At 70.7% G+C, this 57671-nt stretch carries 56 protein-coding genes; 6 read left to right on the top strand and 50 right to left on the bottom strand.

Annotation, left to right across the window (positions count from 1 at the left end; genetic code table 11):
- The 31 genes from IFT36_RS00280 to IFT36_RS00130 form a co-directional block, all read right to left on the bottom strand.
- The gene (locus IFT36_RS00280; protein ID WP_200412162.1) at positions 1-645 is read right to left on the bottom strand and encodes a Trp biosynthesis-associated membrane protein; all 645 of its coding nucleotides are present in this window, start codon (positions 643-645) and stop codon (positions 1-3) included.
- On the bottom strand, positions 645-2177 hold the full coding sequence (locus IFT36_RS00275; RefSeq protein ID WP_369794370.1) for an anthranilate synthase component I: 1533 nt from the start codon (positions 2175-2177) through the stop codon (positions 645-647). Before IFT36_RS00275 ends, IFT36_RS00280 begins: the two co-directional genes overlap by 1 nt.
- Complete coding sequence (gene hisI / locus IFT36_RS00270) at positions 2170-2586, bottom strand: phosphoribosyl-AMP cyclohydrolase (protein WP_054146066.1); 417 nt, start codon at positions 2584-2586, stop codon at positions 2170-2172. The genes IFT36_RS00275 and hisI overlap by 8 nt, the downstream gene beginning before the upstream one ends.
- Positions 2587-2677: 91 nt before the next feature.
- Positions 2678-3484, bottom strand: coding sequence for an imidazole glycerol phosphate synthase subunit HisF (gene hisF, locus IFT36_RS00265; RefSeq protein ID WP_200412161.1), 807 nt, complete (start codon positions 3482-3484; stop codon positions 2678-2680).
- A 2-nt stretch (positions 3485-3486) separates the two neighbouring features.
- Complete coding sequence (gene hisG / locus IFT36_RS00260; RefSeq protein WP_123570089.1) at positions 3487-4326, bottom strand: ATP phosphoribosyltransferase; 840 nt, start codon at positions 4324-4326, stop codon at positions 3487-3489.
- Positions 4327-4390: 64 nt separating this feature from the next.
- A complete protein-coding gene (locus IFT36_RS00255; protein WP_200412160.1) occupies positions 4391-4654 on the bottom strand; it encodes a phosphoribosyl-ATP diphosphatase in 264 nt (87 codons plus the stop codon).
- Positions 4651-5316: a ribulose-phosphate 3-epimerase gene (gene rpe, locus IFT36_RS00250; RefSeq protein WP_056045300.1), complete on the bottom strand. Its 666-nt coding sequence runs from the start codon at positions 5314-5316 to the stop codon at positions 4651-4653. The genes IFT36_RS00255 and rpe overlap by 4 nt, the downstream gene beginning before the upstream one ends.
- A gap of 9 nt (positions 5317-5325) precedes the next feature.
- Positions 5326-6696, bottom strand: coding sequence for an RsmB/NOP family class I SAM-dependent RNA methyltransferase (locus IFT36_RS00245; RefSeq protein WP_192123632.1), 1371 nt, complete (start codon positions 6694-6696; stop codon positions 5326-5328).
- The gene (locus IFT36_RS00240; RefSeq protein WP_200412159.1) at positions 6693-7694 is read right to left on the bottom strand and encodes a methionyl-tRNA formyltransferase; all 1002 of its coding nucleotides are present in this window, start codon (positions 7692-7694) and stop codon (positions 6693-6695) included. Before IFT36_RS00240 ends, IFT36_RS00245 begins: the two co-directional genes overlap by 4 nt.
- A 15-nt stretch (positions 7695-7709) precedes the next feature.
- Positions 7710-9785, bottom strand: coding sequence for a primosomal protein N' family DNA-binding protein (locus tag IFT36_RS00235; RefSeq protein WP_307784980.1), 2076 nt, complete (start codon positions 9783-9785; stop codon positions 7710-7712).
- Between the two features lie 2 nt (positions 9786-9787).
- Positions 9788-11020: a methionine adenosyltransferase gene (metK, locus tag IFT36_RS00230; RefSeq protein ID WP_056045305.1), complete on the bottom strand. Its 1233-nt coding sequence runs from the start codon at positions 11018-11020 to the stop codon at positions 9788-9790.
- A gap of 120 nt (positions 11021-11140) precedes the next feature.
- Positions 11141-11407, bottom strand: coding sequence for a DNA-directed RNA polymerase subunit omega (gene rpoZ / locus IFT36_RS00225; protein WP_056045308.1), 267 nt, complete (start codon positions 11405-11407; stop codon positions 11141-11143).
- Positions 11408-11484: 77 nt separating this feature from the next.
- Positions 11485-12399, bottom strand: a complete 915-nt coding sequence (gmk, locus tag IFT36_RS00220; protein WP_056045311.1) for a guanylate kinase — start codon at positions 12397-12399, stop codon at positions 11485-11487.
- Positions 12387-13241 (bottom strand): orotidine-5'-phosphate decarboxylase, encoded by an 855-nt coding sequence (gene pyrF / locus IFT36_RS00215; protein ID WP_192123628.1) that lies wholly within the window; start codon positions 13239-13241, stop codon positions 12387-12389. The genes gmk and pyrF overlap by 13 nt, the downstream gene beginning before the upstream one ends.
- On the bottom strand, positions 13238-16513 hold the full coding sequence (gene carB / locus IFT36_RS00210; RefSeq protein WP_192123627.1) for a carbamoyl-phosphate synthase large subunit: 3276 nt from the start codon (positions 16511-16513) through the stop codon (positions 13238-13240). Before carB ends, pyrF begins: the two co-directional genes overlap by 4 nt.
- Complete coding sequence (gene carA / locus IFT36_RS00205) at positions 16513-17697, bottom strand: glutamine-hydrolyzing carbamoyl-phosphate synthase small subunit (RefSeq protein WP_123570094.1); 1185 nt, start codon at positions 17695-17697, stop codon at positions 16513-16515. Before carA ends, carB begins: the two co-directional genes overlap by 1 nt.
- Positions 17690-18211 (bottom strand): PH-like domain-containing protein, encoded by a 522-nt coding sequence (locus IFT36_RS00200; RefSeq protein ID WP_123570095.1) that lies wholly within the window; start codon positions 18209-18211, stop codon positions 17690-17692. The genes carA and IFT36_RS00200 overlap by 8 nt, the downstream gene beginning before the upstream one ends.
- The gene (locus IFT36_RS00195; RefSeq protein WP_123570096.1) at positions 18208-19578 is read right to left on the bottom strand and encodes a dihydroorotase; all 1371 of its coding nucleotides are present in this window, start codon (positions 19576-19578) and stop codon (positions 18208-18210) included. Before IFT36_RS00195 ends, IFT36_RS00200 begins: the two co-directional genes overlap by 4 nt.
- The gene (locus tag IFT36_RS00190) at positions 19575-20531 is read right to left on the bottom strand and encodes an aspartate carbamoyltransferase catalytic subunit (RefSeq protein WP_123570097.1); all 957 of its coding nucleotides are present in this window, start codon (positions 20529-20531) and stop codon (positions 19575-19577) included. Before IFT36_RS00190 ends, IFT36_RS00195 begins: the two co-directional genes overlap by 4 nt.
- Complete coding sequence (pyrR, locus tag IFT36_RS00185; protein ID WP_056045333.1) at positions 20528-21121, bottom strand: bifunctional pyr operon transcriptional regulator/uracil phosphoribosyltransferase PyrR; 594 nt, start codon at positions 21119-21121, stop codon at positions 20528-20530. The genes IFT36_RS00190 and pyrR overlap by 4 nt, the downstream gene beginning before the upstream one ends.
- Before the next feature lie 121 nt (positions 21122-21242).
- Positions 21243-21653, bottom strand: a complete 411-nt coding sequence (nusB, locus tag IFT36_RS00180; RefSeq protein WP_043592748.1) for a transcription antitermination factor NusB — start codon at positions 21651-21653, stop codon at positions 21243-21245.
- A gap of 3 nt (positions 21654-21656) precedes the next feature.
- On the bottom strand, positions 21657-22220 hold the full coding sequence (efp, locus tag IFT36_RS00175) for an elongation factor P (RefSeq protein WP_043592746.1): 564 nt from the start codon (positions 22218-22220) through the stop codon (positions 21657-21659).
- 85 nt (positions 22221-22305) lie between these two features.
- Entirely contained in the window at positions 22306-23394 is a 1089-nt protein-coding gene (gene aroB, locus IFT36_RS00170) for a 3-dehydroquinate synthase (RefSeq protein WP_056045338.1), read from the bottom strand.
- Complete coding sequence (locus IFT36_RS00165; protein ID WP_123570772.1) at positions 23391-23870, bottom strand: shikimate kinase; 480 nt, start codon at positions 23868-23870, stop codon at positions 23391-23393. Before IFT36_RS00165 ends, aroB begins: the two co-directional genes overlap by 4 nt.
- 32 nt (positions 23871-23902) lie before the next feature.
- Positions 23903-25108: a chorismate synthase gene (aroC, locus tag IFT36_RS00160; RefSeq protein WP_123570099.1), complete on the bottom strand. Its 1206-nt coding sequence runs from the start codon at positions 25106-25108 to the stop codon at positions 23903-23905.
- A 98-nt stretch (positions 25109-25206) separates the two neighbouring features.
- Complete coding sequence (mltG, locus tag IFT36_RS00155; RefSeq protein WP_200412158.1) at positions 25207-26550, bottom strand: endolytic transglycosylase MltG; 1344 nt, start codon at positions 26548-26550, stop codon at positions 25207-25209.
- Positions 26551-26553: 3 nt separating this feature from the next.
- Positions 26554-27063 (bottom strand): Holliday junction resolvase RuvX, encoded by a 510-nt coding sequence (ruvX, locus tag IFT36_RS00150; protein WP_123570101.1) that lies wholly within the window; start codon positions 27061-27063, stop codon positions 26554-26556.
- 8 nt (positions 27064-27071) lie between these two features.
- Positions 27072-29744, bottom strand: coding sequence for an alanine--tRNA ligase (gene alaS / locus IFT36_RS00145; protein WP_056045351.1), 2673 nt, complete (start codon positions 29742-29744; stop codon positions 27072-27074).
- 56 nt (positions 29745-29800) lie between these two features.
- Complete coding sequence (locus IFT36_RS00140) at positions 29801-29992, bottom strand: hypothetical protein (protein ID WP_056045353.1); 192 nt, start codon at positions 29990-29992, stop codon at positions 29801-29803.
- Between the two features lie 123 nt (positions 29993-30115).
- The gene (gene rpsD / locus IFT36_RS00135) at positions 30116-30745 is read right to left on the bottom strand and encodes a 30S ribosomal protein S4 (protein ID WP_043592736.1); all 630 of its coding nucleotides are present in this window, start codon (positions 30743-30745) and stop codon (positions 30116-30118) included.
- 219 nt (positions 30746-30964) lie between these two features.
- Positions 30965-32374, bottom strand: coding sequence for a replication-associated recombination protein A (locus IFT36_RS00130; RefSeq protein WP_123570102.1), 1410 nt, complete (start codon positions 32372-32374; stop codon positions 30965-30967).
- Positions 32375-32439: 65 nt separating this feature from the next.
- Between IFT36_RS00130 and IFT36_RS00125 the strand changes: the two genes are divergently transcribed.
- The 3 genes from IFT36_RS00125 (at position 32440) to IFT36_RS00115 (ending at position 35294) form a co-directional block, all read left to right on the top strand.
- Positions 32440-33231, top strand: a complete 792-nt coding sequence (locus tag IFT36_RS00125; RefSeq protein WP_200412157.1) for a peptidylprolyl isomerase — start codon at positions 32440-32442, stop codon at positions 33229-33231.
- 89 nt (positions 33232-33320) lie between these two features.
- Positions 33321-34550, top strand: coding sequence for a DUF349 domain-containing protein (locus IFT36_RS00120; RefSeq protein ID WP_200412156.1), 1230 nt, complete (start codon positions 33321-33323; stop codon positions 34548-34550).
- 102 nt (positions 34551-34652) lie between these two features.
- On the top strand, positions 34653-35294 hold the full coding sequence (locus IFT36_RS00115) for a type IV toxin-antitoxin system AbiEi family antitoxin (RefSeq protein WP_200412155.1): 642 nt from the start codon (positions 34653-34655) through the stop codon (positions 35292-35294).
- Here the strand turns inward: IFT36_RS00115 and IFT36_RS00110 are convergent.
- The 15 genes from IFT36_RS00110 to IFT36_RS00040 form a co-directional block, all read right to left on the bottom strand.
- Entirely contained in the window at positions 35273-37417 is a 2145-nt protein-coding gene (locus IFT36_RS00110; protein WP_235452715.1) for a RelA/SpoT family protein, read from the bottom strand. The two genes, IFT36_RS00115 and IFT36_RS00110, sit on opposite strands and share 22 nt — an antisense overlap.
- A 237-nt stretch (positions 37418-37654) precedes the next feature.
- The gene (locus tag IFT36_RS00105; protein WP_192123612.1) at positions 37655-38005 is read right to left on the bottom strand and encodes a rhodanese-like domain-containing protein; all 351 of its coding nucleotides are present in this window, start codon (positions 38003-38005) and stop codon (positions 37655-37657) included.
- Positions 38002-39012, bottom strand: coding sequence for a protein translocase subunit SecF (gene secF / locus IFT36_RS00100; RefSeq protein WP_123570107.1), 1011 nt, complete (start codon positions 39010-39012; stop codon positions 38002-38004). Before secF ends, IFT36_RS00105 begins: the two co-directional genes overlap by 4 nt.
- Positions 39012-40775: a protein translocase subunit SecD gene (secD, locus tag IFT36_RS00095; protein WP_200412154.1), complete on the bottom strand. Its 1764-nt coding sequence runs from the start codon at positions 40773-40775 to the stop codon at positions 39012-39014. The genes secF and secD overlap by 1 nt, the downstream gene beginning before the upstream one ends.
- A gap of 96 nt (positions 40776-40871) precedes the next feature.
- Positions 40872-41285 (bottom strand): preprotein translocase subunit YajC, encoded by a 414-nt coding sequence (locus IFT36_RS00090; RefSeq protein WP_123570108.1) that lies wholly within the window; start codon positions 41283-41285, stop codon positions 40872-40874.
- A 79-nt stretch (positions 41286-41364) separates the two neighbouring features.
- On the bottom strand, positions 41365-42390 hold the full coding sequence (gene ruvB, locus IFT36_RS00085; protein ID WP_056045381.1) for a Holliday junction branch migration DNA helicase RuvB: 1026 nt from the start codon (positions 42388-42390) through the stop codon (positions 41365-41367).
- A complete protein-coding gene (gene ruvA / locus IFT36_RS00080; protein WP_200412153.1) occupies positions 42387-43001 on the bottom strand; it encodes a Holliday junction branch migration protein RuvA in 615 nt (204 codons plus the stop codon). The genes ruvB and ruvA overlap by 4 nt, the downstream gene beginning before the upstream one ends.
- Positions 42998-43573 (bottom strand): crossover junction endodeoxyribonuclease RuvC, encoded by a 576-nt coding sequence (gene ruvC, locus IFT36_RS00075; protein WP_043592720.1) that lies wholly within the window; start codon positions 43571-43573, stop codon positions 42998-43000. Before ruvC ends, ruvA begins: the two co-directional genes overlap by 4 nt.
- 9 nt (positions 43574-43582) lie before the next feature.
- A complete protein-coding gene (locus IFT36_RS00070) occupies positions 43583-44344 on the bottom strand; it encodes a YebC/PmpR family DNA-binding transcriptional regulator (RefSeq protein ID WP_056045387.1) in 762 nt (253 codons plus the stop codon).
- A gap of 38 nt (positions 44345-44382) precedes the next feature.
- Positions 44383-44988 (bottom strand): pyridoxal 5'-phosphate synthase glutaminase subunit PdxT, encoded by a 606-nt coding sequence (pdxT, locus tag IFT36_RS00065; RefSeq protein WP_200412152.1) that lies wholly within the window; start codon positions 44986-44988, stop codon positions 44383-44385.
- Between the two features lie 22 nt (positions 44989-45010).
- Positions 45011-45925, bottom strand: a complete 915-nt coding sequence (gene pdxS, locus IFT36_RS00060; protein ID WP_123570111.1) for a pyridoxal 5'-phosphate synthase lyase subunit PdxS — start codon at positions 45923-45925, stop codon at positions 45011-45013.
- Between the two features lie 23 nt (positions 45926-45948).
- Positions 45949-46533 (bottom strand): HIT family protein, encoded by a 585-nt coding sequence (locus tag IFT36_RS00055; RefSeq protein ID WP_374058360.1) that lies wholly within the window; start codon positions 46531-46533, stop codon positions 45949-45951.
- A 2-nt stretch (positions 46534-46535) separates the two neighbouring features.
- Entirely contained in the window at positions 46536-48473 is a 1938-nt protein-coding gene (gene thrS / locus IFT36_RS00050) for a threonine--tRNA ligase (RefSeq protein WP_213016629.1), read from the bottom strand.
- Between the two features lie 194 nt (positions 48474-48667).
- Positions 48668-49117 (bottom strand): Fe-S cluster assembly sulfur transfer protein SufU, encoded by a 450-nt coding sequence (gene sufU / locus IFT36_RS00045; RefSeq protein ID WP_123570113.1) that lies wholly within the window; start codon positions 49115-49117, stop codon positions 48668-48670.
- Positions 49114-50421 carry an aminotransferase class V-fold PLP-dependent enzyme gene (locus tag IFT36_RS00040; RefSeq protein ID WP_200412211.1) on the bottom strand — a complete coding sequence of 436 codons (1308 nt, stop codon included), beginning with the start codon at positions 50419-50421 and terminating at the stop codon, positions 49114-49116. Before IFT36_RS00040 ends, sufU begins: the two co-directional genes overlap by 4 nt.
- A 222-nt stretch (positions 50422-50643) precedes the next feature.
- Here IFT36_RS00040 and IFT36_RS00035 point away from each other — a divergent pair, with 222 nt between their 5' ends.
- Positions 50644-51870, top strand: a complete 1227-nt coding sequence (locus IFT36_RS00035) for a cobalamin-independent methionine synthase II family protein (protein WP_200412151.1) — start codon at positions 50644-50646, stop codon at positions 51868-51870.
- Between the two features lie 78 nt (positions 51871-51948).
- Here the strand turns inward: IFT36_RS00035 and IFT36_RS00030 are convergent, their stop codons facing one another.
- The 4 genes from IFT36_RS00030 to IFT36_RS00015 all read right to left on the bottom strand — a co-directional run bounded on the left by IFT36_RS00030 (position 51949) and on the right by IFT36_RS00015 (position 55165).
- Positions 51949-52752 (bottom strand): amino acid ABC transporter ATP-binding protein, encoded by an 804-nt coding sequence (locus tag IFT36_RS00030; RefSeq protein ID WP_207113969.1) that lies wholly within the window; start codon positions 52750-52752, stop codon positions 51949-51951.
- The gene (locus IFT36_RS00025) at positions 52742-53407 is read right to left on the bottom strand and encodes an amino acid ABC transporter permease (RefSeq protein WP_159826530.1); all 666 of its coding nucleotides are present in this window, start codon (positions 53405-53407) and stop codon (positions 52742-52744) included. Before IFT36_RS00025 ends, IFT36_RS00030 begins: the two co-directional genes overlap by 11 nt.
- Before the next feature lie 2 nt (positions 53408-53409).
- Positions 53410-54264: an amino acid ABC transporter substrate-binding protein gene (locus IFT36_RS00020; protein ID WP_200412210.1), complete on the bottom strand. Its 855-nt coding sequence runs from the start codon at positions 54262-54264 to the stop codon at positions 53410-53412.
- Between the two features lie 154 nt (positions 54265-54418).
- Positions 54419-55165, bottom strand: coding sequence for an NRDE family protein (locus tag IFT36_RS00015; protein ID WP_056045413.1), 747 nt, complete (start codon positions 55163-55165; stop codon positions 54419-54421).
- Positions 55166-55343: 178 nt separating this feature from the next.
- Here IFT36_RS00015 and coaBC point away from each other — a divergent pair, with 178 nt between their 5' ends.
- The gene (gene coaBC / locus IFT36_RS00010; RefSeq protein WP_056047462.1) at positions 55344-56681 is read left to right on the top strand and encodes a bifunctional phosphopantothenoylcysteine decarboxylase/phosphopantothenate--cysteine ligase CoaBC; all 1338 of its coding nucleotides are present in this window, start codon (positions 55344-55346) and stop codon (positions 56679-56681) included.
- Positions 56678-57671 (top strand): serine/threonine-protein kinase (locus IFT36_RS00005; RefSeq protein WP_200412150.1); only part of this gene is annotated, 994 nt, incomplete at its 3' end. The genes coaBC and IFT36_RS00005, both read left to right, overlap by 4 nt.

Here is a 57671-nt window from a genome sequence, read left to right as displayed (position 1 = left end):
CTACCGGGTACGACCCGGCTCGGTGGGGCCCGACCCGCCCTCGTCGAGGTGCGCCGGGTCGTCGGTGGGATCGTCGCCACCCGACAGCGCGTCCCAGGCGGCCGCCGGATCGGCCGAGGGATCCGCGGCGACCAGTCGCGTGGCGGAGTACTTGCGGGTGGCCTGGGGCCAGGCGCCCGCGAGGAGCACGGTGGCGACTCCGAGGAGCGCGGCGAGGACGCCGGCCACGAGCCCGAGCCAGGGCCAGGCCGTGGGCTCGACCGAGGAGACGATGGCCCGGATCGAGTCGGTGCCGTCGACGCCCGTGGCGGTCGTCACGGCGCTCCCCGAGGCGCGCACGGGGTCGGCCAGGGCGGTCGACGTCGTGACGACCACGCTGACGCCCAGTGCCACCTGGAGAACCCCCAGGACGACGCGGAAGACGCGGCCGGCGATCGTGAGCGCCCCGAAGAGCGCCAGGCTGGCCAGCGACAGGGCGGACAACGGCGCACCGGCGACGTCGCCGGCGACGTCGAGCGGGAGGTCTCCGCCCTGGGGGGAGGCGACGACGACGTGGAACCAGTCCTGCGTCCAGGACAGCAGGGCGAGTCCCGCGAGCAGGATGCCCCCGAGGATCGTCATGAGCTTCAGGCGACGAGCGGGCATCAGCGGAGCCGTGCCATGGCGTTCGCGACCGCGACGGCACGCAAGGGGGCCGCGGCCTTGTTGCGCGCCTCCTGGTTCTCGGCGACCGGGTCGCTGTCGGCGACGAGACCGGCACCCGCCTGCACGCGGGCCACGCCGTCCTGCAACAGGACGGTGCGGATCGCGATCGCGACGTCGGCCGAGCCGGCGAAGTCGAAGTAGCCGACCACTCCCCCGTAGACGCCCCGCTGGGCGGGCTCGAGTTCGTCGATGATCTCGAGGGCCCGGGGCTTGGGAGCACCCGACAACGTGCCGGCCGGGAAGGTGGCACGGAACGCGTCGATGGCGTCCTTGCCGGGAGCGAGGTCGCCCTCGACGCTCGAGACGAGGTGCATGATGTGGCTGAAACGTTCGACCTGCATGAACTCGGTGACCTCGACGGTTCCCGGCGTGCACACCTTGAGCAGGTCGTTGCGGGCGAGGTCGACGAGCATGAGGTGCTCGGCGCGTTCTTTCTCGTCCGAGGCGAGTTCGTCGGCGAAGCGCTGGTCCTCGTCGGGCGAGGCTCCGCGGGGCTTCGACCCGGCGATGGGATGCGTGTAGGCCCGCCGGCCGTCGACCTTGACCAGCGCCTCGGGCGACGAGCCCACGATGGTGTACGGCCGGCCCTGCACGTCGTCGAGGGTCACCAGGTACATGTACGGGCTCGGGTTGAGCGTCCGCAGCACCCGGTAGACGTCGAGCGGCTCGGCCGTGACCTCGTGGTCGAAGCGCTGGGAGACGACGACCTGGAAGACGTCGCCGTCGTGGATGAACTGCTTCGACCGCCGGATCGCGTGCGCGTACTCGTCGTCGGTCGAACGCCGGGTCGGCGTGGCCTCGATCGTCAGGTCGACGTCGGACAGGAACGCCTCGCTCGGGGCCGCGAGTCGGGATTGGAGGTCGTCGAGTCGGGACTGCGCGTCGGCCCACAGGACGTCGGGCTCGTCGGTTCCGTCGTTCAACGCGGTGGCGACGAGCAGGACGGCACCCGTGCGGTGGTCGAGGGCCACGAGCTCGGACACGAAGCTGAGCGCCTGGGAGGGCACCGTGAACTCGGCCGGCGGCGCGTCGGGAAGGTGTTCGAGCTCGCGCACGGCCTCCCAGCCGATGAACCCGACGAGGCCGCCGGTGAGGGGCGGCATGCCGTCGATGCGCGGGGTCGCCCACCGGTGGTGCAGGGCGGAGAGCACCTCGAGGGGACGGCCGACGGCATCGCCCAGCGCCCGGTCGCGGTCGATGCCGTAGTCGATCCAGCGGGCCTCGCCGTCGTCGGTCGTGAGCACGCCGAACGACGAGACGCCGACGAAGGACCACCGGGACCAGATCCCGCCCTGGGCCGCCGACTCGAGGAGGAAGCTGCCGGGCCTGCCGTCGGCGAGCTTGCGGTACACCCCCACGGGCGTCTCGCCGTCGGCGAACAGGTCGCGGACGACCGGGACGACCCGGTGCCCGGCCAGCCGCTCGTCGAACTGGGCCCGGGTCGTCGAGGTGCGGATCGGGGCGTCAGCCACGGAGGCCTCCGGTGGGGTCGGTGTCGCCGGACGGCAGGGACGAGGAGGCGGTGGCCGGCTCGAGCGGGTCGACCTCGAAACAGGAGTGCGAGCCCGTGTGGCAGGCGGCGCCGATCTGTTCGACCGTGACGAGCAGCACGTCGTCGTCACAGTCGAGGGCGGCGGCGCGGACGAACTGCGCGTGACCGGACGTGTCGCCCTTGCGCCAGTACTCCTGTCGAGAGCGGGACCAGAAGGTGACGCGCCCCTCGGTGAGGGTGCGGCGGAGCGCCTCGGCGTCCATCCACCCCATCATGAGCACGTCTTTCGTGCCCTCTTGTTGGATGATGGCGGGCAGCAGGCCCGACGCGTCGAACCGGGCACGGGCGACGACGGGCTCGACCGTCTCACGCGTCAGCTGGTCGGTCATGGTGTGCTCCTCGATGCGATGCGATGCGATGCGATGCGATGCGATGCGATGTCGGCTGCTCGGCTGCGGCCCGGTGCGGTGACGGCCCGCCTCAGCGGACGACGGCCCCCGACCGGGCCAGCTCGTCCTTGACCTGGCCGATGGTGAGTTCGCCGTTGTGGAAGACCGACGCCGCGAGCACGGCGTCGGCACCCGCCTCGATGGCCGGGGCGAAGTGCTCGAGCCGACCCGCCCCTCCGGACGCGACGACCGGCACCCGGCTGAGCTCGCGCATGGCGCGGACGAGTTCGAGATCGAAGCCCTGCTTGGTGCCGTCGGCGTCGATCGAGTTGACGAGCAACTCACCCGCCCCGCGTTCGATGGCCTCACGCGCCCAGGCGAGCGCGTCGAGGGTCGTCTCGGTGCGACCGCCGTGGGTCGTGACGACGAAGCCGGAGGGGGTGCTGCTTGAACGCTTGACGTCGAGCGAGAGGACGACCGCCTGGGCTCCGAACCGGTCGGCGATCTCGCTGATCAGGTCGGGCCGCGCGATGGCGGCGCTGTTCACGCCGATCTTGTCGGCCCCCGCCGCCTGCAGCCGGGCGACGTCGTCGGTAGTGCGCACGCCGCCCCCGACCGTCAGCGGGATGAAGACCTGCTCGGCCGTCGCCCGGACGACGTCGTAGGTGGTCGACCGCTCGTCGACCGTGGCGGTGACGTCGAGGAAGGTGATCTCGTCGGCACCCTGCTCGTAGTACGTGCGGGCCAGCTCGACCGGGTCGCCCGCGTCGCGCAGGTCGAGGAAGTTGACGCCCTTCACCACGCGGCCGGCGGCCACGTCGAGGCACGGGATGACCCGGACGGCGAGGGAGGCGTCGGCGGCGACCGCGCCGGGGACGACCGCGTCGTCGGCGGTCACGGCTACAGCCTCGCGGCGTGGATCGGGCTGACCAGGATCGCCCGGGCGCCGAGGTCGTAGAGGGCGTCCATGACCTGGTTGGTGTCGGACCGCGGGACCATCACGCGGACGGCTGCCCAGTCGCGGTCGTGCAGCGGGGAGACGGTGGGCGACTCCATGCCGCCGGCGACGGCGGTCGCGGCGTCCAGCTTGTCGACCGGGACGTCGTAGTCCATGAGGACGTACTGCCGGGCCACGAGGACGCCCTGCAGGCGACGGTGGAGGACCGCCAGACCGTCCACCTCGGCGTCGGACGAGATGAGGACGGCCGTCGACTCGAGGATGACCGGCCCGAAGATCTCGAGCCCGGCCGCCCGCAGGGTCGCACCGGTCGACACGACGTCGGCCACGGCGTCGGCGACGCCCAGCTGCACGGCGCTCTCGACCGCTCCGTCGAGCGGCACGAGGGTCGCGGTGACGCCGTGGCTCTCGAGGAACGAGCCGACGAGACCGGCGTAGCTCGTGGCGACCCGGGTGCCCTGCAGCTGGCGGAGGTCGGCGAAACGGCCGGGAGGGCCCGCGAAACGGAAGGTCGAGCCGCCGAAGTCGAGGGGAGCGACCTCGTGTGCGGGCGAGTGCGAGTCGAGCAGCAGGTCGCGACCCGTGATGCCCACGTCGAGGGCGCCCGACCCCACGTAGGTCGCGATGTCGCGCGGGCGGAGGTAGAAGAACTCGACGCCGTTGCGCGGGTCCTCGACGTGGAGGGTCTTGGGGTCTCGGCGACCGGTGTAGCCGGCCTCGGCGAGCATGGCGGAAGCGGTCTCGCTGAGCGATCCCTTGTTGGGCACTGCGACGCGGAGCATGGGGTTCTCTGTCTGCTGGGGCGCCGCACGAGCGGCGTGACGAACGGGGGTGACGGAGGCCGACTCAGAGATGTCGGTAGACGTCGGCCGGGGTGATGCCCTTGGCGATCATCATGACCTGCAGGTGGTAGATCAGCTGGGAGATCTCTTCGGCGGTCGCGAGGTCGCCCTCGTACTCGGCGGCCATCCAGACCTCGGCGGCCTCTTCGACGATCTTCTTGCCGATCTGGTGCACTCCGGCGTCGAGTTCGGCCACGGTGCCCGACCCCTCGGGCCGGTCGCGGGCCTTGTCGCTGAGCTCGAGGTACAGGTCGTCGAAGGATTTCACGACGTCAAGGCTACCGTCGCGGCGGCCGCCCGGAGTGCAGCGATGTTGTCGACGGGCGACCCGCCGTAGACGGCGGACCCGGCGACCACCGTGTCGGCACCGTTCTCGACGGCCGTGACGATGGTCTCGGTCGTGATGCCGCCGTCGACCTCGAGCCACACGTCGAGCCCGGAGGCGCGCACGGCCTCACGGGCACGGGCCAGCTTGGCCATCGTCTCGGGCATGAAGGACTGTCCGCCGAAGCCCGGCTCGACCGTCATGACGAGGATCATGTCGTACGCGTCGAGGGTCTGGAGGTAGGGCTCGAGGTCGGTGCCCGGCTTCACGGCGACGGAGGCGCGGGAGCCGTTGCTGCGGATGGCCTGCGCCGTCGAGACGGGATCGGACGCCGCCTCGGCGGAGAAGGTCACCGAGAACGCGCCCGTCTCGGCGTAGCGGGGTGCCCAGCGGTCGGCGTCGTCGATCATCAGGTGCAGGTCGAGCGGTACGGGGCTGACCTCGCCGAGACGCTGCACGACGGGGAGGCCGAGGGTGAGGTTGGGCACGAAGTGGCCGTCCATCACGTCGACGTGCACGAGGTCGGCGGTCGAGATGCGCTCGAGGTCGCGCTCGAGGTTCGCGAAGTCGGCCGAGAGGATGCTGGGGCTGATGCGGATCGACACGGGACGAGCCTACCGTCCGGCACGTTTCTCGATCAGGGCGACGAACATGGCGTCGGTTCCGTGACGGTGCGGCCAGAGCTGGACGAACGGCGCCGACGCCAGGTCGACGGCGCGGCCGGCGATGCGCTCGACGCCGGCCGTCGCGTCGAGCAGGACGAGATCGTCGTCGCGGCCTCGGAGGCCCGCCTCGACGACTCCGCGCGTCTCGGCCGTGTGCGGGGAGCAGGTCACGTAGGCCAGGACTCCCCCGGGCGCCAGCGCGTCCAGGGCGCTGGCGAACAGGCGCGACTGGAGGGCCGTGAGCTGACCGACGTCGGCCGGCTGCTTGCGCCACCGAGCCTCGGGTCGCCGCCGCAGGGCCCCGAGGCCGGTGCAGGGCGCGTCGAGCAGGATGCGGTCGAAACCTCCGGGCCGTTCCGCCCCGAAACGGGTGGCGTCACCCTCGAGGACCTCGACGTCGCCCGGGACGGCCTCGAGCGCCTGTCGGACGAGCCCCGCCCGTGCCGGGACGAGCTCGTTGGCGACGAGGTGGGCACCCGCCCGAGCAGCCTCGGCACCGAGCAGGGCGGCCTTGCCGCCGGGTCCGGCGCACATGTCGAGCCACCGTTCTCCGGGTGTGGCGGGGCGGTGTCGACTGAGGAGGAGCGCGGCGAGCTGCGACCCTTCGTCCTGCACGCGGGCACGCCCCTCGCGGACGGCCGTCTGCTGGGCCGGATCGCCCCCACCACTCGTCGCCGCCAGTGGCGACAGGCGCCCGCTCGGGGCGCCGAGCTCGGACACCTCGGCGAGCCCCGGCAGGGCGACGAGGCTGACCTTCGGGGCGTCGTTGTCGGCCGACAGCAGATCGACGAGCTCGCCCTCCCGCCCCTCGGCGGCCAGCGAACGACGGAACGCCCGCACCACCCAGGCGGGGTGCGACCACTCCGCGGCCAGACGGTCGTCGTCCCCGGTCGTGCCGGCCAGGACCCGCTCGCGCCACTCGTCGGGCGTCGACCGTGAGATGGTGCGCAGGACGCCGTTGACGAATCCGGTCCCCGATCGGCTGCCCACCTGACGCGCGAGCTCGACGCTCTCGTCGACGGCCGCGTGGACGGCCACGCGCGTCGAGAGGAGCTGGTGCGCGCCGAGGCGGAGGACGTCCAGGAGTGCCGGGTCGATCGCATCGGTGCCCCGACGGGCGGCCAGCGCGATGACGCGGTCGTAGTAGCCCCGGAGGCGCAGGGTGCCGTAGGTCAGTTCGGTCGCGAGCCCCGCGTCTTGGGCCCCCAGACGGGCCCGGACGATGCGCTGCGGCAGCAGGAGGTTGGCGTAGGCGTCGTCCTGCTCGACGGCCCGGAGGACGTCGAGGGCGACCTGGCGGGCGGGCTGAACTCGGCTCATGAGGTGCTCTTCGGGTCGGTGTCGGTGTCGGTGTCGGTGTCGGTGTCGGTGTCGGCCGGGACGGGCGGGGTGGGCGGGGTCACGCGAAGGTCGACCCCGCCGGGCAGCCCCCGCCACCAGTCGGCCGCCGACATCTCTTTCTTGCCCGCCGGTTGCACCCGGACCAGCTCGACGGGCGAGGAGGCGGTGCCCAGCAGCACACGGCGGCCCCGGGACTCGAGGCGACCGGCCTCGAGAGGTGCCTCGCCGGTCGACGTCGTCCGCGCCTCCGTGATCTTGAGGCCCGAGCCGTCGAGGTCGACGCGGGCGCCGGGCTCCGGCGTGACGCCTCGGAAACGGGCGATCACCTCGGTCGCCGGTCGCGAGGCGTCGAGGACGCCGTCGGCGAGGGTCAGCTTGGGGGCGAGCGTGACCGCGCCGGTCTGGGGCGTCGCCGTGGCCGTGCCGTCGGTGAGGCGGTCGACGACGTCGACCAGCAGGCCGGCACCGGAACGCGCGAGCTCGGCGAGGAGCTGGCCTGCGGTCTCGGTGCCGTCGAGGAGGCGCTCGAGGGTGCCGTAGACGTCCCCCGCGTCGAGCTCGGGGACGAGCTGGAACACCGCGGCGCCCGACACGGCGTCGCCCGCCATGAGCGACCGCTGGACGGGGGCGGCGCCGCGCCAGGCGGGAAGGAGGGAGAAGTGCAGGTTGACCCAGCCGAGCCGGGGGGCGCCGAGGAGGGGCTCGCGGAGCAGGGCTCCGTAGGCCACGACGACGCCGAGGTCGGGATCGAGTCCCGTGAGCTCGGCCGTGACCTCAGGCGTGATGCGGCGGGCCTTGACGACGCGGAGACCGAGGCGGTCGGCCTCGACGGCGACGGGGGTGGGGGTCAGGACGCGTCTGCGTCCCTGCGGGGTGTCGTCGCGGGTCAGCACGGCGACGACCTCGTGAGGACCGTCGGCGAGGGCGGTGAGCGAGGGCACGGCAGCGGCGGGGCTGCCGGCGAAGACGAGGCGCATGGGGTTCCTGGCGGGTCAGTCGGCGAACGGCTCGACGTCGTCGAACCGCACTCTGAGTGTAGGGACGGCCCGCGCACGCTTCTGACCGAGCGCCTTGCGTCGGTCCGTGGCCGCCCGGATGACCTGGGAGCGGAGAGCCAGCGCCACGTCGTGACCACGCGAGTAGTCGAAGCGGACGATGGCGCGGACGCCGGCGGACTCGACGTCCACCGGACCGAGGGTCTCGGCACGGACCTCGTCGGGCAGGTCGTCGAGCGCACGCGCGACGGTGTCGACCGTGCCGGTCACGGTGGCCACGCGGACGGCCGGGGGGAAGCGCAGGACGCGACGGTCGGCGAGCTCCGAGGAGACGAAGCGGGCGAGCTCCCACGTCGCGAGGGCGGAGGCGATGGCGCCACCCACCCCGACCAGCACGACCGGGGCGCGACGTGCGGCCAGGGCCGTGGCGTTGGCCCACCAGCGGAGGCAGTCCTCCGCGACGCGGAGGCTCTCTCGGGCGAGCATGCGCTCACCGTCGAGCAGCAGCACGGCTCGGTAACCGCCGGGGGCGATCGGCTCGGCCCCGCGGGTCGCGACGACGATCGCCGGGTCGGCGTCGACGTGGGTCAGGGCCCTCGCGCCGTCCGAGACGATGACGCGCACCCCGGGGAACGCCTTGCCGAGTTCGTCGGCCGTCCGCGACGCGCCGGTGCCGACGGCCCGCATGCGCGTTCCCTCGCAGGTGCGGCAGTGCCACGAGACGGCCAGGGCGCCACACCAGGCGCAGGCCGGGGTCGCCCCTCGCTCGCGTTGCTGGAGGGGGCCGTTGCACCGCAGGCAGCGGGCCGTGTCGCCACAGTCGACGCAGGCCAGGCGTGGCGAGTAGCCGGGCGAGGCCACCTGGATCAGGACCGGTCCGTGCTCGACCGCGGCCCGCGCCTCGGCGTAGGCCGAGGAGGGGATGCGGGCCTGCGCGGCGAATCCGTCCGTGGCGGCCTGACGGACGGTCGGCACGACCCGGGGCTGGTAGCGCGGATCGGGACGCACCTCGGCCAGGAAGCCGATCTCGACCAGGCGCTGCACGTCGGTGCTGCGGGAGTGGCCGAGGAACACCAGGGCGCTGTCTTGTTGGGCCTGCCGGAGCAGCGCGGTGTCGCGGGCGTGCACGTACGGGGCGAGCGGCTCGCCGAAGGACGGGTCGCCGTCGTCGAACACCACGACGACCCCGAGCCTGGCCGAGGGGGCGAGCAGGACGGACCGGTTGCCGACGACGACCACGGGCTCGTCGCCTCGGGCACGGAGGAGCGCTCGGTAGCGGTCGGCGTTCGACTGTCGGGAGTCGAGCCGGACGACGCGGTCGGGCGGGAGGACGGCGGCGAGGGCCTGGAGGACGTGTTCTTCGTCGCGGTAGTCGGGGACCGCGACCACGGCGTTGTCGCCCGCGCCGACGGCGACCGCGGCGAGCTGTGCGGCCGTGAGGGCCCAGTGACCCACCCATGCCCCGTCGGGCAGTTCGACCAGCAGCGGAACGGCGTCGACCGCCGCACGACCGCGGGCCGCAACGAGCCCGGCGAGGTCGGTCGACCGATAGCCCACGACGACCGGGACGGGTTCGGGGTCGGCGTCGGCGTCGTGGTCGGGAGCCGAGGCTGCCACGGGAGCCACGGTCGGGGCAGTGGGGCCGGTGGGGCCGGAGGCCGGTGAGGACGAGTTGTCGGCGGCGGCCAGGTGGGCCTTCTCGACCCGGACCTGACGCGGTGGGATCGCGAGCCGCACGACGTCGCTGGCCGATCCGCCGGCCCGGTCGGCCACGGCGCGCGCGAGGCGCCACACCTCGGGTGCCAGGACCGACACGGTCGACACGACGTCCTCGATCTCGGACAGGTCGCCGCCGTGCTCGGACGACGACGCGACCTCGACGACGAAGCCGTCGGCGATGCGCCCGGCGGAGCGGAGCGGAACCTTGACGCGGATGCCCGGGGCGATCTGGTCGCGCAGCCGCTCGGGCACGGCGTAGTCGAACAACCGGTCGAGTTGCGGCAGCGGCGATTCGACCATCACCCGGACGACGCGCGGCACGCTGTCGACGGGGACGTCGGCGACCGCCGCCACGGTCAGAGCCCGGCGGCGGCCCGGAGGGCGTCGACGCGGTCGAGCGCCTCCCAGGTGAAGTCGGGCAGGTCGCGACCGAAGTGGCCGTAGGTCGACGTCGCCGCGTAGATCGGCCTCAGCAGGTCGAGGTCGCGGATGATCGCCGCCGGGCGGAGGTCGAACACGCTCTCGATGGCGGCCGTGATGACGTCGTCGCCGACGTGCCCGGTGCCGAAGGTCTCGACGTAGAGGCCGACGGGTGCGGCCCGCCCGATCGCGTAGGCCACCTGGAGTTCGAGCCGGTCGGCGAGGCCCGCGGCGACGGCGTTCTTGGCCACCCACCGCATGGCGTACGCGGCGGACCGGTCGACCTTCGAGGGGTCCTTGCCCGAGAACGCGCCCCCACCGTGACGGCTCGCCCCGCCGTAGGTGTCGACGATGATCTTGCGGCCGGTGAGTCCGGCGTCGCCCTGCGGGCCGCCGATCTCGAACCTGCCGGTCGGGTTGATGATGAACCGGGTGTCCGTGGACGAGAACCCTGCCTCGTCGAGGACGGGGCGGATGACGTGCTCGATGACGTCGGACTCGAGCTGAGCGCTCGAGACCGCAGGCGAGTGCTGGGTCGACAGGACGACGGTGTCGACGGTCGTGGGCACGACCCCGTCGTAGCCGACCGTCACCTGCGTCTTGCCGTCGGGCCGGAGGTAGTCGAGGGTGCCCGACTTGCGCACGGCCGCCAGTCGCTCGGCGAGCCGGTGGGCCAGCCACACGGGGAGCGGCATGAACTGGGGGGTCTCGTTGGTGGCGTAGCCGAACATGATGCCCTGGTCGCCGGCACCCTGGCGGTTGAGCAGGTCGTCGTCGCCGCCACGCGCCTCGAGGGCGGTGTCGACGCCCTGGGCGATGTCGGGCGACTGGGACCCGATCGACACCTCGACGCCGCAGGTACGGCCGTCGAAGCTCACGGCCGACGAGTCGTAGCCGATGCCCACGATGAGGTCGCGCACGATCGTGGGGATGTCGACGTAGCCCTTGGTGGTGACCTCGCCGGCCACGTGCACGAGTCCCGTCGTGACCATGGTCTCGACCGCGACCCGGCTGGCGGGGTCGACAGCCAGCAGCGCGTCGAGGATGCCGTCCGAGATCTGGTCGCAGATCTTGTCGGGGTGGCCCTCGGTGACCGACTCGGAGGTGAAGAGTCGAAGGGAGGTCGATGCCGTCGGGGCGGGGGCGGTCGTCGTGTCGGTCGGGGTCACGGTGTTCCTCTGGGTGTCGTTCTGGGTGGGGACGCGATGAGGCCCCGCGGGATGGACTCCCGGGGGCCTCGTCAGATGATAGGACCGACCACCGTCAGAAGGGCTGGTCGTGTCGCCCCGCTACTCGGAGGGGACGGCGAGCGGCTTCACCTCGAGCTTGTCCTCGTTGATCTCGTGCATCGCGACCGACAGGGGCTTGTCGTCGATGGAGCTGTCGACCAGGGGGCCGACGTTGTCGAACAGGCTGCCCTCGTGCAGGTCGGCGTAGTAGTCGTTGATCTGACGCGCGCGCTTGGAGGCGAAGATGACGAGTGCGTACTTCGACTCGACCTTCGACAGCAGCTCGTCGATGGGGGGATCGATGATGCCCTGGTTCTTGTCGGCCATTGGTTGCTCCTCGTGTCGATGGGGGACGGTGCCGGCTCCGCTCGGGACGAGCGTGGGCACCAAGATGGGGGCGCGGGTCACGCGCGGGTGCGGCCCGGTTCGGGCGCAGTCATCAATTCTACGACCTCCCGGGCCGCTTCGGCCACGTCGTGGTTCACGACACGCGCGTCGAACTCGTCCTGGGCGGCCAGTTCGACCTTCGCGGTCTCGAGTCGGCGTTGCTGTTCGGCGGCGTCCTCGGTACCCCGACCGATGAGTCGACGGACGAGTTCGTCCCAGGTCGGGGGCAGCAGGAACACGAGCACGGCCTCGGGCATGGCGGCCCGGACGAGTCGAGCGCCCTGCAGGTCGATCTCGAGCAGCACGCTGCGCCCCTCGTTCAACGCGGCGTCCAACGGAGGGCGGGGCGTGCCGTAGCGGTACGAGTTGTGCACCGTGGCGTACTCGAGCAGTTCGCGGTCGCGGATCATGCGGTCGAACTCCGCGTCGTCCACGAAGTAGTAGTGGACCCCGTCGACCTCGCCGGGTCGCGGGGCACGGGTCGTCGCCGACACGCTGAGGTGCACGTCGGGGTAGTTCTCGCGGATGTAGGTCGAGACCGTGCCCTTGCCCACGGCCGTGGGGCCCGCCAGGACGACCAGCCGGGACCGGAGGCGCCCCTTCGACTCGCGGACGGCCAGCCAGTCGCCGAGGATGCGGCGTTGCCTCACCCCGAGTCCGCCGACGCGCTTCGACTCGGCGATGCCGAGCTCGGTCATGATGCGGGCGACGCGGGTCGGACCGATGCCCGGGATGCTGGTCAGGAGTTCGCGGACCCTGAGCGACCCCTCGGGGCTCGTGGGTTCACCGGCCCAGGCGGACTCGGCGACGTCGAGGGCGCTGCGGGTCCGGGAGGCGACGGCGTTCTTGACGGCGGCGCGACCGCGACGCGCGGCCACGGCGGCTCGGGCCGCAGCGGCACGGTCGACGGGAGGCGGGGTCAGACGAGGCACGAACGCACCTCGTCGGCATCACGACGGACCGCGTCGGCGAACCCTTCCGGACCCGCCGAGAGCAGGGCTCGGGAGGCGGAGACCAGCACGGCACCGGCCGCGGGGCCGAAGAGCCGCGGCAGGTCGGCATAGGTCGCGCCCTGGTGGCCGAACCCCGGGGCGAGCACCGGCGTCGTCGTCAGTCGGGCGGCGTCGATGCCGTAGTCGTCGAGGTCGACGGTCGCGCCGAGCACGAGGCCGACGCTGCCGAACGGAGCGTCGCCCGCCGTCTGGTTGTCATGGAGCACGTCGTCGACGATACCGCTCGCGACGGTGCCCTCCGCGCCGTGGTCGTCCGTCCGGACGGCCGTCTGGGTGGCGAGGGCCTCGACGTTGGACGTCGCGGCCAGCACGAAGACGCCGGCGCCGACGGCCCGTGCCCGGGTGACCAGTCCGGTCATGGAGTCGAAGCCGAGATAGGGCGAGACCGTCAGCGCGTCGACCCGCAGCGGTGACGACGCCCCGAACCAAGCCTCACCGTAGGCGTCCATCGTCGAGCCGATGTCGCCCCGCTTCGCGTCGCCGATCTGCACCAGGCCCCGCTCGCGACCGGCCTCGAGGACGTCTTCGAGGGCTGCGAACCCAGCAGAGCCCCACCGTTCGAAGAACGCGACCTGCGGTTTCACGATCGTCGCCGAGCCGACCAGACCGTCGAGGACGCGCAGGCCGAACTCACGGACACCCGAGGCGTCGGACGGCAGGCCCCATTGGTCGAGGAGGTAGGGATGGGGATCGATGCCGACGCAGAGCGGACCGGTCGCGGCGAAGGCCGCCGCGAGCCGGTCGCCGAACGTCGAGCTCACCGTCGGGCCGCCCGGGCGAGGCCGTAGTCCTGCAGGCTCGTCACCTCGAGGTCGCTCTGGACGGCCTCGATCGAGGCGACGGCCGCACCGAGCTGGGCGATGGTCGTGAAGAGCGCCTTGTCGGCTGCGACCGTCGCCGCACGGATCTCGTAGCCGTCGGCCCTCGCGCTCGAGCCGCTCGGGGTGTTGATCACGATGTCGACCTCGTCGGCGTTGATCAGGTCGACGACCGAGTGGCCTCCGGCGCTGAACTTGTCGACGGTGTCGGCGTGGATGCCGTTGCGGACGAGGACGGTGGCCGTCCCCTCGGTCGCCAGGATGCGGAAGCCGAGCTGCTGGAGGCGCAGCACCGGCAACACGATGGCCCGCTTGTCGCGATCGGCGACGCTGACGAAGACGGTGCCCGAGGTGGGGAGGCCGCCGTACGCCGCCGTCTGGCTCTTCGCGAACGCCCGGGGGAAGTCGCGGTCGATGCCCATGACCTCGCCCGTGGAGCGCATCTCGGGGCTGAGGACGCTGTCGACGACCTGGCCCTCCTTCGTGCGGAACCGCTTGAAGGGGAGCACGGCTTCCTTCACCGAGATCGGCGAGTCGAGGGGGACGTCCGATCCGTCCTGCTCGGGCAGCAGACCGGTCTCCACGAGGTCGCGCACGCTGTGGCCGACCATGATGAGCGAGGCCGCCTTGGCCAACGGGATGCCGAGGGCCTTCGAGACGAAGGGCACCGTGCGGCTCGCCCGGGGGTTGGCCTCGATGACGTAGAGCACGCCGGCTGCGATCGCGAACTGCACGTTGAGCAGACCGGACACGCCGATGCCCTTCGCGATGGCGAGGGTCGCGTCGCGGACGCGGTCGATCTCGCCCTTCCCGAGCGTGACGGGCGGAAGGGTGCAGCTCGAGTCCCCGGAGTGGATGCCGGCCTCCTCGATGTGCTCCATGATGCCGCCGACGTAGAGCTCGGTGCCGTCGTAGAGCGCGTCGACGTCGATCTCGACGGCGTCGTCCAGGAACCGGTCGACCAGCAGGGGTGCCTCCGGTCCGATGATGGCCTGGTCGGCGACCCGTTCGAAGTAGTCGGCGAGCGAGGGGCTGTCGTAGACGATCTCCATGCCGCGGCCACCGAGCACGTACGACGGACGCACCAGCACCGGGTAGCCGATCTCTTCGGCGACGGCGACGGCGCTGTCGTAGTCGGTCGCCGTGCCGTTGCGCGGCGCGAGCAGGCCGGCGGCGTCGAGGATGCCCTGGAAGAGGCCTCGTTCTTCGGCCGAGTCGATCGCGTCGGGCGTCGTGCCGAGGATGGGCACGCCCGCGGCCTCGAGGCCCTTCGACAGGCCGAGGGCCGTCTGGCCGCCGAGCTGCACGACGACGCCGACGAGCTCGCCGCTGGCGCTCTCGGCGTGGACCACCTCGAGGACGTCCTCGAGGGTGAGCGGCTCGAAGTACAACCGGTCGCTCGTGTCGTAGTCGGTCGACACCGTCTCGGGGTTGCAGTTGATCATGATCGTCTCGAACCCGGCGTCGCTCAGGGCGAAGCTCGCGTGGACGCACGAGTAGTCGAACTCGACGCCCTGCCCGATGCGGTTCGGCCCGGAGCCGAGGATGATCACCTTGCGGCGATCGCTGGCCACGACCTCGGTCTCGGCGTCGTAGCTCGAGTAGTGGTACGGCGTCAGCGCGGGGAACTCCCCCGCGCAGGTGTCGACGGTCTTGAAGACGGGACGCACGTCGAGGGCGTGCCGGTGATCGCGGACCTGCTGCTCGGAGAGACCGCGCAACTGGCCGATCTGGTCGTCGCTGAAGCCGTGGTCCTTCGCGAGGACGAGCACGTCCGCGTCGAGCTCGGCCGCCGCGGCGACCTGCTCGGCGACCTCGTTGATCAACACGACCTGGTCGATGAACCAGGGGTCGATCTTCGTGGCGTCGAAGACCTGCTCGGCGGTGGCGCCGGCCCGCAGGGCCTGCTGCACGGTGACGATGCGGCCGTCCGTGGGCGTCGACGACAACGCGAGCAGCGCCTCCTCGTCTCCGGGCTCGCCCTGCCAGTGGAAGCTCGAGCCACGCTTCTCGAGCGACCGGAGCGACTTCTGCAGCGCCTGCGTGAAGTTGCGGCCGAGGGCCATGGCCTCGCCCACGCTCTTCATCGTCGTGGTCAGCGTCGTGTCGGCCGCCGGGAACTTCTCGAAGGCGAACCGGGGCACCTTGACGACGACGTAGTCGAGCGTCGGCTCGAAGGAGGCGGGGGTCACCTTCGTGATGTCGTTCGGGATCTCGTCGAGACGGTACCCGAGGGCGAGCTTCGCCGCGATCTTGGCGATCGGGAAGCCGGTCGCCTTCGACGCCAGGGCGCTCGAGCGCGACACGCGGGGGTTCATCTCGATGACGATGACGCGGCCGTCCGCGGGGTCCACCGCGAACTGGATGTTGCAGCCGCCCGTGTCGACGCCCACGCGACGGATGATGTCGATGCTGATGTCGCGCAGGTTCTGGTACTCGCGGTCGGTCAGGGTGAGCGCCGGGGCGACGGTGATCGAGTCGCCGGTGTGGACGCCGACGGGGTCGACGTTCTCGATCGAGCAGACCACGACCGTGTTGTCGGCCGTGTCCCGCATCATCTCGAGCTCGTACTCCTTCCAGCCGAGGATGCTCTCCTCGAGGAGCACCTCGGTGGTCGGGCTCTGGTGCAGGCCGTCCGTGACCATGCGGACGAGCTCGTCACGGGTGTAGGCGAAGCCCGATCCGAGCCCGCCCATGGTGAACGAGGGCCGGATGACCAGCGGGTACCCGAGGTCTTCGGCGTACTCGACGGCCTGGTCGACCGTCGTGGCGATGTACGACTTGGCGACGTCGGCACCGGACTCCAGCACGAGCTTCTTGAAGAGCTGGCGGTCCTCGCCCTTCTGGATGGCCTCGACCTTGGCGCCGATCAACTCGACGCCGTGCTTGGCGAGGATGCCTTCTTCGTCGAGGGCGATGGCGGCGTTCAGGGCCGTCTGCCCGCCGAGGGTGGGCAGGATCGCGTCGGGGCGCTCCTTCACGATGATCGCCTCGAGCACCTCGGACGTGATGGGCTCGATGTACGTCGCGTCGGCGAAGTCGGGGTCGGTCATGATCGTGGCCGGGTTCGGGTTGACGAGGATGACCCGGACCCCTTCTTCACGCAGCACGCGGCACGCCTGGGTGCCCGAGTAGTCGAACTCGGCCGCCTGGCCGATGACGATCGGCCCGGAGCCGATCACGAGGACGGAGTTGATGTCGTCACGCTTGGGCATCAGTTGCTGCTTTCGATGTCGGAGCCGAAGTCGACGGCCTGGCCGTTCGTGCGGGCGACGACCGCCTCGCGGAAGCGGTCGAAGAGGTGGTTGCTGTCGTGGGGGCCCGCGGCGGCCTCGGGGTGGTACTGCACCGAGAACGCGGGGATGTCGAGGGCACGGAGGCCCTCGACGACCTGGTCGTTCAGGCTGTAGTGGCTGACCTCGACCCGACCGAAGCCGGCCGGGGAGTCGAGGACGCCGTCGATGGGTGCGTCGACCGCGAAGCCGTGGTTCTGGCTGGTGATCTCGACCTTGTTCGTCGTCTTGTCGAGCACGGGTTGGTTGATGCCGCGGTGGCCGAAGGGCAACTTGTACGTGCCGAAACCCAGGGCCCGGCCGAACAGCTGGTTGCCGAAGCAGATGCCGAAGTAGGGCAGCCCGTCCCGCAGGGCACCCTGCAGCAGTTCGACCTGGGAGTCGCTCGCCGCCGGGTCGCCCGGGCCGTTCGAGTAGAAGAGGGCGTCGGGGGCGAGAGCACGGAGCTCGTCCAGGGTCGTGGACTGCGGCAGCACGTGCACCTCAAAGCCGCGCTGCGCGAGGTAGCGGAGCGTCGAGGTCTTCACGCCCAGGTCGAGCACCGCGACGGAGCCGATGCGGTCGCCCTCGGCGTGCAGGACGTACGGCTCGACCGTCGACACCTGGCTCGAGAGGTTAAGGCCGCGCATGTCGGCCCCGGCGGTGACGAGGGACAGCTGCTCGTCGGGGTCGAGCTCCGCGTCGGGACCGCTGAAGACCCCGCCCTTCATCGAGCCGACCTCGCGCAGACGGCGCGTGACGGCGCGGGTGTCGATGCCGCGGATGCCGACGATGCCGTCGGCGACGAGCTGGTCGTCGAGGCTGCCCTGCGCCCGGTGGTTCGAGACCACCCGGCTCGCGTCCCGCACGACGTACCCGGCGACCCAGATGCGGCGTGACTCGGGGTCGGTGTCGTTCACGCCCGTGTTGCCGATGTGCGGTGCCGTCATGACGACGATCTGCCCGGCGTACGACGGGTCGGTGAGGGTCTCCTGGTAGCCGGTCATGCCGGTCGCGAAGACGACCTCGCCGAGGGTGCGTCCGACGGCGCCGTAGGCACGACCCGTGTAGCGGGTGCCGTCGGCGAGGACCAGCACGGCCCTCTCGGTGGTGGAGGCGTCAGTCAATGGTCTTCTCCTTGGTGGTGCCGGCCCCGGGGGCCGTGGGGACGAGGGGGCGGATCGCGGCGACGACGGGTGCCGGGTCGTCGGTGATGCGCAGGTAGGTGTCGAGGTCGACGTCGCCGAGGCGCCAGCCGACGACGACGAGGCCGTCCCGCTCGACGACGCGGTCGATTGTCCAGGTCGCACGGTCGACCCCCCGCAACGAGGAGGCGCGGATCAGCACGGCCGGTTCGCCCGCGATCTCGAGGCGCACGCCCTCGGCGTGGACGGACACGATCGCCCGACCGCGGAACCCGAGGCCGTGCACGACGACGCGGTCGAGCGGGTCACCGCCCCGTGACGTGGCGACGTAGAGGGCGTCGACGGCGAGGACGGGGGCCGAGAGGTCGTCGGGCGCCCGGTCGGGCGCGGGGATGTCGGACTGACGCCGCCCCCTGGCGCGCCAGGAGCGGGCCATCAGACCGATCAGCAGTCCGACGCCGACGAGGATGAGCGCGGCGATGATCCACTGGCTCATCGGGCGGGCGTCCCCTCGGAGGCGGCGAGGGCGGCGGCGCTGTCGACGAGTCGAGCCGCGTGGGCGACGACCTCGCTCTCGACGACGTTCCCGTCGACCACCGTCGCGTAGCCCTGGTGGAAGGTCGCCCGCACCTGTCCGGGCAGGACGCGACCGAGGTAGGGCGAGTTGCGGCTCTTGCCCGCGAGGTGCTCGGTCGAGAACGTGCGGGTCACCCCACGATCGTAGAGCGTGAGCTCGGCGGGCTCGCCCACGGCGAGGGGACGGCCGTGGCCCGCGACCTGCCCGATCTCGGCCGGGGCGATCGACATGACGCGGGCGACGTCGGCCCAGCCGACGAGCCCGGTGTCGACCATCGTGTGGTGGACGACCGACAGGGCCGACTCGAGGCCGACCATGCCGTTCGCGGCCGCATCCCACTCGCAGCACTTGGCCTCGGACGTGTGCGGGGCGTGGTCGGTGGCCACGATGTCGATCGTGCCGTCGGCCAGGGCGGCACGCAACGCCTCGACGTCTTCCGAGCGACGCAGCGGCGGATTGACCTTGAACCGTGAGTCGTAACCCGACACGAGGTCCTCCGTCAGCAGGAGGTGGTGCGGCGTCACCTCGGCCGTGACCTCGATGCCGCGCGACTTGGCCCAGCGGATGACCTCGACGCTGCCCGCCGTCGACACGTGGCAGACGTGCAGTCGGGCGCCGACGTGGTCGGCGAGCAGGACGTCGCGGGCGATGATGGCCTCTTCGGCGACCGCGGGCCAGCCTCCCAGGCCCAGTTCGGCCGACAGTGCGCCCTCGTTCATCTGGGCGCCCTCCGTGAGCCTCGGCTCCTGGGCGTGCTGGGCGAGGACTCCCCCGAACCCCTTGATGTACTCGAGGGCCCGACGCATGAGCAGCGGGTCGGCGACGCAGGAACCGTCGTCGGAGAAGACCCGGACGGCGGCCCGCGAGCGGGCCATGGCACCGATCTCGGAGAGGTGGGTCCCCTTCAGCCCCTGGCTCACGGCACCGATCGGGCGGACGGTCACGAAGCCGGCCCGCTCCCCCAGCGCCTGCACCTGTTCGACGACCCCCGCGGTGTCGGCCACCGGCGACGAGTTCGCCATGGCGTTGACCGCGGTGTACCCGCCGGCGGCCGCTGCGCGGGATCCGGTCAGGACGGTCTCGCTGCCCTCGCCCCCCGGCTCGCGCAGGTGGGTGTGGAGGTCGACGAGGCCGGGGAGCAGGAGCAGGCCGTCGGCGTCGGTGACCGTCGCACCGGCGGCGGTGAGGCCGGTGCCGAGTTCGGCGACGACGCCGTCACGGACGACGACGTCGGTGCGGGTGCCGTCGACGGTCTCGGCGCCCCGGATGAGGTGGGTGGTGGTCACGATGCGTCCTCCCGGTCGCCGGCGAGGGTGAGGTAGAGCACGGCCATGCGGACGGCCACGCCGTTCGTGACCTGCTCACGGACGGTGGACCGCGGCGAGTCGGCGGCCTCGTCGCTGATCTCGAGGCCGCGGTTCATCGGGCCGGGGTGCATGACGAGCGTGGACTCGGGCAGAGCCCGGAACCGCATCGCACCCAGCCCCCAGGACCGGGCGTACTCGCGGGGATTGGGGAAGAACGCGTCGTTCATGCGCTCCTGTTGGATGCGCAGCATCATGACGACGTCCGGTCGCACCTCGGCCAGGGCCTCGTCGAGGTCGTAGCGGACGGAGACGCCGAAGCGGCTGACGTCCACCGGGATCAGCGTGGGAGGCGCGACCACCGTGACGTGCGCCCCGAGCGTCCGCAACAACCACGCGTTGGAACGGGCCACCCGCGAGTGCAGGATGTCACCGACGATCATCACCTCGACGCCGTCGAGGTCGCGCCCCCGGCTCGCCGCGCCGTGGACGCGCCGGCGGATCGTGAACGCGTCGAGCAGGGCCTGCGTGGGGTGTTCGTGGGTGCCGTCGCCGGCGTTGACGATGCCGGCGTCCACCCAGCCGCTGTCGGCCAGCACACGAGGTGCGCCGCTCGACGGGTGGCGGATCACGATGCCGTCGGCCCCCATGGCGGCGAGGGTCTGGGCCGTGTCCTTCAGGGACTCGCCCTTGGAGACGCTCGACCCCTTGGCGGCGAAGTTGATGACGTCCGCACTGAGCCGCTTGGCCGCGGCCTCGAACGAGATGCGCGTGCGGGTGCTGTCCTCGTAGAACAGGTTGACGACCGTGATGCCGCGGAGCGTCGGCAGCTTGCGCACCTCGCGGGTGGCCACGTCCGCCATGTCCTCCGCGACGTCGAGGACGCGGATCGAGTCGTCGCGCGAGAGGTCGGCGGTGCTGAGCAGATGCCTCATCGGTTCGCCCCCGGGGTGGTGACGGGCGCGGAGGCGGCACCCGCGCCTCCTGCGGTCGTGGCGTCGTCGATGGCGACGAGTTCGTCGTCGTCGACGCCGTGCAGTCGCACGAAGATGCGCTCGACGGTCGAGGTCGGCAGGTTCTTGCCCACGAAGTCGGCACGGATGGGCAGTTCTCGGTGGCCTCGATCGACGAGGACCGCGAGGCGAACGGCCCGGGGTCGGCCGATCGAGCTCAGGGCGTCCAACGCGGCACGGATGGTACGCCCCGAGTAGAGGACGTCGTCGACGAGGACGACGGTCTTCCCGTCGATGCCGCCGGAGGGCACCGAGGTGGGTCGGGGCGACCGGGTGGGCTGGCGCCGGAGGTCGTCCCGGTACATCGTCACGTCGACCGACCCCACGGGAACGGTGCTGCCCGAGATGGACGAGAGGGTCGCGGCGAGCCGATCGGCGAGCACGACCCCCCGCGTCGGGATGCCCAGGACGACCAGGTCGTCGGCACCTTTGTTCGACTCGAGGATCTCGTGCGAGATGCGCGTGAGGGCACGCGCGATGTCAGCCTGACTCAGCACGGTACGGGTGCTCAATCGGACCTCCTTCCCCGCCTCTCGGGACGGAATTTAAAGGATGTCGGTGTGGGTCGCTCAACCCTAGCGGTTCGTCGGACGCCCGACGAGCCGGCCGGCGACGACGGCGGCCGGTCGGCGGTCAGTCCGCGGTCGCGATCCGACCGAGCAGTCCGTTGACGAACGAGGCGGAGTCGTCGGTGCTGAGGGTCTGGGCCAGTTCGACGGCCTCGCTGATCGCCACGGCGTCGGGGATCTCGTCGTTGTGACGCAGCTCCCAGATGCCGATCCTGATGATGCCGCGGTCGAGGGTGGGCATGCGCGCGAGGGTCCAGCCCTGCGAGTACGTCTCGATCAGTTCGTCGATCTCGTCGCGGTGGTCGATGACGCCCTGCACGATGTCGCGCGCATAACCCCAGCTCGATCCCCGCTCGGGCTGGTCGAGGGCCCGCTGGGTCTCGGCGACGAGCGCGTCGGTCATGCTGATCTGTCGGATGTCGGCGACGTACAGGACGTCGAGGGCGCGCTTGCGCGCCTTGGTGCGTGCGCTCACCGACTAGTCGTTGACGCGGCCGAGGTAGCCGCCGTCGCGGGTGTCGACCTTGACCTTGGTGCCGGTCTCGAGGAACAGCGGTACCTGGATCTCGTAGCCGGTCTCGACGGTGGCGGGCTTCGTCCCGCCGGTCGAGCGGTCGCCCTGGAGGCCGGGCTCGGTGTACGTGACCTCGAGGATGACCGAGGCGGGCAACTCGATGTACAGCGGGTCGCCGTCGTGCAGGGCCATCTGCACGTTCTGGTTCTCGAGCATGAAGTTCTTCGCGTCGCCGACGATCGTGGCGGGCACGTTGATCTGGTCGTAGTCGCTCGTGTCCATGAACACGTAGCCGTCGGCCTCGGCGTAGAGGTACGTGTACTCACGACGGTCCACGTTGGCGAAATCGATCTTGGTGCCCGCGTTGAACGTCTTGTCGACGACCTTGCCCGACATCACGTTCTTCATCTTGGTGCGGACGAACGCGCCACCCTTGCCCGGCTTGACGTGCTGGAACTCGATGACGTTCCAGAGTTGACCGTCGAGGTTGAGGACGGCACCGTTCTTGATGTCGTTGGTAGTCGCCATGCGCGGATGATCCGTTCGGGGTGGTGGGAGGTCGGCCGGAATCGGCCATCGTCGAGTGTAGCGGACGCCCCGAAGGGCCGAAGGGCTACGAACCGATCTCTTGGTACGCCGCGAAGAGCAGGCTCTGGTCGGGCCCCTGCAGCACGGTGGGCCGACCGATCTCGTCCAGGACGATGAAGCGCAACAGGCCCGCGCGGGCCTTCTTGTCCCGTTGCATGGTGGCGAGCAGGGTGTTCCAGCGCCCGAGCGGATACGACACGGGAAGGGTCAGCGACTCGAGGATGCGGCGATGACGGTCGACCGCCTCGTCGGACAGCCGGCCGGTCAGGCGGGCGAGTTCTGCGGCGAACACCATGCCCACCGACACCGCAGCCCCGTGGCGCCACTGGTAACGCTCGGCGTGTTCGACGGCGTGGCCGAGGGTGTGGCCGTAGTTCAGGATCTCGCGCAGGCCCTGCTCGGTGAGGTCTTCGCCCACGACGCGGGCCTTCAGCCCGATCGCCAGTTCGACCACCCGCCGGAACTCCGGCGTGGTCGGGTCGGTCGCCCGGTCGACGTCCGCCTCGACGATGTCGAGGATCTCGGGTTCGGCGATGAACCCGACCTTCACGACCTCGGCGAAGCCGGCGAGGATCTCGTTCTTCGAGAGCGTGTCGAGGTGGTCGAGGTCGGCGAGCACCGCCACCGGCGGGTGGAAGACACCGACGAGGTTCTTGCCCTCGGCCGTGTTCACTCCGGTCTTGCCGCCGACGCTCGCGTCGACGAGCCCCAGCACGCTGGTCGGCATCTGGACCAGCGGGACGCCTCGGAGCCAGGTGCCGGCGACGAAGCCCGCCAGGTCGGTGATCGCCCCGCCGCCGAGACCGATGACGGCGTCGGTGCGGGTGAAGTCGGCCTGGCCCAGCACCTGCCAGCAGAAGGCGGCGACCTCGACGCGCTTGGCGTCCTCGGCGTCGGGCACCTCGGCGATGAGGGCCTCGTAGCCGGCCGCCACGAGGGCGTCGCGCACCTCTCCGGCCTTGCGGCCCAAGGTGGGGGCGTGGACGATCAGGACCTTCTTGGTCTGCGGGTGCAGGACCGCCGGCAGGTGGCCGGTGAGGCCCCGACCGATCAGGACGTCGTACGGGGCGTCTCCCCCGACGTGGATGGTGGTGGTGTCGGTCGCGTCGGTCATGCGGTGCCTCTCTCGGAGTCGAGCCAGGTCTCGATGTCGTCGACGACGGTCGAGACGGGTCGGTTAGACGTGTCGAACACGGCGGACGCCAGTGCCCGGTAGACCGGATCGCGCTCGGCGGCGATGGCCCGCCAGGCCTCGATCCCGCCTCTCTGCAGCAGCGGCCGGGTGCTCCCGGCCAGCCTCGACTCGACGGCCTCCGCCGTCACGGTCAGCAGGACGACGGGCAACCCGGACAAGGAGGCGCGCGTGCGTTCGTCGAGGACGGCTCCCCCACCCAGCGACACCACCCCGTCGCCGGTCAGGGCCTCGACCACGGCCTCGTGTTCGAGTGCCCGGAAGTGGGCCTCGCCGTGACGGTCGAACAGGTCGGCGATGGGCCCGTGCCGCCGGACGACGAGACGGTCGCTGTCGACGAACGGGACGCCGAGACGACGGGAGAGCTTCTTGCCGATGCTCGTCTTGCCCGCCCCCATGGGCCCGATCAGGACGACCGGCCGCGCGACCGTCACTCGGCGGCGGACGCCGGCTGAGTCCGCAGGTTCTCGGGGATGGCGTCGAGGTAGCCCCGCAGGTTGCGCGCCGTCTCGCCCAGCGAGTCGCCGCCGAACTTCTCCAGGATCGAGTTCGCGAGGACGAGGGCGACCATCGACTCGGCGACGACGCCGGCGGCCGGGACCGCGCAGACGTCCGATCGCTGGTGGTGCGCCTTGCTCTCTTCGCCGCTCGTGACGTCGACGGTGGCCAGCGCCCGGGGCACGGTCGCGATGGGCTTCATGCCGGCACGCACGCGGAGGACCGTGCCGGTGCTCATGCCCCCCTCGGTGCCGCCGGCTCGGTCGGTGTCACGCGAGATGACCCCTCCCGTGCGGTGGAGCTCGTCGTGGGCGACGGAACCGCGCCTCCGGGTGGTCTCGAAGCCGTCGCCGACCTCGACTCCCTTGATCGCCTGGATGCCCATCAACGCGGCGGCCAGCTGCGAGTCGAGACGACGGTCCCACTGGACGTGCGAACCGAGCCCGGGCGGCACCCCGTAGGCGAGCACCTCGACGACGCCGCCCAGGGTGTCGCCGTCTTTCTTGGCGGCCTCGACCTCGTCGACCATGAGGGCGCTGGTCGCCTGGTCGAAGCAGCGCAACGGGTCGTCGTCGAGACGGTCCACGTCCGTCGGGACGGGCACCGGGCTGCCGTCGGGCACGCGCACGGGCCCGATCGACAGGGTGTGGCTGACGAGCTCGATGCCGAGCTCGGCGAGGAACGACCGGGCGACGGCTCCGAGCGCGACGCGCGCTGCCGTCTCGCGTGCGCTCGCCCGCTCGAGGATGGGACGGGCCTCGTCGAAGTCGTACTTCTGCATGCCGACGAGGTCGGCGTGGCCGGGACGGGGTCGGGTGAGGGGTGCGCTCCGCCCCCGGGAGGCCTCACTCACCTCGACGGGCTCGGGGTTCATCACCTCGACCCACTTCGGCCATTCGGTGTTGCCGATCCGCAGGGCCACGGGGCTGCCCATGGTCAAACCGTGACGGACGCCGCCCGAGATGTTGAGTTCGTCCTGCTCGAACTTCATGCGGGAACCGCGGCCGTAGCCCAGTTTGCGTCGGGCGAGGTCGGCACGGATCGCGTCGAGCGACACCGGCACGCCGGCCGGCAGCCCTTCGAGGACGGCGACGAGCTCGGGCCCGTGAGATTCTCCAGCGGTCAACCAACGAAGCATGGTGTCGATCTTCCCACAGAGAGAGGGGCCGACCGACCGTGTGACGGTCGATCGGCCCCTCGGGACCGGTGGGTCTGCCCAGGGGTCCCATGGGTCGGTCACTGGTACTCGGGGTGCTCCCGCATCCAGGCCTGCCACTGCTTGACCGCGGCCTGGTGCTCCGCGAACGTGGTCGAGAACGCCGTCTCGCCCGAGTCGAGATCGACCGTGACGAAGTAGAGCCAGGTCCCGTCGGCCGGCTTGAGGGCGGCGTTCAGGGCGAGATCACCGGGGTTCGAGATCGGCCCGACCGGCAGACCCTCGTGGACGTAGGTGTTGTAGGCGTTGTTCGCGTCACCGCGCTCTTCGTCGGTCGTCGTGACCCGGTGGGTGTTGCCGGTGCCGTAGGCCACCGTCGCGTCGGACTGGAGGAGCATGCCCTGGTCGAGACGGTTCTGGAAGACCCGCGCGACCTTCGGGTAGTCGTCGGCCAGACCGGCCTCTTTCTGGACGAGCGACGCGAAGACGATGGTGTTCTGGTAGTCGGCGGGCTGTGCGCCGGCGGACTGCAGGTGCTGGGTCATGGTCGTCACCATGTCCTGCAGGTAGTCGTGGGCGGTCTTGCCCGGGTCGAGTTCGTAGGTCGCCGGGAAGAGCCATCCCTCGAGGCTCGTGGCCTCGGCGGGCAGCCCGAACGTCGTGTAGTCCGCAGCGGCGGCCTGGACGTCGGCGATGGGGATCGACGTCGCGGTGGCCAGGAGTTCGTAGACGTCCGCCGCCACGGTCCCCTCGGGGATGACGACCTTGTTGGTGATGCGGTTGGCGCTGTCCTGCAGTGCATCGAGGGCCGACTGGGCGCTCATCTGCTGCTGCAGGGTGTAGGTGCCCGGTTGGAAGGTCATCGACGGGTTGGACAGGAGGAGCGAGTAGGCCGACTCGTAGCTCTGCGTGACGCCCGCGTCCGCGAGGTTCTGCGCGATGTCGGAGCCGACCTGACCCGAGACGATGGCGAACTCGACGGGCGTGCCGTTCCCGCTGCCGGCGTAGTCGGCTGGTTCGTCGTCACCCGTGAACTTGGCGATCAGGGGCTGCACCTGCCCCCAGGCGGCGGCGACGCCGGCGGTTCCGCCGGCCAGGACGAGCACGAGGATGGACGCGAGGACGATCGGGCCCTTCTTGGAACGCCGTTCACGCGGTTCGCGCGTCGTGCGTCCGCGGGGGCGGTCACCCCCACCGTCGGAGGGGGGAACGACGCCGGGTTCGGTCTGTCGCTCGCGCTCACGCTGTTCGCGGCGGGACAGGGCGGGGGCGTCGACGTGGGTGGTGCGGCGGAGGGGTGCACCGTCGGCGTCGCCCGGTCGACCGTCACCCGGATCACCCCGTCGTCGTCCGGAGGTGTCGGCAGGGCGGTCGTTCTGGGGTTGGGACGCGAAGATGTCGTCCCAGTCGGGTTCGTCGGCCACGAATCACTGTCTCTCGTCGGTGGCGGGCGCGGCACCGTCGCCGCTCGCCTCTCGGGTCACGTCGACCATCCGCCCGGGCGGTCGACCGCTCGAGCGCTCGAGGTCGAGCGCGTGCTGGACGATGATAACAGCGGCCACTTGGTCGATGACGGACCGCTGGCTCCTGCCCTTCCGGCCCGATGCTCGGAGGGCGCCCTGGGCGCTCACGGTCGACAGGCGCTCGTCGACGAGGCGCACGGGCACGGCCACGGCCCGGGCGACGGCCGCGGCGAAGTCCCGCGCGTCCTGGGTGGAGGCCGTGTCGCGACCCGAGAGGGCGATGGGCAGCCCGACGATCACCTCGAGCGCGTCGAGTCCGGCGACCAGGTCGCGGACGGCACCGATGTCGGCCACGCCGTCGGCCGAACGCGCCAGCGTCTCGACCGGGGTGGCGAGCAGACCGTCGGGATCGGTGCGGGCGACACCGACCCGGGCCTTGCCCACGTCGATGCCGATCCGGACTCCGCGCCGCACGAGCGTCCTCAGGACCCGAGCTCGGCGACGATGCCGGCCAGCGCGGTGGGGATGGCCGAGACGTCGGATCCGCCGCCCTGGGCGAGGTCGTCCTTGCCGCCGCCCCCGCCACCGAGAGCCGCGGCGGCGCCCTTGGCGAGACGGCCGGCCTTGACGCCGGCCTGACGCGCGCCGTCCGTGGTGGCCACGATCACGGCGGGCTTGCCCGCGACGTCGGCTGCCAGGGCGACGACCGAGGCGCTGGACGCGCCCAGGCGTTCGCGGACCGACAGGGCGAGCGACCGCAGGTCGTCGGTCGAAGCGAGCGACCCGACCGATTCGGCGACGACCGTGAGGTCGCCGATCCGACTCGCCGTCTCGGCCAGCGCCGGGACGCGGGTGGCGAGGCGGGCGGACTCGAACTCGGCGATCTTCTTCTCTGCCGTCCGGAGGCTCGTGACCAGGTCGCCGATGCGGTCGGCCAGCTGATCACGGGGAGTCTTGAGCGACGAGGTCAGTTGGGACACGAGAGCCCGCTCGGCGGCGAAGTCACGGAATGCGTCCATGCCGACGAGGGACTCGACGCGGCGGTTGGTCGACCCCACCGAGCTCTCGCTGACGAGGTTGATGAGGCCGACCTGCGAGCTGGTCGAGACGTGGGTGCCCGCGCAGAGCTCGCGCGACCAGGGACCACCGATGTCGACCATGCGGACCGTCTCGCCGTACTTCTCACCGAACAGCGCCATGGCGCCCAGCGCGCGGGCGTCGTCGAGGGGCATCTCGCGGGTGACGACCTGCAGGTCGTCGCGGATGGCGTTGTTCGCGATCTCCTCGATCTCGGAGCGTGTCTGCGGGCTCAGCGCCTGGTTCCAGTTGAAGTCGAGCCGCATGTATCCGGCCTTGTTGTACGACCCCGCCTGGTGCGCCTCCGGGCCGAGCACCTCCCGGAGGGCGGCGTGGATCAGGTGCGTCGCCGAATGCGCCTGCGTCGCGCCGCGGCGGTAGGCCGGGTCGACCACGCTGGTCGCCGTGTCGCCGACCCCCACCTCGCCGGACGTCACCTGGACGCGGTGGCTGATCAGCCCCTTGACGGGCTTCTGCACGTCGAGGACCTCGAGGTCGAAGCCCACGCCGACGATGCGGCCCGAGTCGGCTTCTTGACCGCCGGACTCGGCGTACAGAGAGGTCTCGGCGAGGATCACCTCGGCGATGTCACCCGCCACTGCCCGGTCGACGTCGGCCCCGTCGACGATCAGGCCCAGCACGCGCGTCTCGGTGTCGAGCTCGTCGTAGCCGGTGAAGACCGTCTCGCCCTGGGCCCTGAACGCGCTGTAGACGCTCAGGTCGGCCAGGGCCACCTTCCGGGACTTGGCATCGGCCTTCGCCCGGGCACGCTGCTCGGACATGAGTCGGTCGAATGCCTCGCGATCGACCGTCAGACCGCTCTCTTCCGCGATCTCGAGCGTCAGGTCGATGGGGAACCCGAAGGTGTCGTGCAGGAGGAACGCCGTGTCGCCCTGCAGCTGCGGGGTCGTGCCCGCCGAGGCACGCTGCTTCGTGTCGTCGACGGCGATGTCGAGGATGTTAGTCCCGGCGGCCAGGGTGCGGAGGAAGGTCTCCTCCTCGGCGTAGGCCAGGCGCGAGATGCGCTCGTAGTCGGTCTCGACCTCGGGGTAGGCGGCCTTCATCGCGTCGCGGGACTCGGGGAAGAGCGAGGGGAACGTGGGGCCGTCGACGCCGAGCAAGCGCATCGACCGGACCGTGCGGCGCAGGAGGCGGCGGAGGATGTAGCCCCGACCCTCGTTGGACGGGCGGACCCCGTCGGACATCAACATGAGCGAACTGCGGACGTGGTCGGCGATGACCCGCATCCGCACGTCGTCGTCGTGGACGGCTCCGTATCGCCGTCCCGACAGCTCGGCGGCCTTGTCGAGGACGGGGCGCACCTGGTCGATCTCGTACATGTTGTCGACGCCCTGCTTGAGGAACGCCACGCGCTCGAGACCCATGCCGGTGTCGATGTTCTTGTTCGGCAGCTCGCGGACGATGTCGAAGTCGACCTTCGAGCGCACGTTCTCGATCTGGTACTGCATGAACACGAGGTTCCAGATCTCGACGTAACGGTCGTCGTCCGTCGCCGGGCCACCGTCGGCACCGTAGGCGGGACCACGGTCGAAGAAGATCTCCGAGCACGGACCTGCGGGCCCCGGCTGGCCGGTGTGCCAGTAGTTGGAGTCCTTGCCGAGTCGCTGGATGCGCTCGTCGGGCAGACCGGCGACCTTCTTCCAGAGGGCGATGGCCTCGTCGTCCTCTTCGTACACCGTCACCCAGAGGTCGTCGGGCGAGAACGCGAGTCCTCCGTCGGCCTCGCTCGAGGTCAGGAGCTCCCAGGCGTAACCGATCGCCTCTTCCTTGAAGTAGTCGCCGAACGAGAAGTTGCCGTTCATCTGGAAGAACGTGCCGTGCCGCGGCGTCTTGCCGACCTCTTCGATGTCGTTGGTGCGGATGCACTTCTGGACGCTGGTGGCACGCGGGTACGGCGTCGGGACGAGCCCCGTGAGGTACGGGATGAACGGGACCATGCCCGCGACCGTGAAGAGCAGGCTGGGATCGTCGCTGACCAGGGACGCGGACGGGACGACGGTGTGGCCCCGATCGCCGAAGTAGTCGAGCCAACGGCGGCGGATTTCGGCGGTCTGCATGGTTCTCCCGAGGGTGGGTTGGTCGTGTGTCAGGACGAGGAGGCGCGGCGGCGCACTCAGGACTCGTCGCGGTCGGAACGCAGTTCGGCTTCGCGGGCCTTGTAACCGTCGACCACGGCGGCACGGAACGACTTCACGTTGCCGTCGAGGTCGCCGAAGAACTGCTGACCCCGAGATGTCTTGTTGAACTGGTGGGCGACGGCGAAGCCGCCGACGACACCGACGGCGAGCAGGAACAGGCTCTTCACGGGGACTCCTCTTGGGGCTGGTGCCGCGACGTGCGAGCGCGACGACTCGACAGCTTACCCGGCCCCGGGAACGCGAAAGGAGCGGGCCACGACCGTGGCCCGCTCCTGACGGGGTGACGAGTTCTAGCGCGCGGCGTAGTACTCGACGACGAGCTGGACCTCGCAGGTCACCGGGACCTCGACGCGCTTCGGGCGACGCACGAGGCGGGCCTGCAGCTTGTCGATCTCGACCTCGAGGTAACCGGGCACCTTGGGCAGCAGGTCGACGTGACCGCCGGCCGCGGCGACCTGGAAGGGCTCGGTCTTCTCGCTGCGCTCCTTGACGTGGATCATCTGACCCGGCTTGACGCGGAACGACGGGCGGTCGACGAGCTTGCCGTCCACCAGGATGTGGCGGTGGACGACCATCTGACGGGCCTGGGCCGTCGTGCGGGCGAAGCCGGCACGGAGGACGAGGGCGTCGAGACGGGTCTCGAGGAGCTCGACCAGGTTCTCACCGGTCAGGCCCGAAGCCTTGCGAGCCTCGTTGAAGACGATCTTGAGCTGGGCCTCGCGGATGCCGTACTGGGCGCGCAGGCGCTGCTTCTCACGCAGACGGACGGCGTAGTCGCTGTCGGTCTTGCGCTTGGTGCGGCCGTGCTCGCCGGGAGCGTAGGGGCGCTTCTCGAGGTAACGAGCAGCCTTCGGGGTCAGGGCGATGCCGAGGGCACGCGAGAGACGGGTCTTGCTGCGGGTACGTGACTTGGTGGACACTTGTTCCTTTTTCTTGTCGATGGTTCGTCAGGGACCGCCCCAGCGCGCGAGCGCCGGGCGGCGTAACAAGAGGGGTGAGTGCCGCGGTGGCGACCGGCTACAGGTCGTCGCACCTTGATCGGGTCGTCGTCAGCAGCCGCGCGTCGACGCCCGAGAACAGGCAACCCCCCGAGCATACAGGAGCCCGGGCGCCGATGCGAGCAGCCAGCGATCGTGGCGTCAGTGCCCCCGGGTGATCCGGCGCAGCTTCTCGAGACGGGCCGCCACGTCGCGTTCGTTGCCGTTGGCGGTGGGATCGTAGTACTCGTGGCCGACGAGTTCGTCGGGGAGGTACTGCTGCTCGACCACCCCGAACTCGGAGTCGTGGGCGTAGCGGTAGCCCTTCCCGTGGCCGAGGCGTCGGGCCCCGGGGTAATGGGCGTCGCGCAGGTGCTTGGGCACGCGGCCCGCCTTGCCGGCCCGGACGTCCGCGATCGCGGCGTCGAGGGCGGAGTAGGACCGGTTCGACTTGGGTGCGGTCGCCAGGTAGACGACGGCCTCGGCCATCGGGATGCGTCCCTCGGGCATGCCGATCATCTGCACGGCGGTCGCGGCCGAGACCGCGACGGTGAGTGCGTTCGGATCGGCCATGCCGATGTCTTCACCGGCCGACACGATGATCCGACGGCAGATGAAGCGGGGGTCCTCACCCGCCTCGATCATGCGGGCGAGGTAATGGAGCGACGCGTCGACGTCGGACCCCCGGATGGACTTGATGAAGGCGCTGATGACGTCGTAGTGCTCGTCGCCGTTGCGGTCGTACCGCAGCAACGCCCGGTCGACCGACTGGGCGACGATCTCCGACGTGATCGTCGGACGGTCGTCGTCGGGATCGTTCTCGTCGTACTCGGCGTCGGGGTCGAAGTCGGCGTCGGACGCGTCGTCGGCCGAGGCCGTCGGCACCGCGTCGGCCTCGAGCTTCGTGGCCCACGCCGACTGGGCGGACGCCTCGAGGGCCGTGAGCGCACGTCGGGCGTCACCGGAGGCCAGTCGGACGATGGTGGCCAGGGCTTCGTCGTCGAGGCGCACGGATCCGTCGAGACCGCGGGGGTCGCCGACCGCCCGCTGAACCAACTGGGCCAGGTCGTCGTCGCTGAGCTGTTCGAGCGTCAGCAGGAGCGAACGGGACAGCAGAGGCGTGATGACCGAGAAGGACGGGTTCTCGGTGGTGGCGGCGATGAGGATGACCCAGCCGTTCTCGACGCCGGGCAGCAGGGCGTCCTGCTGCGCCTTGGTGAAGCGATGGATCTCGTCGAGGAAGAGCACGGTCGTCGTGCCGTAGAGGTCCCGGTTCGACAGGGCCTTCTCCATCACCTGTCGGACGTCCTTGACTCCCGCGGTCACGGCTGACAGCTCGATGAACTGTCGGCCGGAGCTGCGGGCGATGGCCTGGGCGAGGGTGGTCTTCCCCGTACCCGGCGGACCCCAGAGGATGACGGAGACGGCCCCCTGGTCGGCACCCGTGTCGGACGCCAGGGTGACCAGAGGCGAGCCGGGCCGCAAGAGGTGCCGTTGACCGGCGACCTCGTCGAGGGTGGTGGGACGCATGCGGACCGCGAGAGGGGTCGAGCTCTGCGGGAGCGGGCTCATGGTGACCCATGCTAGACCGGCCCTCCGATACAGTGCAGGCTGGACATCACCGAGCTGGAGGACCCGTGGCACCGAGCAAGAACCCGGACCGTGAGAGCCGGGACCGGCTCCGCAGGTACACCGCTCGTCAGCAGGTGCACGCGACGCAGGTCGCCCGACGCCGTCGGGACAACGTCCTCGCCGTGACCGCCGTCGTGGTCGTGGTCGGAGTCGCGGCCGTGTCCGAGGTGTTCTGGTCGACCAGCGGTCCCGGTGCCCCCGCGGCCGCTCCGTCTGACGCGCCCAGCGCCTCCTCGACGCCCGCCGCCGGCGAGAACGTCGGGGACGTGCCCAGCGAGGCGATCGCCGACGGCCGCTCCTGGACGGGCGGCCTCACGCTCAACGACGGCGTCGAGCTCGGGATCGAACTGGACGGGGCGAAGGCCCCGCAGGCGTCGAGCGTCGTCATCGACCTCATCCAGAAGGGCTTCTACACGGGGACGACCTGCCACCGCATGAGCGACGCCGCGACGGCGAAGTTCATCCAGTGCGGGTCCGCCAACGGCGACGGGACGGGCGACGCCGGTTTCACCTTCGGCCCACTCGAGAACGTCCCGTCGGACGGCGTGTACCCGACGGGGACGATCGCCATGGCTCGGAGCACCGATCCGTACTCGCAGTCGACGCAGTTCTTCATCACCTACGGCGACACCACCCTCGACGGCTCGACGGGTGGTTACACCGTGGTCGGACGCGTCACGAGCGGACTCGACCAGCTCGAGGCGCAGATCACGGACGCGGGCCTGACTCCCGGTACGAGCGAGACCGACGGCGCTCCCGTCGTGCCGACGACGATCACGGGCGCGACCATCGAGTAGTCCGCCGCCGTCCGCTGTGCAATAGGCTGAGCACCCATCGTGGTGGCCTGTCCTGGTCCCGCGACGAGCACGTTCAGCAAGGGATAAAAGTGGCTACTGACGATCAGGCACCCTGGGGCCGCGTCGCCGACGACGGCACGGTCTACGTCCGCGAGGGCGACGGCGAACGCGCCGTGGGGCAGTACCCCGACGCGACGCCCGCCGAGGCTCTCGCGTACTACGAACGCAAGTTCATCGAACTCGCCGGGCAGGTGACGTTGCTCGAGCAGCGCATCAAACGCGGCGCATCGGCGGGCGACGTCGTCAAGACGGTCACCCACCTGCGCGAGCAGCTCGTCGAACCGAGCGCGGTCGGGGATCTCGAGGCCCTGCGCCTTCGGGTGTCGGCACTCGACTCCACGGTCGACGAGCTGACGCAACAGCAGAGCGCCGAGGCACAGAAGGCCCTCACCGAAGCGGTCGCCTACCGCACCGCTCTCGTCACGGAGGCCGAGGCCCTGGCGGCCCAGGACCCCGCCCGCGTCCAGTGGAAGCAGGTCACGGCCACCCTCGACGACATCTTCGCCCGGTGGCAGAAGCATCAACAGGACGGTCCTCGCATCCCGAAGGGCGAGGGCAACGACCTCTGGAAACGATTCCGTGCTGCGCGCACCACCATCGACCAGCACCGCAAGGCCTTCTACGCCGAACTCGACGCGACCCACCGTGACGCTCGTCAGCGCAAGCAAGCCCTCGTCGAATCGGCCGAGGCCCTGGCGCCGAAGGGTGTCGACGGCATCTCGGCCTACCGGGGGCTGCTCGACGACTGGAAGCGCGCCGGCCGCGCCGGGAAGAAGTACGACGACGCCCTCTGGGCGAAGTTCAAGCGTGCAGGCGACGTCCTCTACGCAGCCAAGTCCGAGGTCGTCGCGCAGGACACCGCCGAGTACGAGGGCAACCTCGAACAGAAACTCGAGCTGCTCACCGAGGCCGAGAAGATCCTGACGGTCACGGACCGGGTCCCGGCGCGCGAGGCCCTCACCTCGATCCAGCTGCGATGGGACGAGATCGGTCGCGTTCCTCGCGAGCAGGTCCGGGTGGTCGAGGATCGCCTCCGCAAGGTCGAGTCCCACGTGCGTCAGCTCGACGAGCAGTTCTGGGAGAAGAACAACCCCGAACGCCAGGCACGGTCCCAGGGGCTCGCGAGCCAACTGCACGACGCCATCAGCAAGCTCGAGGACGAACTCGCGACGGCCGAGGCCAGCGGCGACGCTCGTCGTGTCAGAGAGGCTCGTGAAGCTCTGGACGCCCGGAAGGTCTGGCTCGACGCCCTGGGCTGACCGTCAGGGGCCGACCGCCCACCGACGTCGCGAACCGTCCGATTCTCCACAGGGAGGGCCGGGCGGTTCGTCGTCGTCGGCAGGGTCGGCCAGGCTGGGTGCATGCCTGCTCGTCTCCCCCTGGTCCTGACCCACGACGACCTGCCCGAACCCGAACTGCGTGCGGCTGCACTGGACGGGCAGGTCTACGCGGTCGGTGGCTCGTGGCGCAGCGTCGCCGAGATCGACGACGCCGGGGGCCGGGCGATCGCGATCGGGATCGCCCTCGGCGCCGGAGTCGTCGCGGCCGAACGGAGTGCCGCCTGGGTCTGGGGTGCCCGAGGCCCGGCACCACTCCCCCACTCGGGTCTGGTGGTGTCGCCGGCGCGGGTGAAGCATCGTGGTCGGGGTTCGATCGTCCGACAGGTCGTCATCGACGAGGGCGAGATCGTCACCGTCCATGGTGTGGCCGTCACCACACCGGCCCGGACCGTCGTCGACCTCGCTCGCTGTGAGGGCTGGGCGTCTGAGGACGAGACGGCCGCGCGGGACGTCGCGTCTCAGCAGGGCGTGACGTACGCCGACGCGATCGCCGTCCTCGATCGACGTGGACGGCTCCCCCACCGAACGCGGACCGTGGAGCGACTCGATCGAGTCTGTCCAGTCGTCGCCGACGCGGCCCGCGCCGATGACGAGGTGCGACGAGACGCAGACGCACCCGGTCGGTCGGCGGAGGCAGCGTCTCAGCCGGCGCTGACCCGGTAGACGTCGTACACGGCGTCGATGCGTCGGACCGCGTTCAGGACGCGATCGAGGTGGGTGGTGTCCCCCATCTCGAACACGAAGCGGCTGAGGGCCAGGCGTTCGTCAGAGGTCGAGACGCTCGCCGACAGGATGTTGACGTGGTGCTCGCTCAGGACCCGGGTGACGTCCGACAGCAATCCGCTGCGATCGAGGGCCTCGATCTGGATCTGCACCATGAACACGCTCTTGGACGACGGAGCCCATTCGACCTCGATCATCCGCTCGGGCTCTTTCAACAGGCCCTGGACGTTGTGGCAGTTCGCCTGGTGGACGCTGACGCCCTGGCCTCGGGTCACGAATCCGACGATCTGGTCGCCCGGCACGGGAGTGCAGCACTTGGCGAGTTTCACCAGGATGTCCGGGGCCCCTCGGACCAGCACGCCCGAGTCGCTGTTGCGCAACGGCCGAGCTCGACCTTGGCTGGGGAACTCGAACTCGCCTTCGTCGACCTCGGTCTGCGTGTGGACCGCGGCGAGGATCTTCTCGATGACGGACTGGGTCGAGATGTGGCCCTCGCCGACGGCCGCGTAGAGACTCGACACGTCGTCGTACCGCATGGTGGCGGCGACTTCGGCGATGCTGTCCTGTGTCATCAGCTTCTGGAGCGGCAGGTTCTGCTTCCGCATGGCACGGGCGATGGCGTCCTTGCCCTGCTCCATGGCCTCGTCGCGGCGTTCTTTCGTGAACCACTGCCTGATCTTGTTCCGGGCGCGGGGGCTCTTGACGAAGGCGAGCCAGTCCTGGCTCGGCCCCGAGTCGGGGTTCTTCGAGGTGAAGACCTCGACGACGTCGCCACTCGACAGGACGCTCTCGAGGGGCACGAGGCGACCGTTGACCTTGGCGCCCATCGTGCGGTGTCCGACCTCGGTGTGCACGGCGTAGGCGAAGTCGACCGGGGTCGCTCCCGACGGCAGGCCGATGACCTTGCCCTGAGGCGTGAAGACGTAGACCTCCTTCGCGCCGATCTCGAAACGGAGGCTGTCCAGGAACTCACTGGGGTCCGCCGTCTCGGCCTGCCAGTCCGAGATGTGGGCGAGCCAGGCCATGTCGGTCTCGGTCTTCGCTCCGCCCTGGTCGTCGCGCCCGCCGTTCATGCGCTGCTTGTACTTCCAGTGGGCGGCCACGCCGAACTCGGCCCGCTGGTGCATCTCGTGCGTGCGGATCTGGATCTCGACGGGACGTCCCTTGGGACCGATCACGGTCGTGTGCAGCGACTGGTACAGGTTGAACTTCGGCGTGGCGATGTAGTCCTTGAAGCGGCCGGGGATCGGGTTCCAGCGGGCGTGGATCGAGCCCAACACCGCGTAGCAGTCGCGGAGCGAGTTGACGAGGATGCGGATGCCGACGAGGTCGTAGATCTCGTCGAACTCCCGACCCCGGACGATCATCTTCTGGTAGATCGAGTAGTACTGCTTGGGCCGACCCATGACGTCGCCGCGGATCTTCGTCGACTTGAGGTCGGACTTGACGGCGTTGATGACGTTCTGCACGAACTGCTCGCGTTGCGGCGTGCGCTGTTTGACCAGGTTGTCGATCTCGACGTAGAGCTTGGGGTGGAGCACCGCGAACGAGAGGTCCTCGAGCTCCCATTTGATGGTCTGGATGCCGAGCCGGTGCGCCAGGGGGGCGTAGATCTCGAGGGTCTCGGTGGCCTTGCGGGTCGCTGACGCCGACTCGACGAAACCCCAGGTCCGAGCGTTGTGCAGCCGGTCGGCGAGCTTGATGACGAGGACCCGGATGTCTTTCGACATGGCCACGACCATCTTCCGGACGGTCTCGGCCTGAGCGCTGTCGCCGTACTTCAGCTTGTCGAGCTTGGTGACCCCGTCGACGAGCATCGCGATCTCGTCCCCGAAGTCGCGCTGCAGCATCGCCAGCGTGTAGTCGGTGTCCTCGACGGTGTCGTGCAGCAGTGCAGCCGCGACGGTCTTGGCGCCGATGCCCAGATCGGCGAGGATCTGCGCCACCGCGACGGGATGGGTGATGTACGGTTCGCCGCTCTTGCGCAGTTGCCCCGTGTGCGCCTTCTCGGCCACCGAGTAGGCCCGCTCGATGATGACGATGTCGGCCTTGGGATGGTGCATGCGCACGGTCTTGATCAAGCGGTCGACGGCGCCCGCCGGTTGGCTGCGCGAGAAGAGTCGAGGCAGGAGCGTCCGCAACGAGGCCGTGTTCTGACCGCCGGGCGTCTCGGGCGGTGCGGAGTTGTTCCGTGTGGTGATCTCGGTCACGGCTGCACCTCGTTCTCTCGGGTCGGAGCGCCACCGCCGGCCGTCGTGGTCGGACGTGGACTCCGTGGGGTCAAGGGTACCCGTCGGCCGTCAGTCGACCGACGCCCCGGGGCGGCCGTCGTCTGCCACGACCGTGCCCCCCGCGTCCCGCCAGGCGAGCATCCCACCGACGACGTTGCGGGCGTCCACGCCGACGCCTCGGAGGGCGTCCGTTGCGCGAGCCGACCGCATGCCGGAGTGGCAGACGACGAGGACGGGGCGGTCGGTGGGGACCTCCCCGACCCGTTCGTTCAGCTCGGACAGTGGGATGGACGTCGCGCCGGGCGCATGACCTTCATCCCATTCGTGCGGTTCTCGGACGTCGAGCACGTAGGTGCCGTCGGACAGGGCGTCGATGGCGGCGTCGGCCCCGATCTCGGGTCGACGGTGGTCGCCGATCATGCGCCCACCGTCTCGTCGACGGTGAGGGGCTCGGTCTTCTGTGCCTCGAGCTTGCGGGCATCGCGTTTCGCGATGTCCGGCTCACGGAGGCGGAGCGTGGCGTAGAGCGGTGAGGCGATGAAGATCGTCGAGTAGGTACCGACCAGGATGCCGATGAAGAGCGCCAGGGAGATGTCGCGGAGGGTGCCCGCTCCCAGGACGAATGCCCCGATGAAGAGGATCGCCGCGACGGGGAGGAGCGCCACGACGGACGTGTTGATCGACCGGACCAACGTCTGGTTGACGGCCAGGTTCACGGACTGTCCGAACGTGCGTCGTGAGCCCTCGCCGTCGTCGGCGGTGTTCTCGCGGATCTTGTCGAACACCACCACGGTGTCGTAGAGCGAGTAGCCGAGGATCGTCAGGAAGCCGATGACCGCCGCCGGGGTGACCTCGAAGCCGACGATGCCGTAGATGCCCGCGGTCAGCACGAGGTCGTGCAGCAGGGCTGCCATGGCGGCCAACGACATCTTCCAGGTTCGGAAGTACAGCGTCATGCCGATCGCGGCGAGGATCAGGAAGATCACGAGACCCTTGATGGCCTGGCTCGTGATGTCGGCACCCCATGAGGCACCGATGAAGGACGAGGTCACTCGATCGTCGGGGACGTCGTACGCGGTGGCCAACGCCGCCGCCACGTCGTTCGTCTGAGCGGCTTCCAGCTGCGAGGTCTGCACACGGATCGTGTCGGTGCCGACCTGGGTGACCCGCGGGTTCGAACCGGGTACGACCTCGTCGACGGTCGTCGTGGCGACGTCCTGGTCGAGTTCGGCCGGCTGGGCGACCTGGAACTCCGACCCGCCCGTGAACTCGATGCCGAAGTGGAAGCCGCCGCGGAGGAACGGGACGGTGACCGAGATGAGGATGACCAGGGCGGCGATCCAGTACCAGCGGCGGCGGTGACCGACGATGTCGTACGACCGGGCACCCGTGTAGAGGTCGTTGCCGAATTTCGAGAAACTGGCCATCAGGAGTCCTTCTTCCCTTCACCGGCGGCCGACGAGTCGACGCGCTCGGTGTTCTTCTCGGCGGCTTTGCGCTCGGCGATGGTCTGACGCTTGACGGCCTCGCGACCGCCCGCTTGCTTGCGGCCGACGACGGTCGGGGTTCGGAACTGCGCCCGCCCCCGGTAGACGGCACCGAGGGCGCGTGGGTTGAGCCCGCTGAACGAGTGGCCCTCGCCGAAGAACCGCGTCCGGGCGATGAGCTGGAGCATGGGGTGGGTGAACAGCGAGACCACGATCAGGTCGATCACCGTGGTGATCCCCAGGGTGAGCGCGAAGCCCTTGACGTTGCCGACCGCGAGGATGAAGAGCGTGATGGCCGCCAGGAAGTTCACCGTGTCGGACGCGATGATCGTGCGGATGGCGCGCTTCCAGCCCGATTCGACGGCGCTCTCGAGGATGCGACCGTCGCGGAGTTCGTCCCGGATGCGTTCGAAGTAGACGATGAATGAGTCGGCCGTGATGCCGATGGCCACGATCAGACCGGTCACCCCCGCCAGCGAGAGGCGGTAGCCCTCTCGCCAGGACAGGATGGCGATCACGAGGTAGGTGAGCACGGCGGCGATGACCAGCGACAGGACGGTCACGAAGGCGAGGGCCCGGTACTGGATCAGCGAGTAGATGACCACCAGGATCAGGCCGATGAGGCCGGCGATCAGACCGCTGATCAGCTGGGTCTGTCCGAGGGTCGCGGTGATCGTCTCGTTGCTCTGGACCGAGAAGCTGAGCGGGAGGGCACCGAACTTCAGCTGGTCGGCGAGGGTCTTCGAGGAGTCCTGCGTGAACTGGCCCGTGATCTGGGCCCGGCCGTCGGTGATGGCAGCGTTCGCGGACGGCGCCGTGATGACCTGGTTGTCGAGGGTCACGGCGAACTGGTTCTGCGGCGCCTGCAACGAGACGAGGCGCGAGGTGACCTGGGAGAACCGGTCGGTGCCCTGGCCGTTGAACTCGAGGTTCACGGCCCAGGTGTTCGTCGAGTTGCCCTGCGAGTCGGCGGCGAGGCCGTTCGTGGCGTCGCTGATGTCGGAACCCTGCACCTCGACCGGGCCGAGGATGTACTTGGCCGTGCCGTCGGTGGAGCAGGTGACCAGTGGCTCGTCGTCACGGGCCGTGGCCAGGTCGTTCTCGGCCGCGCAGTCGTAGTTCTGGTAGAGGTCGGCGAGCTGGGGGGTGATCCAGGCCAGGTCGGACGCGTTCGTCGGGGACGCGGTCGGCGTGCTCTCGAGCTCGGGGTTGGGGGTGTAGGGCGTGGCGCTCGGGCTGGCCGTGGCGCCGTCGCCTTCTCCGCCGACCGCGGCGTTCGAGACCGCCTCGGTGTAGAGCACGGGGCGGAAGGTCAGCTTGGCCGATGCCTCGATGCGTTCGAGGGTCGCGTTGTCGGGTCGTCCCGGGATGGACACGACGATGTTCTGCGTGCCCTGCTTGGTGATCTCGGATTCCGAGACGCCGGCCGAGTCGATGCGCTGCCGGATGATCGTGACCGCCTGGTCCAGCTGCTCCGACGACACCGTCTCGCCGCTCTGGAGCTGGGCCGCCAGGGTGATCTGCGTACCGCCCTGCAGGTCGAGGGCCAGTTCGGGCACCCAACTCGCTCCGTTCCACCACCCGTCACGACCGGAGTCGTTCAGGAACGTGGCCGTGCCGTTCAGGGCCGTGAGGCCGGCGATGATGACCAACAACCAGGTCAGGGATCGTATTGCTTTCTTCACCGGCGTCGAGCGTGCCACGGAGGAACTCTGCTTTCTCATGGGAGCGCGCGCTCACGTGGAGCGCGCGCCGTGGATCGGACCCGGCCGCGCCAGGCGACCGAGGCGGTCGTCGGGTCAGGCCTTGGTGTCGGAGTCCTTGGCGACCGTCGAGTCGACCGGGGCGGACGTGGCGCGTTCACCGAACTCGGGAGCGTCGTCGATGACGCGGTCGTGCTCGGTGGAGCCGTCGGCCAGCGAGTCGGCGTCGTCGGCGACGGGCTCGTCGATGACCGGTTCGACGACGCGACCCAGGGTCTGACGGTGGACCTTGAGGACGGTGCCGGGCGAGACCTCGACCTCGGCCACGTTGTTCTCGTCGTCGATGGAGACGACGGTGCCGTAGACGCCGAACGAGAGCATGACCTCGACGCCGGGGACGAGCTTGTTCTGCAGTTCTGCCTGCTGACGGTCGCGCTTCTTCTTGTTGCGGAACATGAAGACGACGAGGACCACCAGGAGGAGGACCATGATGAGGGTTGCGGGATCCATGCGGAACTCCCTTTCGCTGTTGGGGGTGTGGGCCGAGCGGGACTCGCTTCAGCGAGCGAAGGCCTCGGACCTGCAGGAATTATAGGTCATCGCCGAAGAGCGCCCCTGAGGCGTGCGCCAGACCGAAGTGCCGCCAGGCCTCGGGAGTGGCGATGCGTCCCCGCGGCGTGCGGGTGAGCAGGCCCACCCGGACGAGGAACGGCTCGACGACCGACTCGATCGTGTCGGCCTCTTCTCCCACCGAGACCGCGAGGGTGTTGAGGCCGACGGGTCCGCCGCCGAACCGGGTCAGGACCGTGCGGACGACCTCACGGTCGAGCCGGTCGAGCCCCAGCGAATCGACGTCGTAGAGATCGAGCGCTTCGCGCACGGTCGTCAGGTCGGCATCCCGCCCGTGGACGAGCGCGTAGTCGCGGACGCGTCGGAGCAGGCGGTTCGCGATGCGAGGCGTGCCCCGGCACCGTCCGGCGATCTCGGCCAGGGCGGCTCCGTCGATGACGATGCCGAGGAGGGACGCCGCCCGGCGGAGGACCTCGGTCAGCTCGGCCTCGTCGTAGAACTCGAGGTGCGCCGTGAAGCCGAACCGGTCGCGCAGGGGGTTGGGCAGCAGCCCGCTGCGGGTGGTCGCACCCACGAGCGTGAAGGGCGACAACTCGAGGGGGATGCTGGTCGCTCCTGCCCCCTTGCCCACCATGATGTCGATCCGGTAGTCCTCCATCGCGAGGTACAGCATCTCTTCGGCCGGCCGCGCCATGCGATGGATCTCGTCGATGAAGAGCACCTCCCCCGGCACGAGAGCGGAGAGGACCGCGGCCAGGTCGCCCGCGTGCTGGATCGCGGGACCCGACGACATCCGCAACGGCCGAGCCCCTTCGTGGGCCACGATCATGGCCAGGGTCGTCTTGCCGAGCCCGGGCGGTCCGGCGAGCAGGATGTGGTCGGGGGTGCGGCCCTGCATCGTCGCGGCCTTGAGCAGCAGCTCGAGCTGGCCCCGCACCTTGGACTGCCCGACGAACTCGCCGAGCGAGGTGGGCCGCAGCGCCCCTTCGAAGGCCAGCTCGGCCTCGGACTCGAGCGTAGGACGGGTCAGGTCGTCGTCGCTCACGCTCGGGCCCCGGCGGACTTCTGCGGACCGAGGTGACCGAGTGCGGCACGCAGCAACTGCGGCACGGCCACCGCGACGGCGTCGCCACGGTCCGCCACGACGGCGTCGATGGCGGCCTGCGCCTCACGGTCGGACCACCCGAGCCCGACCAACGCGACGAGCACGTCGGCAGCCGTCGTGGACGCGGCGGTGACGGTCGGCGCGGTCGGTGCCACGTCGAGCTTGCCGGTGAGCGAGAGGACGATGAGCTTGGCCGTCTTCGGCCCGATGCCCGAGACGCGGCGGAACGCGGCGTCGTCGTCGTCGGCGACGGCGGTGGCGACCTGGTGGGGCGTGAGCGTCGACAGGACGCCCTGGGCCGACTTCGGACCGACGCCGGTGACGCTGCGGAGCAGGTCGAAGACCTCGAGTTCTTCGCGGTCGGCGAAGCCGAAGAGCGAGAGGTCGTCTTCTCGGACGATCAACGCCGTGTGGACGAGCGCCTGCTCGCCGACGCGGACCGTCAGTGCGAGCTGTGGGGTGACCGAGACACGGAGGCCCACCCCGCCGACCTCGACCACGACCGATGTGCCGGACGCGGACAGGACGGTACCGCGGACACTCGAGATCATGCCCCCAGCCTAGGAGTGCGCACCGACTTCTCGGCGTCGCGCCACGCTCGCTGGGCCGGCGTGAGGGAACCCGAGGAGGCGCGGGCAGCGACGGGCGCACCCCGCCAGGCATGGCAGATGGCCAGCGCCAGGGCGTCGGCGGCGTCCGCCGGCCGGGGCGCCTCGGCGAGCCCGAGCAACCGGGCGACCATCGTGCCGACCTGCTTCTTGTCGGCCGACCCGTACCCGGTCACGGCAGCCTTCACCTCGGACGGCGTGTGCAGAGTGACGGGGATCTCGCGTTCGGCTGCGGCACGCAGGGCGAGGCCGCTGACCTGTGCCACCCCCATGACGCTGCGGACGTTCTGTTGGGCGAAGACCCGCTCGATCGCCATGGCGTCCGGCCGGTGCTCGTCGATGAGCGCCTCGAGACCGCGACCCAGGGCGAGGAGGCGCAACTCGAGGGCGAGGTCGGGGGCGGTGCGGATGACCTGCACGTCGACCAGGGTCGCACGCCGCTGGGCGTCGACCTCGACCACCCCGACCCCGCATCGGGTGAGCCCGGGGTCGATGCCGAGCACCCGGAGCGTCACCGCGGCGGCCTATTCTTCGTCGTCGAGCGCGGCCTGCACGTCGGCGGGGACGTCGTGGTTCGCGTAGACGTTCTGCACGTCGTCGTCGTCGTCGAGGGCGTCGATGAGTCGGAAGACCTTGCGTGCCGTCTCGAGATCGACCTCGATCTTGAGCCCGGGCACGAACTCGATGTCGGCCGAGTCGTAGTCGATGCCGGCGTCCTGGAGGGCCGAACGGGCCGGGACCAGGTCGGAGGCCTCGGTGACGATCTCGAAGCCTTCACCACGATCGGTGACCTCTTCGGCTCCGGCGTCGAGGACGGCGGCGAGGACGTCGTCTTCGGTGAGGTCGTCCGTCTTCATGACGGCGATGACGCCCTTGCGGCTGAAGTTGTAGGCCACGCTGCCGGGGTCGGCCATGGTGCCGCCGTTGCGCGACATCACCGTACGGACGTTGGCGGCCGCGCGGTTCTTGTTGTCGGTGAGGCACTCGATCAACAACGCGACGCCGTTGGGGCCGTACCCCTCGTACATGATCGTCTGGTAGTCGACGCTCTCGCCGCTGAGACCGGCACCGCGCTTGACGGCCCGGTCGATGTTGTCGTTGGGGACCGAGGTCTTCTTGGCCTTCTGGACGGCGTCGACCAGCGTGGGGTTGCCGGACATGTCGGCCCCGCCCTGCTTGGCCGCGACCTCGATGTTCTTGATGAGCTTGGCGAACGACTTGGCACGTCGACTGTCGATGACGGCCTTCTTGTGCTTGGTCGTTGCCCACTTGGAATGCCCGGACACGGTGCTCCTTCAGACTGCTGACGTGGATCGCGACGAGTCTACCGCGACGCCCGCGCGCGGGCCTTGTCGAGGAACCGCGAGTGGAACCGCAGGTCGTCGGTGACCTCCGGGTGGAACGAGGTGCCCATCAGAGGACCTTGCTCGACGGCGACGACCCGGCCGTCCTCGAGGACGCCGATCGCCGTCGCGGCCGGCCCGACCGCGTCGACCACCGGGGCACGGATGAAGACCGCGTGCACGGGTGGACCGTCGAGCACGGGGACGTGGACGTCGGTCTCGAACGAGTCGGTCTGCGAGCCGAACGCGTTGCGCCGGACCGAGACGTCGAGGCCCCCGATGCTCTGCTGGCCGGGGATGCCGTCGACGATGCGGTCCGCGAGCATGATGAGACCGGCGCAGGTGCCGTATACGGGCAACCCCGAGCCGATCGCCCGTCGGAGCGGCCCGTCCAGGTCGAACGTCCGCGACAGCTTGTCCATGACGCTGGACTCGCCGCCCGGGATCACGAGACCGTCGATCTCGTCGAGCTCGGAGGCTCGGCGTACGGGGACGGCCTCGGCCCCCAGCGAGGTCAGGACGGCCAGGTGTTCACGGAAATCGCCTTGCAGGGCCAGGACGCCGACCCGGGGCGTTCGGTCGGGCATCACCGACGATCGACCCCCGAGGTCACCAGCCGCGCTCGGCGAGGCGGTGCGGTGCGGGGAGGTCGGGCACGTTGATGCCGACCATCGCCTCGCCGAGACCGCGCGACGCGTCGGCCACGACCTGGGGGTCGTCGAAGAAGGTGGTGGCCTTGACGATCGCCTTGGCACGCTCGGCGGGGTTGCCCGACTTGAAGATGCCCGAACCGACGAAGACGCCGTCGGCACCGAGCTGCATCATGAGAGCCGCGTCGGCGGGTGTCGCGACGCCGCCCGCGGTGAAGAGGACGACGGGGAGCTTGCCGGTCTCGGCGATCTCTTTCACGAGCTCGAAGGGAGCCTGCAGTTCTTTCGCGGCGACGTAGAGCTCGTCGGACTTGAGCCCACGGAGCTGGGCGATCTCTTTCGAGATCGTGCGGATGTGCTTGGTGGCCTCGGACACGTCACCGGTGCCGGCCTCGCCCTTGGAGCGGATCATGGCCGCGCCCTCGGTGATGCGACGCAGCGCCTCGCCCAGGTTGGTGGCCCCGCAGACGAAGGGGACGGTGAAGTTCCACTTGTCGATGTGGTTGACGTAGTCGGCCGGGCTCAGCACCTCGGACTCGTCGATGTAGTCCACGCCGAGGGTCTGGAGGATCTGGGCCTCGACGAAGTGGCCGATGCGGGCCTTCGCCATGACGGGGATCGAGACCGCCGCCACGATCTCGTCGATCATGTCGGGGTCGCTCATGCGGGCGACACCGCCCTGGGACCGGATGTCGGCGGGAACGCGCTCGAGGGCCATGACGGCCACGGCCCCGGCGTCTTCGGCGATCTTCGCCTGCTCGACGTTGACGACGTCCATGATGACGCCGCCCTTGAGCATCTCGGCGAGACCGCGCTTGACGCGGCTCGAACCGGTGGTGGAGGACTGGTGGGAGGCAGGGGTCGTGTCGCTCATGATGGCCCCTATCTTAGGCCCGATCAGACCGCCGACGCCGCCGTCGGCGTCGTGCCGTCGCCGTCCCTCGGCCAGGCCTCGGAGACCGCGACGCGGACGTCGCCGAGCAGCTGCGTGACGGCCTTCGTCTGAGCGATGATCGGGAAGAAGTTCGAGTCGCCGCCGTAGCGCGGCACCACGTGTTGGTGCAGGTGGGCCGCGATGCCGGCTCCGCCGACCTGCCCCTGGTTCATGCCGATGTTGAAGCCCTGCGCGTGGGACACCTGCGTGAGGACCCGCATGGCGGTCTGGGTCAGGGAGGCGATCTCGGCCACCTCGTCGGAGGTGGCGAGGTCGTACGTGGAGACGTGCCGGTACGGGCAGACCAGCAGGTGCCCCGGGTTGTAGGGGTAGAGGTTGAGCAACACGTAGGCGTGTTCGCCCCGAGCCACGATGAGCGCCTCGTCGTCCGACCTCGAGGGGGCGCTGCAGAACGGGCAGGAGTCGTCGTGGGCGCTCTGGCCCGCCTCGACGTAGACGGCGCGGTGCGGCGTCCAGAGTCGCTGGAACGCGTCGGGGACCGCGGCGAAGTCGGCGGAGGACTCGGCCGCGGACCCGTCGGCGACCACGCTCAGACCTGGGCCTTGGTCTCGATGGCCGCGACGATCTTGGCGATCGCCTCGTCGAGCGGCACGCCGTTCTCCTGTGAGCCGTCCCGGTAGCGGAAGCTGACGGCCCCGGCCGCGCGGTCGTCCTCGCCGGCGATCAACTGGAACGGCACCTTGGCCTTGGTGTGCGTGCGGATCTTCTTCGGCATGCGGTCGTCGCTGTGGTCGACCTGCGCCCGGACGCCGACCTCGCGCAGACGTGCCACGACGCCGTCGAGGTAGTCGCCGTACTCGTCCGCGACGGGGATCGCCACGACCTGGACGGGCGCCAGCCAGACCGGGAAGGCCCCGGCGTAGTGCTCGGTGAGCACGCCGAAGAAGCGCTCGATCGAACCGAACAACGCACGGTGGATCATGACCGGACGCTGACGCGACCCGTCGGCAGCCGTGTACTCGAGGTCGAAGCGCTCGGGCAGGTTGAAGTCGAGCTGCACCGTCGACATCTGCCAGGTGCGTCCGATCGCGTCGCGTGCCTGGACCGAGATCTTCGGCCCGTAGAACGCCGCGCCGGCCGGGTCGGGTACGAGTTCGAGGCCGGTCTCTTCTGCGACCTGCCTCAGCGTCGCCGTCGCCTCGTCCCAGGTGGCGTCGTCGCCCACGTACTTCTCGGGGTCCTTGGTGGACAGCTCGAGGTAGAAGTCGTCGAGGCCGTAGTCGCGCAGCAGGCTGAGGACGAAGTCGAGCGTGCCCTTGAGCTCGGCCGCCATGTCGTCACGGGTGGTGAAGATGTGCGCGTCGTCCTGGGTCATGCCGCGCACGCGGGTGAGCCCGTGGATGACGCCGGACTTCTCGTTGCGGTACACGGTGCCGAACTCGAACAGGCGCTGTGGCAGGTCACGGTAGGACTTGGCCGACGAACGGTACGCCAGGATGTGCATCGGGCAGTTCATCGGCTTGAGGTAGTAGTCCGCACCCTGACGGGTGATCTCTCCCTCGTCGTTGCGTGCCTCGTCGAGGTGCATCGCCGGGAACATGCCGTCCTTGTACCAACCCAGGTGGCCCGAGGTCTCGAACAGGGCCGCCTTGGTGATGTGCGGCGTGTAGACGAACTCGTACCCGGCCTTCTCGTGGCGCTCGCGCGAGTAGTCCTCCATCTGGCGACGGATGATGCCGCCCTTCGGATGGAAGATCGCGAGACCGGAGCCGATCTCGTCGGGGAACGAGAAGAGGTCGAGCTCGGCGCCGAGCTTGCGGTGGTCGCGCTTGGCGGCCTCCTCGAGTCGGGCCTGGTAGGCGCGCAGGTCGTCCTTGGTGGGCCACGCCGTGCCGTAGATGCGTTGCAGCTGGGGGTTCTTCTCGGACCCGCGCCAGTAGGCGGCCGCCACGCGCATCAGCTTCGTGGCGTTGCCGAGGAGGCGCGTGCTGGGCACGTGGGGACCGCGGCAGAGGTCGAACCAGACGACCTCGCCGGTCTTCGGGTCGAGGTTGTCGTAGACCGTGAGCTCGGCCCCGCCCACCTCGACCGACTCTCCGTCGGCGCCGAGGTCGTCGGCCGACCCGCCCTTGAGCCCGATGAGCTCGAGCTTGAACGGTTCGTGGGCGAGCAGCTCGCGGGCCTCGTCGTCGGTCACGACGCGACGACGGAAGCGCTGGCCCTGACGGATGATGCGCTCCATGCCCTTCTCGATCGCCTTGAGGTCGTCGGGGGTGAAGGGCTCCGCGACGTCGAAGTCGTAGTAGAAGCCGTCGGTGACGGGCGGTCCGATGCCGAGCCTGGCCTCGGGGTTGATCTGCTGCACCGCCTGGGCCATCACGTGCGCAGCCGAGTGCCGGAGGATGGCCAGGCCGTCGGGCGAGTCGATCGTGACCGGCTCGGCCACGTCGCCCGCGTGCAGCTCGGTCGCCAGGTCGCGGAGCTCGCCGGACACCCGGACGGCCACGACCGACTTGTCGGTGAACAGCTCGGAGCCGGTCGTCGTCGCGGTGACCTCGACGGCCGAGAGGCCGTGGGCGGCTGAGGAGGCGGTCGGGTCGATGTCGGTCTGGTCGGACACGGCGGTGGTTCCTATCGTCGAGGGGCGGGGACCACTTTAGTCGTCGACCGACCGCCGACCGGCCGACCAGGCGCCCGACGCGCGACGAGGCCCCGGTCGGGTCAGACGGCGCGCAGTTCGGTGGAACAGGCCTCCGCCGCGACCCAGGCGAGCATGCCGCACTTCACCCTCATGACGAACTTCGAGACCCCGTGGAACACGACCGCGTCGCCGAGGACCTCGTCGTCGGGCTCCCCGGCGCCCCGGGACCGCATCATCTCGCGGAACTCCCCGACGAGTGCGTCGAGCTCGGTCAGCGTGCGACCCGGAGCCAGCTGCGCCAGCACCGAGGCGGAGGCCATCGAGATGCTGCAGCCGGCGCCCTGCCAGCGGAGGTCGGCGATGCGGTCGGTCCCGGGCTCGAGGGCGACGCGGACGGTGATCTCGTCACCGCAGGTCGGGTTGCGTTCGTGGTGCTGCGCGTCGGCCCCGGGCAGCTCGCCGTCGCCGTGCCGCGCCTTGGCGTGGTCGAGGATGACCTGCTGGTACAGGCCGTCGAGGGCGGCGCTCACCGCGCCTCCTCGGCCTTCTCGTCGACGGGCTCCGGGGAGACGACGCCGAAGTAGCCGCGGACCTCGGCGACCCCGGCGACCAGCCGGTCGACCTCGTCGCTCGACGAGTACAGGTAGGTGCTGGCCCGCGTCGTGGCCGTCACCCCGAGACGACGGTGCAGTGGCTGGGCGCAGTGGTGGCCGACCCGCACGGCGATGCCGCGCGCGTCGAGGAACTGGCCGACGTCGTGGGCGTGCACCCCGTCGACGACGAAGCTGGCGAGTCCCGATCGCGGCACGCCGGCCGGTGGACCCACGACCGTGACGCCGTCGACGGCCTCGAGGCCGCGGACGAGCAGGTCGGCGAGGGCCTCCTCGTGGGCGCGCACCCGGTCCATGCCGACGGCGTCGAGGTAGCGCACGGCCTCGGCCAGGGCGACGGCCTGGGACACGGGCTGCGTGCCGGCCTCGAAGCGCTGCGGAGCGGGGAGGTACTCGGAGCCCTCCATCGTCACCGTCGTGATCATCGAGCCGCCGGTCCGGAACGGCGGCAGGGCGTTCAGCAGCTCGGCCCGGCCGTAGAGGACGCCGATGCCCGTGGGCCCCAGCATCTTGTGGCCCGAGAAGGCGGCGAAGTCGACGTCGAGGTCGTGGAGGTCGACGGGGCGGTGCGGGACCGACTGGCAGGCGTCGAGGACGACGAGGGCGCCGACGTCGTGCGCCAGCGCCACCAGCTCGGCGACGGGCGCGACGAGGCCGGTGACGTTCGAGACGTGGGCGAAGGCGAGGAGGCGCGTGCGGGGTCCGATCACGGCGGCCGCGTCGGCGGTGGTCCAGGTGCCGTCGTCGCGGACCGGCACGAATCGCAGGCTGGCACCGGTCGTCGCGGCGAGTTCTTGCCACGGGACGAGGTTCGCGTGGTGTTCGGCCTCGGTGACGACGATCTCGTCGCCGGGCGCGAGGGCGAAGCGTCGCGCGGCCTCACCACCCCGCCCGTGCGTCGCGTTCGCGACGCCGTACGCGACGAGGTTGAGGGCGTCGGTGGCGTTGGAGGTCCAGACGATCTCGTCGACGTCGGCACCGACGAAGCGGGCGACCGTCTCGCGCGCCTCTTCGTAGGCCTCGGTCGACAGGGCGGCGAGCGTGTGGGCGCCCCGGTGCACGGCCGAGTTCGTCGTCTCGAGGAAGCGCCGCTCGGCGTCGAGCACGGACGCCGGCCGTTGGGCGGTCGCCCCCGAGTCGAGGTAAGCGAGCGGCTCGCCGTTGACGTCCTGCCCGAGGAGCGGGAAGTCGGCGCGCAGACGGCGGGCGTCGTCGTCGGACAGCCCCGGACGGTGGGTGGATGGTGCGGAGGAGGTGGTGGTCACGGTGTCCCTTCCCGTCGATCGTACCGAGGCCCCCCGAGGGGCCCGGCTCCGGCCGACACGGGACGCAACGGCCGACGGCCGCCCGATGTTCCCGAGCGCACGGCTGTGACGTCCCGTGTCGTGCCCGTCGCACTCGTCCGGGGTCGGGGGCCAGAGTGGTGGCGACGAACGGAGCACCCCATGACGACCACCCCCGGCCGCATCGAGACCACCCACGCGGGAAGCCTGCCGCGCACGCCCGAGCTGATCGCCGCGAACGACGCACGCGCCCTCGGCGAGGACGGCTTCACCCTCGAGCGCACCCCCGAGTTCGACGCCCTGCTGACCGACGCCGTCGTCGATCTCGTCCGGCGCCAGAGCGATCTCGGCATCACGATCGTCGGCGACGGCGAGTACGGGAAGGCCATGACGAGCGCGGTCGACTACGGCGCCTGGTGGTCGTACTCGTTCCAGAGGGTCGGCGGGCTGTCGCTGACCGGGTCGGACATCTTCAGCCAGCCGGCCCTGCGGTCCTCGCCCGGCGACGTACGACTGACGTCGTTCCCCGACCGCCGGGACTGGCGGGCCTTCCACGACGCCTACACCGACCCGACCTCGGGCATCGGCACGGGCTCGGGTGCCACGCCGTTCCCGAGCACGACGGGACCCCTGGCCTACGTCGGACACGCCGCCATCGCCTCGGACATCGCCAACCTGAAGGCCGGGCTCGAGGCGAGCGGTTCGACCTCGGGCTTCCTCACGTCGTTGTCCCCGGGCAGCGGTGCCCGCATCGCCAACGACTTCTACGCCACCGAGGAGGAGCACATCTGGGCCTGGGCCGAGGTGCTGCGCGAGGAGTACACGGCGATCGTCGAGGCCGGCCTGACCGTCCAGATCGACGACCCCTCGATCGCCGAGAACTGGGACCAGATCAACCCGGAGCCGAGCGTCGAGGACTACCGGGCGTTCACCCGCATCCGCGTCGACGCGCTCAACCACGCCCTCCGCGGCCTGCCGCCGGAGCAGGTGCGCTTCCACCTCTGTTGGGGCTCGTGGCACGGTCCCCACACGACCGACGTCGAGTTCCGTCACATCGTCGACCTCATGCTCGAGATCGAGGCCGGCTCGTACTCGTTCGAGGCGGCCAACGTCCGTCACGAGCACGAGTGGAAGCTCTGGCGCGACGTCGAGCTGCCGACCGGCAAGACGATCGTGCCGGGCGTCGTCAGCCACGCCACGAACGTCGTCGAGCACCCCGAACTCGTGGCCGACCGCATCGAACGGTTCGCCTCGCTGGTCGGCCCCGAGAACGTCGTCGCCTCGACCGACTGCGGCCTGGGCGGTCGCATCCACCCGCAGATCGCGGTGGCCAAGCTGGCCTCGCTCGGCGAGGGCGCGCGCATCGCCTCGCACCGCCTGTTCGGCTGAGCGTCCGCGGCGGAGTCGACCCGCGCCTCCTGGTCCCCGATCGAGGAGGCGCGGGTCGCGCGTCGCGCGGACGTCCCGTCAATCGTCGAGCGGCTTGAGCACCCGTTGCAGGAACTGCTGCGTGCGGGCCTCGCGGGGGCGGGACAGCACGTCGGCGGGACGGCCCCGCTCGACGACGACGCCGGCGTCCATGAAGAGCAGCTCGTCGGCCACGCGTCGGGCGAACTCGAGCTCGTGGGTGACGACGATCATCGTCCAGCCCTCGTCGGCGAGTTCCTTCACGACGGTGAGCACGTCCCCGACCAGTTCGGGGTCGAGGGCCGAGGTCGGCTCGTCGAAGAGCAGGAGTTCGGGCCGCAGGGCGAGCGCGCGCACGATGCCCACGCGCTGCTGCTGGCCGCCCGAGAGCTCGGCCGGGTAGGCGTCGGCCTTCTCGGCGAGGCCCACGCGCGCGAGGAGTGCCTCGGCCTCGGCCCGCGCCTCCTTCGGATCGCGTCCCTGGACGCGCACCGGTCCCTCGACGACGTTCTGCAGCACCGTGAGGTGCGGGAACAGGTTGAAGTGCTGGAACACCATCGACGAGCGGTCGCGGAGGGCCAGCAGGTCGCGCTTGCCGACCGTGGTGCCGAAGTCGATCGAGCGGCCGTCGGAGAGCGTGACGACTCCCCCGTCGGGCACCTCGAGGCTGTTGAGCGACCGCAGCACGGTCGTCTTGCCCGAGCCCGAGGGCCCGATGATGGCGACGACGCGTCCGCGGCGCACCTCGAGGTCGATGCCGCGCAGCACCTCGTTCGTGCCGAACGCCTTGTGCAGCCCCCGGACGGTCAGCACGGGGGCACCGGTCTCGTCGGCCGGCCGGGGCGGGGTGACGTCAGCGGGCAACGTGGCGGTCCAATCTCTTCTCGAGGGCGTCCTGCCCGAACGACAGGATCAGGCAGATCACCCAGTAGACCAGGGCGGCCTCGAGGTAGATCAGCAGGAACTGGTTCGAGACGGTGGCGATCTGCTCGGCCTGACGGAACAGCTCGACGACGAGGATGACGCTCGCCAACGAGGTGTCCTTGACCAGGCTGATGAAGGTGTTCGACAGCGGGGGCACCGAGACGCGCGCCGCCTGCGGCAGGATGATCCGCCGGAGGGCGAGCCCCCGCGACATGCCGATGGTGTGGGCGGCCTCCCACTGGCCCTTGGGCACCGAGAGGATGGCCGCGCGGATGACCTCGGCCGCGTACCCGCCGACGTTCAAGGAGAACGCGATGATGGCGCTGGGCCAGGGATCGAGCTTGACGCCGATCGACGGGAGGCCGTAGAAGACGACGAAGAGCTGCACGAGCAGCGGCGTGCCCCGGATGATCGAGATGTAGACCCGGGCGATGCCCGCGAGGACCGTCTGGCCCGACAGGCGCATCAGCGCGATGACGACGGCGATGACCAGCCCGATCGCCATCGACGCGAAGGCGAGCGGGATCGACGCGACGAGCGCCCCCGACACGATCGGCCAGAGCGACCGCCAGAAGAGGTCGAGGGAGGACTGCACGCCTACTCGCTGACGTCCTGGCCGAAGTACTTCTCGCTGATCGACGACAGCGTCCCGTCGGCCCGGAGCTCGGCGAGGGCGTCGTCGATCGTGGACACGAGGTCGTCGCTGCCCTTCGTGGTGACCAGGGCCGAGCGCGAGACGTCGTCCGTGGTCGCCGCGATCTTGATGCCGGCGGCCTGGTCGGGGTTGGTCTTCACGTAGTCGAGGAAGGTCAGTTCGTCGTTGACGGTCGCGTCGATGCGACCCTGCTCGAGGAGCGCGACCGACTGGGCCCAGCCGTCGACGACCTGCACGTCGGCGCCCGCGTCCTTGGCGGTCGTGTAGAAGTTGCTCGACTGCGACTGGGCCGTCGTCTTGCCCTCGAGGTCGGAGAGCGAGGTGATGTCGGTGTTGTCGGCGGCCGTGATCACGACACCGCGGCTGACCGTGTAGGGCGTCGAGAAGTCGTACGTGGCCTCACGCTCGTCGGTGATCGAGATCTGGTTGGCCACGAGGTCGAAGCGGCCGGCGGTGAGTCCGGCGAGCAGGGCGTCGAACTGCGTCTCCTCGAAGGCCGGGGTGACGCCGAGCTTCTCGGCGACGGCCGTGGCGACGTCGACGTCGTAGCCGGTCAGCGCGCCGGCCCCGCCCTCGTGGTAGGTGAAGGGCTGGTAGGTGCCCTCGGTGCCGATGACGAGCTCGCCGGCGGCCTGGATGTCGGACAGGCTCTTCGCCGCGCTCGTGTCGGCGGTCGCGCTGCCGGTGGACTGGACGACCCCGTCGGTGGAGGCGGGCGCGCAGGCGGCCAGCGCGATGGCGGCGGCGGCGGCGACGCCGACGGAGGCGAGTCGACGGACGGTGCGAACGGCGGTGATCTTCACGAGGGTTCCTTTGCTGCGGCTCGGGGGTCGGACGAGCCTCCCGACACTAACGCCGCGGGGGCGGGCGTGATTCCCGATGACTCCGCATGACCTGGCGGCCACGGAGGCCGGGCGTCGTCGCGCACCCGTCGGCGTCGCCACGCGCCCGTCAGCGTCGCGCGATCGCCTCCCCCACCGAGGGGGCGCCGTCGAGCCGCACGTGCCGGTGGGCCACGTCGTCGGCCGAGACGGCGACGGTGCTCAGCGACAGCGAATGGAAGAGGCGTCCGTCGACCAGGTCGGCCCGCACGAGCGCGTCGTCGTCGTCCGTCGGCAGGGCGCTGCTCTCGCGCAGCAGGTCGAGCCACGGCGTCCAGCTGCCCTCGCCCTCGGCCCCCGTCGGCAGCGGACCGGTCGGAGGCGCGACGTCACGGAACCGGGGCAGCCAGCGGTCGACGCGCGGCACGGACCGGTCGTCGGGGGCGGCGTGCGTGAGCAGGTGCACCCCGGCGGCGAGGCGGGCCGTATCGGTGGCGGTGCCGTCCCAGACGGAGTGCACCGCGCCTCCTGCGTCCGCGGTGAGCAGGTTGAAGGTGCGGGTCGTCTGCGGCCCGTCGGGCAGGACGCCGTCGGCGGCCGCCCGGAGGGGCAGGGCACCGCGGGTGGTCCATCCGCCGGGCGGCGACGCGGGCGCCTCGTGACGGTTGAGCACGACGCTCGCCCGGCTCGGGCCCCGGGCGGTCGCCAACCAGGCCCCGCCCGCCTCGCGGTCGTGCACCCCGGTCACCCGCTCACCGAGGTCGGGCCACCAGGCGCCGGGCTCGTCCCAGGGGCGGTCGGGCGACTCGTCCCGGAGCCCGAGGAAGACGACGGGCCAGGGCGCGTCCGGCTGGACGGCGACGACGACGGTGCACATGGGGTCCTCAGGGTGGGGGCTCGTCGGGACGGGTGCCGACGCTCGACCGCGGGATGCGGCATCGTGGTGGGCAACGCTACCGACCCGGCACCGGGTCGGCCGACCGACGCATCGATCGACGAGGCCCACCGTGACGCACGACCACCCCCGCTCCTCCCCCGCCGACGCCCCGCGTCGCCTGTCCGTCGTCGTCGGCGTCTCGGGCGGCATCGCGGCGTACAAGGCCGTCGGGGTCGTCCGCGGCCTCGTGCTGCGGGGGCACGACGTCCACGTCGTGCCGACCGAGGCCGCCCTGCGCTTCGTCGGGGCGCCCACCTGGGAGGCCACGAGCCGCAACCCGGTTCACACGTCCGTCTTCGACGACGTCGCGGAGGTGCGGCACGTGGCCCTGGGGCAGCGCGCCGACCTGATCGTCGTGGCCCCCGCGACCGCCCACACCCTGGCGAAGATCGCCCACGGCCTGTCCGACGACCTGCTCGGCACGACGATCCTCGCGAGCACCGCGCCGCTCGTCGTCGCGCCCGCCATGCACACCGAGATGTGGCGGAACCCGGCGACGGTCGCGAACGTCGACCTGCTGAGGTCGCGCGGGGTGACCGTCGTCGGGCCGGACGACGGGCCGCTGACCGGGGGCGACGTGGGGCCCGGCCGGCTGAGCGAACCCGACGAGATCGTCGCCGCGGCACTCGCCCTCGTGACCGGCCCGGGCTCCCCCGACGCCCCGCGAGCCGTCGCCCCGGGTGCTCGGGACCAGGAGGCGCGGGTCGGCGACCTGGACGGCCTCCGGTTGGTCGTCTCGGCCGGCGGCACCCGTGAGCCCCTGGACCCCGTGCGGTTCGTCGGCAACCGGTCGAGCGGTACGCAGGGGGCGGCGCTCGCCCTCGGGGCGGCCCGCCGCGGTGCCCACGTCACCGTCGTCGCGGCCGCACTCGACGGAGCCGTGCGGCAGACGCTCGAGACGGAGGGGACGATCGACGTCGTCGAGGTCGGCACCGCCCTCGAGCTCGACGCCGCGATGGGCGAGCACGCCCCGGCGGCGGACGTCGTGATCATGGCGGCCGCGGTGGCGGACTACCGGCCGTCGTCGGTGGCCGACGGGAAGATCCGGAAGGACGACTCGGGCGACGAGCTGACCGTCCGTCTCGTCCGGACCCCGGACGTCCTGGCCGGGCTCGTCGCCCGTCGGGCCGTGGGGCAGGTGGTCGTCGGCTTCGCGGCCGAGACGGCCGCCGACCGGGACGAACTGCTCTCGCTCGGGCGCGCCAAGCAGCGGCGGAAGGGAGCGGACCTGCTCGTCCTCAACACGGTGGGCTGGACGACCGGCTTCGGCAGCGACGACACGGCCGTCGTCGTGATCGACGCCGACGGTGACGTGGTGTCCGAGGCCGAGGGGTCGAAGACCGCCGTGGCCGAGACGGTGCTCGACGCCGTGGTGTCCCGTCGGGTCGCGAGTCGGGGGTCGGGTGGCAGCACTCCTCCCGTGCTCCCCGGCGCGTCGACGGGAGCGGGCGCATGAGCCCCCGCGAGCAGGCCGATCCCCGCCTCGGCACGACCGTCGGCGGTCGCTACCGCCTCGACGCGATCGTCGGGCGCGGAGGCATGGGGGCCGTCTACCGGGCGAGCGACCTCGAGCTCGGCCGGGTCGTCGCCGTCAAGCTCTTCTCCTCGGACGGGCACGACGTCCACGACCTCAGCCGCCAGGTCAGCGAGGTGCGCCTCCTCGCCTCCCTCAACCACCCGGGGCTCGTCACGCTCTACGACGCCCGGGTCGAGGGCGACGGCCACGACGACGACGCCTACCTCGTGATGGAGTACGTCGACGGCCCCACCCTGCAGACCGTGCTCGCCGACGGTCCGTTGTCGCACGCCGAGGCCGCGGCGGTGCTCGGCGACGTCGCGGACGGCCTGGCGGCGGTGCACCGCGCCGGCGTCGTCCACCGGGACGTCAAGCCCGCGAACATCCTGCTCGCCGCGCCGCACCACGAAGGCGACCCCCGACGGGCCAAGCTCGCCGACTTCGGCATCGCCTACCTGATCGACTCGACGCGGGTGACGGCCACGGGAACCCTGATGGGCACCGCCGCCTTCGTCAGCCCGGAGCAGGCCGAGGGGCGTCCGCCGGCCCCCGCGTCCGACGTCTATTCGCTCGGGTTGGTGCTGGTCGAGGCGCTGACCGGGCGGCGCGTCTTCACGGGGTCGGTCGTCGAGTCGGTCATGGCCCGTCTCACCCGCGACCCCGAGATCCCGGCCTCGATCGGCTCGGGGTGGGCGGAACTGTTGACGCGCATGACCGCGCGAGCACCCGACGACCGTCCGGCCGCCGCCGAGGTCGCCCGAGCGGCCCGCACGCTGGCCGTCGAGGGCGCCGGGTCGACCGAAGCCGTCACGCGCGTCATGGCCGCTCCCGACGTGCCGACGGCTGCCCTGCCCGGCGGCGACGCCCCCACTCGCGTCCTGCCCCGGGACGACGCCCGCACGCAGGTGCTCGGGGCGGGGGCGGCCTCCC

The organism is Frigoribacterium sp. CFBP 13605, from assembly GCF_014839405.1.
Classification (GTDB): Bacteria; Actinomycetota; Actinomycetes; order Actinomycetales; family Microbacteriaceae; genus Frigoribacterium.
This window is presented reverse-complemented; position numbering and strand designations above follow the sequence as displayed.

What these genes read in the sequence shown, in the direction of transcription:
- aroB (WP_056045338.1), bottom strand. Translation starts at nt 23,394, where the DNA reads ATGACCGACGCGACCGACACCACCACCATCCACGTCGGGGGAGACGCC.
- ruvA (WP_200412153.1), bottom strand. Translation starts at nt 43,001, where the DNA reads ATGATCTCGAGTGTCCGCGGTACCGTCCTGTCCGCGTCCGGCACATCG.
- IFT36_RS00240 (WP_200412159.1), bottom strand. Translation starts at nt 7,694, where the DNA reads ATGCGCCTCGTCTTCGCCGGCAGCCCCGCCGCTGCCGTGCCCTCGCTC.
- rpoZ (WP_056045308.1), bottom strand. Translation starts at nt 11,407, where the DNA reads ATGGCCGACAAGAACCAGGGCATCATCGATCCCCCCATCGACGAGCTG.
- IFT36_RS00245 (WP_192123632.1), bottom strand. Translation starts at nt 6,696, where the DNA reads ATGAGCCGAGTTCAGCCCGCCCGCCAGGTCGCCCTCGACGTCCTCCGG.
- IFT36_RS00130 (WP_123570102.1), bottom strand. Translation starts at nt 32,374, where the DNA reads ATGAGCCCGCTCCCGCAGAGCTCGACCCCTCTCGCGGTCCGCATGCGT.
- IFT36_RS00105 (WP_192123612.1), bottom strand. Translation starts at nt 38,005, where the DNA reads ATGATCGGCGACCACCGTCGACCCGAGATCGGGGCCGACGCCGCCATC.
- pdxT (WP_200412152.1), bottom strand. Translation starts at nt 44,988, where the DNA reads ATGCCCGACCGAACGCCCCGGGTCGGCGTCCTGGCCCTGCAAGGCGAT.
- hisI (WP_054146066.1), bottom strand. Translation starts at nt 2,586, where the DNA reads ATGACCGACCAGCTGACGCGTGAGACGGTCGAGCCCGTCGTCGCCCGT.
- carB (WP_192123627.1), bottom strand. Translation starts at nt 16,513, where the DNA reads ATGCCCAAGCGTGACGACATCAACTCCGTCCTCGTGATCGGCTCCGGG.
- secF (WP_123570107.1), bottom strand. Translation starts at nt 39,012, where the DNA reads ATGGCCAGTTTCTCGAAATTCGGCAACGACCTCTACACGGGTGCCCGG.
- aroC (WP_123570099.1), bottom strand. Translation starts at nt 25,108, where the DNA reads ATGCTTCGTTGGTTGACCGCTGGAGAATCTCACGGGCCCGAGCTCGTC.
- IFT36_RS00165 (WP_123570772.1), bottom strand. Translation starts at nt 23,870, where the DNA reads ATGGGGGCGGGCAAGACGAGCATCGGCAAGAAGCTCTCCCGTCGTCTC.
- IFT36_RS00190 (WP_123570097.1), bottom strand. Translation starts at nt 20,531, where the DNA reads ATGAGGCATCTGCTCAGCACCGCCGACCTCTCGCGCGACGACTCGATC.
- alaS (WP_056045351.1), bottom strand. Translation starts at nt 29,744, where the DNA reads ATGCAGACCGCCGAAATCCGCCGCCGTTGGCTCGACTACTTCGGCGAT.
- IFT36_RS00200 (WP_123570095.1), bottom strand. Translation starts at nt 18,211, where the DNA reads ATGAGCCAGTGGATCATCGCCGCGCTCATCCTCGTCGGCGTCGGACTG.
- IFT36_RS00115 (WP_200412155.1), top strand. Translation starts at nt 34,653, where the DNA reads ATGCCTGCTCGTCTCCCCCTGGTCCTGACCCACGACGACCTGCCCGAA.
- hisG (WP_123570089.1), bottom strand. Translation starts at nt 4,326, where the DNA reads ATGCTCCGCGTCGCAGTGCCCAACAAGGGATCGCTCAGCGAGACCGCT.
- efp (WP_043592746.1), bottom strand. Translation starts at nt 22,220, where the DNA reads ATGGCGACTACCAACGACATCAAGAACGGTGCCGTCCTCAACCTCGAC.
- IFT36_RS00280 (WP_200412162.1), bottom strand. Translation starts at nt 645, where the DNA reads ATGCCCGCTCGTCGCCTGAAGCTCATGACGATCCTCGGGGGCATCCTG.
- IFT36_RS00110 (WP_235452715.1), bottom strand. Translation starts at nt 37,417, where the DNA reads ATGCACCATCCCAAGGCCGACATCGTCATCATCGAGCGGGCCTACTCG.
- IFT36_RS00015 (WP_056045413.1), bottom strand. Translation starts at nt 55,165, where the DNA reads ATGTGCACCGTCGTCGTCGCCGTCCAGCCGGACGCGCCCTGGCCCGTC.
- IFT36_RS00090 (WP_123570108.1), bottom strand. Translation starts at nt 41,285, where the DNA reads ATGGATCCCGCAACCCTCATCATGGTCCTCCTCCTGGTGGTCCTCGTC.
- IFT36_RS00035 (WP_200412151.1), top strand. Translation starts at nt 50,644, where the DNA reads ATGACGACCACCCCCGGCCGCATCGAGACCACCCACGCGGGAAGCCTG.
- pdxS (WP_123570111.1), bottom strand. Translation starts at nt 45,925, where the DNA reads ATGAGCGACACGACCCCTGCCTCCCACCAGTCCTCCACCACCGGTTCG.